A 42662-nucleotide genomic window follows, 5' to 3' on the forward strand; every position below is an offset into this window, starting at 1 on the left:
AGTTCTTCGAGAAATGCCTGCTGCTCATCCTCTTCAAGCTCCACCAGTTCGGCCTCGATAGAGGCGCATACCGGCACGACGACCGCATCCTCGTTTTCCGCCAGCTTGCGCACGGCATCGAGGTAGGGGTTATTCTCAAAACCCTCTTCCGCCACGTTGGCGATATACATGGTGGGTTTGAGTGTCAGCAGGTGCAGGTCGTAGAGGTGTGCGCGCTGGTCATCGTCGAGCTTCATGGAGCGCGCCATATGCCCTTCATCAAGATGCGCTTTCAGGGGTTCCAGGATAGCCAGCTTTGCCTTTGCATCCTTGTCACCGCCCTTCGCCAGTTTGCCGACGCGATGCTGCGCCTTCTCCACCGTGTCGAGATCGGCCAGCGCCAGTTCGGTGTTGATCACCTCAATGTCCGACAGGGGATCAATCCTGCCCTCGACGTGCACGACATTATCATCTTCGAAACAGCGCACCACATGTACGATGGCATCGGTTTCGCGGATATTGGCGAGGAATTTGTTGCCCAGCCCCTCGCCCTTCGACGCCCCGGCCACCAGACCGGCGATGTCGACAAACTCCATGGTGGTCGGCAACACGCGTTCGGGTTTCACGATTGCTGCCAGCGCTTCCAGGCGCGGGTCCGGCACCGGCACCACACCAACATTCGGGTCGATGGTACAGAACGGATAATTCTCCGCCTGGATTTCCGCGCGTGTCAGCGCATTGAACAGCGTCGACTTGCCGACATTGGGCAGTCCGACGATTCCACATTTAAATCCCATAAGGTCTCACTTCAACTGAGTCCTGCATCACTTTTGCGTATGCAGGGTGTGCATGGCCCGCTCGAACTCACCGGCCACCACGCCAGGCATCACGTCCAGCGCGTCGTAGATGGCATCCTCGATCAGGCGCCGGTCATCGCCGGACGGTTTCTTCAATACATAGTCGACCACCTGGTCACGGTGACCCGGGTGACCGATACCAATACGCAGGCGATAGAAATCCCTGCTGCCAAGGTGGCTGACAAGATCACGCAATCCATTATGCCCGCCGTGACCGCCCCCCTTCTTCAGGCGCACCGTACCCGGCGACAGGTCGAGTTCATCGTGTACGACCAGGATCTGCTCAACAGGGATTTTGAAGAACCGCATCAACGCACCAACGGCCTGGCCACTGCGATTCATAAACGTCAACGGTTTTTGCAGGCGGCATGCGTTACCGTCGATCCGGCAACGCGCCACTTCACTGTGGAAGCGTGGTTCGGCGCGAAAGTCCTGCCGGCAACGGCGCGCCAGCTCATCTACAAACCAAAACCCGGCGTTATGCCGGGTTGGTTCGTACTCGGCACCGGGGTTACCCAGTCCCACAATGAGCTGAATCGCCGGCACTGGCCGGATCGATCAGCCTTCGCCTTCGGCGGCTTCTTCACCGCCCTCGGCAGGCGCTTCGCCTTCACCCTCAGCTTCATCGCCACCGCCTTTCGGTGCGTGAATGGAGGCCACCGCGAGATCATGACCTTCACCACGCCCCAGCTCAACCAGGCTGCCGGTTTCCGGCAATTTCAGATCGCTCAGGTGAACCAGGTCGCCAATTTCCAGACCTGACACATCGACTTCGATGTACTCGGGCAGGTGGGTTGGCAACACGTCCAGCGCCACTTCCACCACTTCGTGGGTCAGCAGACCGCCGGCCTTGACGCCTGGTGAGGTATCGGCACCGACAAAGTGCAGCGGCACATTGACGCGGATCGGTTTCTTCTCATCGATGCGCATGAAATCCATGTGCATGATAATGGGCCTGGCCGGGTGGCGTTGCATATCACGCAGTACCGCCTTGCTGGCCTTGCCGTCGATCTTCACGGTAAGAATATGCGAATAGAACGCCTCATGGCTGAGGCGCTTGAGGACTTCACTGTGCTTCAACTTGATCGATTGCGGGTCCTGGCCCGCACCATAGATCACAGCCGGCACCATGCCTTCGCGACGCAGGCGGCGGCTCGCACCTTTCCCCTCGTCTGTACGCGACTCGGCTTCGAGTTCAAAAATAGACATAACACTAACTCCAGATTGAGTAAAAAACTCCCCCGCGACCAGGAGAGACCGTTCGTCAGTCCATAAACATGGTGCTGACAGATTCTTCATTGCTGATGCGGCGAATCGCTTCGGCCAGCATCTCGGCAACACTCAGCTGACGGATACGCGGACAGGCCTGCGCATCCGGACGCAGCGGAATGGTATCCGTTACCACCAGCTCATCGAGATCCGAATTACTGATGTTCTTGATGGCATCGCCCGACAACACCGGGTGCGTACAATAGGCCGCGACACGAACCGCGCCATTGTCCTTTAGTGCCTTGGCCGCCTGACACAGGGTGCCCGCGGTATCCACCAGGTCATCGACCAGCACGCAACTGCGCCCCTCGACTTCACCGATGATGTGCATCACCTTGGCGACATTGGCCTTCGGGCGACGCTTGTCGATAATCGCCAGGTCGGCATCGTCCAGCCGCTTGGCCAGCGCGCGTGCCCTGACCACGCCACCGACGTCGGGTGATACGACCATCAGGTCAGGCGTCTTCTTGCGCCACACGTCGCCAAGCAGTATTGGCGAGGCGTATACATTGTCCACCGGTACGTCAAAAAAGCCCTGGATCTGCTCCGAGTGCAGGTCCACGGTCAGCACCCGGTCAGCGCCGACATTGCCGATCATCTGCGCCACCACACGCGCCGTGATCGGCACCCGCGACGAACGCGGCCGACGATCCTGGCGCGCATAGCCAAAATATGGAATCACCGTGGTAATACGCGCGGCCGACGCGCGGCGCAGCGCATCTACCATAACCAGCAACTCGATCAGGTTGTCGTTGGTCGGCGTACAGGTCGGCTGGATCACGAACACGTCGCGACCGCGCACATTCTCCATGATCTCGACCATGCTCTCGCCGTCGCTGAACCTGCCGACCACGCACTTGCCCAGGTTCAGCCGCAAGTGGTTGGCAATCGCCTGCGCCAGGGGTGGGTTGGCATTACCCGAAAACACCATCAGGCGGTTGTCTGCATCCGTTGAAGGCATGCCTCTCATGCTGTCGCCATCCCGTTATGGTCGAAGTTCAAAATTCATTGGCTGGGGCGGCAGGATTCGAACCTGCGTATGCCGGGATCAAAACCCGGTGCCTGGCCGCTTGGCGACGCCCCAAAATCTTCTAGCCTGCCCGCACCAGCCGTTCCAGCAACGGGGAGCGATTACAACCGCGCGCCACAAATCCCGTCCAGGGCGCCGGCAGTTGTTCCAGCACGGCGCGCGCCGCGGTCTCTTCGAGGAACGCCGCAAACACACAGGCACCGCTGCCTGTCATCCGCGCAGGCCGGTATTTAGACAGCCAATTCAGTGCGTTAGCCACTTCCGGATAATGTCGCACAACCACCGCTTGCAGGTCGTTGGCGCCCGCGCCCGAGAGAAAGGCGGGTATTTTGAGGGGGCGCGTGTTGCGTGTCAATTGCGGGTCGGAAAATATCCCGGCGGTTGATACGCTTACCGCCGGATTCAGCACCAGAAACCAGGGGGTATCGAGCTGCTCGAGTGGTGTCAGGCGTTCACCGATGCCCTCGGCCCAGGCCGCGCGACCGCGCACGAAGACCGGCACATCGGCGCCCAGTTGCAGGCCAAGTTCAGCCAGCTCGTCCTCGTTGAGACCGGTCTGCCACAGCTGGTTAAGGGCTACCAGCGTGGTGGCTGCGTCAGAACTGCCACCGCCCAGACCGCCACCGGCCGGAAGCCGCTTGTCGAGAAACACCCGGATACCGGCCTGGTGAGCCGTTTTATCCTGCAACAATCGAGCGGCACGGACGACCAGGTCGTCCTGTGGCGCAACACCCGGCAGGCCGCCAACCAACTCAATCCCGTTACCTGCTATCGCCTCAAAGCGAAGGCTGTCACCGTAATCCAGGAACTGAAACACCGTCTGCAATTCATGATAACCGTCGGCACGACGCCCGGTGATATGCAGGAAGCGGTTGATCTTGGCCGGCGCCGGCCAGTCGGTTTGTCCAGGCGCGGGGCTCATTGCAGCGCCCAGTTGTCGACGAGCACCTTGACGCGCAGGCCATCGCGCTGCAACTCAAGGCGCGTGGGCAGGGTATAGTCACCAAATGACCGGTAGCGACGGTAGTCGATCTGCCAGCCATGCTGTCGCAGGGAAACCAGGTGACCGCCGGCATCCAGTTGTGGCTGTGCCTCGCCACGCTGATCCGGTAAACCCCGTAACCAGTATTCCAGACCTGCAATGGGCAGGCGCCAGCCACTTTCCTGCTCCAGCAACTGTTCAGGCCGGGAGGAGAACAGCGCCGGCTGGCCGGCCCGTTTCAACCAGACACCACGCTTGCCACCTTCCAGTTCCATCGCTCCCTGACCAAACGGGCCACGCAAACGAATCCGGTACGTGTCGCCTGTCTGTTTCCAGTCAAAGCCGGCACTCCAGCCATCCTCATCGGTACGAACCGCGATACGCCCGCGCAGCTGCCAGTCGCCCAGAGCCAGCAGCGCTGCCTGATGCGCCTTCCATGCGCCGACATCAGGGGGCGCCTGTAACGGTACCCGGGTTGCACAGGCTGACAGCAACAGGGCAAGGCAAACCAGTCTGAACACGTGGAAACTGTTCAGGGGGCAAACCGCCGAACGGTATCTTCAAGGGTGCGGTTACCGGGATTGGCGGCACGCGCCTGCTTCCACAGGGCAAGCGCGGCATCCTTCTCGCCCATCGCCCACAACACCTCTCCGAGGTGTGCGGCAATCTCCGCATCCTGCGTCATTTCATAGGCCCTTTTCAGGTAATCGCGGGCTTCGGTCAGGCGCCCGAGACGGTACATGACCCAACCCATGCTATCGATCACGGCCGGGTCGTCCGGCGTCTGCACATACGCGCGTTCGATCAACTTCAGGGCCTCGTCATAGCGGTTGGTGCGATCCGCCAGCGTGTAGCCAAGCGCATTCAGCGCGCGTGCGTTATCCGGCTCAATCTCCAGTACCCGACGCAAATCCGCCTCGGCCTGATCCAGGCGCCCCAGCTTTTCCGCCACCAGCGCGCGCGCATACAGCACTTCAAGATCGTCCGGCCGTATCTGCAGGTAATCACTGTAGAGCTTGAACGCTTCATCATTCCAGTCAATGCGGGTCAGGATACTGCCCTCGACCAGGTACAGGCGCTGCGATTGTGCCGGCTGGGCAAGACGCAGTTTGCGCAGCCGCTCACGTGCTGCATCAACATCACCTTCCAGCGCTTCCATGTTGGCGATGCGCACCTGGGCCTCAAAGCGGTGATCGCCCTCCTTCACCTTGCCATACCATTTCATGGCCTCCTTGCGTTTGCCCTGGTCTTCAGCGATAGCACCAAGGTAGTAGTAAGCCTGCTGCTCCTGCACGCCCAGCTTGAGCAGTTTTTTAAACATCTTCCCGGCTTCTTCCAGTTGTCCGGCTTCCAGCGACAACAGCGCCAGCGAATAGACGAGCCGGGCATTGTCCGGCTGGCGCTTGAGAAGCCGTTGATACTGTTCGCGCGCGCCATCGAAATCTTCCAGGTCCACCAGCAGGCGTGCATAGGCCTGCCGCAGCTCGACATCGTCGGGTTTATTCTGCAATGCCTCGGCGAACTGCTGACGGGCGAGCGCTTTCTGCCCCTGCTTCAGGGCAATCTGCGCACGCAGTATGAGCGCATCGGTACGTCCCGGCTGCAGTGCCAGCACTCGCTCAACCAGCTGCGTTGCCAGTGGCCAGTCCTCGGCGTGGACGGCAAGACGTGCATAGGCAAGCCGGGCATCAACATCACCAGGCCGCAAACTCGCCAGTTCGGCCATCACAGCCAGTGCGCGCTGCTTGTCCGGCTCACGCGCCAGCATGGTCAGCAACCGCTGGTAGGGGCTGGGGGCGTTGGCCGGCTGGTGCCTGAGCAGATAGTCAAACTGCTCGACAGCTTCCTGCATTTCACCATTGCGTAATGCCAGTGCCGCCAGCGCCTGACGCGCGTCCAGTTTGTCCGGCGCCAGTTCCACCCAGCGTCGCGCGGCCTGCAGCGCAATGTCCTGGCGCTTACCGTACACGGCAATATTCAATGCCCGCTCGGCAATGCGCGGGTCATTGCTGTTGCGAGCCGCCTCCAGGTAACTGGCCCCGGAAATGTCCAGCGCACCGCGCTGACCGGCAATTTCACCCAGTAGCACCTCGTAAAGCAATTCAGGCGTCAGTTTGCCGGGAACGACGCTGGCTTTATCACCCTGCCCGGCCTGCGGGGACGGTTGCGGCGCAGCCTCGGGAGCCTGCACGGCAGGCTTGCCCCCCGTATCAGACGGTTTGGTCAGGGGCAGGCTGCAGGCAGCAAGCAGCAAGCCGGACAGAACTGCTGCGCCAGCCCGGGAAACTGAATTTTTACATGTAAAACCAATCATCTTTTCAGGTTTTCAGCCTTAAATGGGTGGATTCGTGTCACTATACGGCAAAGCCCCGGAAAGCTACAACGAGCAACCCGCAGCAGGCACCACCGACAGCAGCGCTTGTATTCAACCCGTCTATCCCGCACAATTTTTTGTTTCCGTTAATATTTGTTGCACCATGTCCCTGATCGCGCTCGGCATCAATCACCGCACCGCGCCCGTTGAATTGCGGGAGCAGGTCGCCATTACCGGCGAGCGCATCAGTGATGCCCTGCGCGGGCTGACCGCGTTGCCCTCGGTCAACGAAGCCGCCATCCTGTCGACCTGCAACCGTACCGAACTGTACTGCGGCCTGCAGCAACCTGGTCTCGATGACATCACAGACTGGCTGGCCAGCTACCATAAACTCGACCCGGCAACGATTCGCCCCTACCTGTACTCTTTTCCCGATGAAAGCGCCGTGCGCCATCTGCTGCGCGTCGCCGGCGGACTGGACTCCATGGTTATTGGCGAACCGCAGATCCTCGGACAAATGAAAGAGGCTTACCAGGCGGCCACGGATGCAGGTACGCTGGACAGCGCGCTGGGCCGTTTGTTCCAGCACACCTTCTCGGTGGCCAAACAGATTCGTACCGACACGGCCATCGGCGAGAGTCCGGTTTCGGTGGCATTTGCTGCCGTCAGCCTGGCGAAACAGATTTTCGGCGAATTCGCCAACCAGACAGCCCTGTTGATCGGTGCCGGTGAAACCATCGAACTCACCGCGCGCCATCTGCGCGACCAGCAACTCGGCCGGCTGGTGATCGCCAACCGCACCCCCGAAAATGCCCACCGGCTGGCAGCACGCTTTAACGGCTATGGTATCGGACTTGACGAAATTCCCGCACACCTTGCCGAAGCAGACATTGTCATCTCGGCAACCGGCAGCCCACAGGCCATCCTCGACAAGGCGATGGTGAAAAAAGCACTGAAAAGCCGCAAGCACCGGCCGGTATTCATGGTGGATATTGCCGTGCCACGCGACATCGAGGCCAATGTCGCGGAACTGGAAGATATTTACCTGTACACCGTGGACGATCTGCAGGATGTTATCCAGGAGAACCTCAAGTCACGCCAGCAGGCTGCGTTACAGGCTGAAGAAATCATCGACGTGCAGGTCGAGCGCTTCATGAGCTGGTTGCGTGCGCAGGATGCCGTGGCCACCATCCGTAACTACCGCCAGCACGCCGAGCAGCAACGCAATGAAGTCATGCGTAAGGCCCGGCAGATGCTCGCCAGTGGCAAGGACCCGCAACAGGTACTGGAATTTCTTGCCAATACACTGACCAACAAACTCACCCATGTCCCCAGCGTGCGCATTCGCGAGGCCGCCGAAAACAGTGACCGCGAACTGCTCGATGCCGCACGGGTGCTGTTTGACATAGACAAAGACAAACCGTGAATCCTTCGCTGGAAAACAAACTGCAAACCGTCGTCGAGCGCGCCGAGGAAGTCAGCGCCCTGCTCTCGGACCCCGACGTCATATCCGACAATAACCGTTTCCGTGAGCTGTCGCAGGAGTACGCGCAGATCACACCGGTTGTAAACTGTTTTGAGTCCCTGCAACAGGCACGGGACGACGAAGCCGCCGCGCAGGAAATGCTGAAAGACCCGGACCCCGAAGTCAGGGAGATGGCCGGCGAAGAGCTGGAAGACGCCCGCCAGCGCCGCGAAGCGCTGGAAATAGAACTGCAGAAACACCTGCTGCCGAAAGACCCCAACGACAACAAGAACGTCTACCTGGAAATCCGCGCCGGCACCGGCGGTGACGAGGCCGCCATTTTTGCCGGCGACCTGTTCCGTATGTATTCACGCTACGCTGAAATACAGCGCTGGAATATTGAAATTCTCAGCGAAAGCGAAGGCGAGCACGGCGGCTACAAGGAAATCATTGCGCGCATCAGCGGCAATGACGTGTATGCCCGGCTCAAATTTGAATCCGGCGTACACCGTGTGCAGCGGGTACCGGAAACCGAGTCGCAGGGGCGGATACATACCTCGGCCGCCACGGTTGCCGTACTGCCCGAAGCAGAAGAGACCGAAGCCATCAACATCAACCCGGCAGACCTCAAGGTCGACACCTACCGCGCCTCCGGTGCCGGTGGTCAGCACATCAACAAGACCGACTCGGCCGTGCGCATCACTCACCTGCCAACCGGCGTCGTGGTGGAGTGCCAGGACGAACGCTCACAGCACAAGAACCGCGCCCGTGCGTTGTCATTGCTGGCTTCACGCCTGCAGGCCGCAGAAGATGAAAAGCGCCACAGCGAGGAAAGTGAAACACGCCGCAACCTGGTCGGCAGCGGCGACCGCTCGGAGCGCATCCGTACCTATAACTTCCCGCAGGGTCGTATCACCGATCATCGTATCAACCTCACGCTGTACAAGCTGGATGACATTATCCAGGGCGATCTCGACCCGATCATCGAACCCCTGCTGAGCGAAGACCAGGCCGACCGGCTGGCGGAACTCAGCACACAACATCACTGAGACGCCTGTGACCAGCATCGCACAGGCGTTGCAGCAGGCCAGCGCCCAACTGCACAACAGTGACACACCGCAACTGGATGCCGAAGTCCTGTTGATGCACGTGCTCGGCAAACCCCGCAGCTACCTGCATGCCTGGCCCGAGGCGCAACTGCATGCCAGGCAACTGGAACAGTTCGGAACACTGCTTGCGAAGCGTCTTGAGGGGATGCCGGTCGCCCATCTGACCGGCCGCCGTGAGTTCTGGTCGCTGGATCTTGAAGTCAGCGAACACACGCTTATCCCCCGGCCGGACACGGAGCTGCTGGTTGAACAGGCACTGGCACAGCTACCGACCGACCCGCCGTTACGGCTGCTCGACGCTGGCACCGGCAGCGGCGCCATCGCCCTGGCGCTGGCACACGAACGACCGCACTGGCAGATACTCGCCAACGACCGGTCGCTGGACTGCCTGCGTGTGGCGCGTAACAACGCCTCAAGACTCAATCTCGGCAATGTGTGCTTTTTTGCCGGCCACTGGGGCAACGCCATTGCCGACCAGTCACTCGATGCGCTGGTTTCCAACCCCCCCTATATTCCCGAACAGGACCCACATCTCGGCAAGGGCGACGTCCGCTTTGAACCCCGCAGCGCACTGAGCGCCGGAACGGACGGCCTGGACGACCTGAAACAACTGATCGAAGCCGCACCCCGCCTGCTTATACCCGGCGGCCATATTCTGCTGGAACACGGCTACGACCAGGCTGCAAGAATTCGCAGCCTGTTGAAAAAAAAGGGATTAATCAGTATTCACAGCGCCCGCGATCTGGCCGGAAATGAACGCGTCAGTCTCGCCAGAAAGCCCGCCTGACGGCAAACTCGCGACTCCCCTGCTTTTGCTATAGGATTTCCTCATGGAACATCATGACCCGGATACCCTCAAGCACCGGGAAGTCGCGTTCCGCGACCCACTCCCGGGGCAGCAACAGGCACTCGACGCCATACTGGCGTTGACGGACATCGACGGAATACTGGATGTCTCCCTGGCCGGCCCTTCACGCAATGCCATACACGTCAGCTACGACCTGCGCCAGATCGACCTGTCCACTATTGAAGCCCTGCTGTTCGAACTTGGCTTCCACCTCGAAAACAACCTGCTCACCAAAATAAAGCGCGCCCTGTACTACTACACGGAAGGCATCGAACTGGAAAATCTGGCCATCCGCCGCGACCAGGACCACAGTACCCGCGACATCTTCACCCACTGCTACCTCAGCCAGCGCCACGGCTGCCGCGACAGCCGTCCGGAACACTGGCGCCGTTACCTGTAAAATGTCCACCCTGTTTTTTTAGCGGCATGGCCGGTATCGTCACGGCATGGACGATAACCAGTTACTCCGTTACAGCCGACAGATCCTGCTCCCGCAAATTGGCACGGAAGGCCAGCAGACCCTGCTGGGTTCACGCGTGCTCGTGATTGGCGCCGGCGGTCTCGGCTCACCGGCGGCACTGTACCTGGCGGCGGCCGGTATCGGCCAGCTGGTAATTGCCGATGACGACGAAGTTGACCTGTCCAACCTGCAACGGCAGATCCTTCACCGGCATAGCGATATTGGCAAAGCAAAAGTCGACTCGGCAAAGGACACGCTGAAAGCGCTCAACCCGGATGTCGAAATCACCACCCTGCACACCCGCCTGAAAGACCGGGCGTTGAAAGCAGAAGTCGCAAAGGCAGACCTTGTGGTGGACGCCAGCGACAACTTCGACACGCGTTTTGCGGTCAACCGGGCCTGCGTGGAAACCGCCACACCGCTGGTATCCGGCGCGGCGATCCGCATGGAAGGTCAGGTGTCGGTGTTTCTCCCTGGCGACCCGGACAGCCCCTGCTACCGCTGCCTGTACCGCGAAGGCGAAGACCCGGAACAGACCTGCGCCGATAACGGTGTACTGTCGCCGATTGTCGGTATCATCGGCAGCATCCAGGCGCTGGAAGCGATCAAGGTATTACTCAGGCTGGGCGATACGCTGTGCGGCCGTCTGCTGGTGTTTGACGGCCTGTATAATGAATGGCGCAACATGAAACTTCGTCGTGACCCGGCCTGCCCGGTGTGTGGAAACAACACACCATGAAACACGTCACCCTGCCCCGCCCGCTGGTCAACCGGATACTGCACCTGGCGCAACGCGAACCGGACCGTGAAGTCTGCGGGCTTGTCAGCGCACGGGACAACCAGCCTGCACGATGTATTCCTGTTACCAATATCGCCAAAGAACCGAAGCGATTATATGAGATGAACCCCAAACAACAGATCGACGCCATGCGCAAAATGCGCGAACAGGGCGAAACGCTGTTTGCAATTTATCACTCACACCCGACTGGCCCGGCTGAACCTTCTGTTACTGATATCGAACAGGCCGGTTACCCGGATGCATTGCATCTGATCGTATCGTTGAATACGAAGGGCGTGCTGGAGTTGGGGGGATACCGGATTAATGGCGGCAGGGCCGAGGCGGTACATCTGGAAATTCTGGAAGACTGATTGATTCGTCATGCCGGCCTGCGCCGATGACGATTTCGAATTCACCAGGGCTCCCATGAATTATATTCCTTGTAAAATCGGAGAAAGCCCCATATGCTGTGCCCAGCTACAGATTTTGTTATTCGCAGTTTTGGTTGTTACCTACACGTTTCTCCATGTATTTCTCGTTTCATCACCTGTACGCAACTCTCTATTTGTTCAATTTATTAAGGTAAAAAGCGATATGGCTACAGGTACTGTAAAGTGGTTTAACGAATCCAAAGGTTTTGGTTTTATTTCTCAGGACGCGGGCGGCGATGATGTGTTCGTACATTTCAACGCGATCCAGGGCTCGGGTTTCAAAACTCTGGCCGAAGGACAGCCGGTCACCTATGAGGTAGAAAAAGGTCCCAAGGGCCTTCAGGCAGCTAATGTTACTGCTGCCTAGGCAAGACCTCATCGGATAAACCGATACGAAGAACCCCGCTCCTGCGGGGTTTTTTTGCACCGCATGAACCGGAAAAACCCGACGGGCCGGCACAGGCAGTCGCTGTCGAGGTCTGTTGTCATATGCACTGAAGTGATAGAAGCACCTTAAGCTCAATCCCCGGACAACAGCCGTTTAAGGATCTTGTTCACTTCACCGGGATTGGCCTTGCCCTGGGTGGCTTTCATCACCTGGCCGACAAAGAAGCCGAGCAGTTTTTCCTGTCCACCCTTGTATTGCTCGACCTGTTTGGGGTTCTTGTCCAGCACTTCGCGCACCATTTTCTCGATGGCGGCAGTGTCGGTAATCTGTTTGAGGCCTTTCTTTTCTATGACAGTATCGGCATCGCCTTCACCCTGACACATGGCTTCGAACACCTGCTTGGCGATTTTGCCGGAAATGGTATTGTCGCTGATACGTTTCAGCAGGCCACCAAGTCGCTCGGCACTGACCGGCGAGGCATCGATGTCGAGACCTTCACGGTTCAGCAAACCGGACAGTTCACCGGTGACCCAGTTGGCGGCGAGTTTGCCTTCACCACCGGAAGCCTCGACTGTCAGCTCAAAATAACTGGCCATTTCCCGGCTGCCGGTCAGCACCACGGCATCACGGTGCGACAGTTCATACTGTGTGATGAAGCGTTCGCGTTTGGCGTCTGGCAACTCCGGCAGTGTTTTACGCACAGCCTCGATAAAGTCATCGTCGAGGATGACCGGCAACAGGTCCGGGTCGGGGAAATAACGGTAGTCGTTGGCTTCTTCCTTACTGCGCATGGAACGTGTTTCATCGCGATCGGAATCGTACAGTCGGGTCTCCTGCACCACTTTACCACCGCCTTCGATGACATCGATCTGACGCTCGACTTCGAAGTTAATGGCGCGCTCCACGAAGCGGAAGGAGTTGATGTTCTTGATCTCGGCGCGGGTACCGAATGCTTCCTGGCCCTTTGGTCGTATCGACACGTTGGCATCACAACGGAACGAGCCTTCCTGCATGTTGCCGTCGCAGATTTCCAGGTAACGCACCAGCGCGTGTATTTTTTTCATGTAGGCGACGGCTTCCTTCGCCGAGCGCATGTCCGGTTCGGACACAATTTCCAGCAATGGGGTACCGGCACGGTTAAGGTCGATACCGGTCTCGCCGTGAAAATCCTCGTGCAGGGATTTCCCGGCGTCCTCTTCGAGGTGCGCGCGGGTGATGCCAATGCGTCGGGTGGTATCATCTTCCAGGTCGATATCGATGTAGCCATCATGCACGATGGGCAGTTCGAACTGGCTGATCTGGTAGCCTTTCGGCAGGTCGGGGTAAAAGTAGTTCTTGCGCGCAAACACCGAACGCTTCGCCACCGTGGAGTGCGTGGCCAGCCCGAAACGTGCCGCCAGTTCCACGACCTTTTCATTCAGTACCGGCAGCACACCCGGCAGACCAAGGTCCACTGCGCAGGCCTGGGTGTTTGGCTCGGCGCCGTAGGCGGTCGATGCGCCGGAAAAGATTTTACTCGTGGTCGACAGCTGCGCGTGTATCTCCAGCCCGATGACGACTTCCCATTCCATACTCAGGATTCTCTCTTATTCGTAGCCCGCGGGGCGCTGCGTGTGCCAGTCGGTGACCTGCTGGTAGCGGTGCGCCACATTCAGTAACCGGCCTTCGTCAAAATAATTACCAATCAACTGCAGGCCGATCGGCAAGCCATTTACCAGGCCGGCAGGAATGGACATGCCCGGCAAACCGGCCAGGTTCACGGCGATAGTGTAGATGTCCGACAGGTACATGGTGACCGGGTCATCGGATTTCTCGCCAAGCCTGAACGCGGTGGTCGGCGCCGTCGGCCCCATGATGACATCGACCTGTTCAAAAGCCTTGACGAAATCATCACGTATCAGGCGACGGATCTGCTGTGCCTTCAGATAATAGGCATCGTAATAACCGGCCGACAGGGCATAGGTACCAATCATGATGCGGCGCTTCACCTCGGCGCCAAAACCCTCACCGCGCGAACGCGTGTACAGGTCATCGAGGTCTTTCGGGTTTTCACAGCGGTGACCGAAACGCACCCCGTCCATGCGCGACAGGTTGGAGGAACACTCCGCCGGCGCCACCACGTAATAGACCGGGACCGACAGACCACTGTTCGGCAGGCTGATTTCCTTTACGGTAGCGCCCAGCGACTTGTACTGCTCGATGGCCGCTTCCATAGTAGCGCGCACATCGGCATCCAGACCTTCATCGAAAAACTCTTTCGGCAAACCGATGACCAGGCCATCCAGGTCCTGTTCCAGCCCGGCCGTGTAATCGTCCACTGGGCGGTCGATGCTGGTGGAGTCACGCGGATCGAAACCGGACATGGCCTGCAACAGCACCGCTGCATCTGCCGCGGAACCTGCAAACGGCCCACCCTGATCGAGACTGGACGCAAACGCAATCATGCCGTAGCGGGATACCCGTCCATAGGTCGGCTTGAGGCCGGTAATGCCACACAGTGCCGCCGGCTGACGGATAGAACCGCCGGTATCGGTACCGGTTGCGAGGGGCGCCAGGCGCGCCGCCACTGCAGCGGCCGAACCGCCGGACGAGCCGCCCGGCACACGTTCAAGGTCCCAGGGGTTCTTTACCGGGCCGTAGAAACTGGTCTCATTGGAAGACCCCATGGCGAACTCATCCATGTTGGTCTTGCCCAGCATCACCGCGCCGGCCTGTTTCAGTTTTTCGCTGACGGTAGCATCGTAGGGCGCCTCGAAATTGTCCAGCATGCGCGAGCCGCAGCTGGTACGCACGCCGTCAGTGCAGAAGATATCCTTGTGCAGGAACGGGATACCGGTCAGCGGCCCGCCATCACCGGCGGCTATACGCTGATCGGCGTCGCGCGCCGCCTGCAGCGCCTGCTCGGCCGTCAGCGTCAATACACTGTTCAATGCGCCGTCAAAACGCTCAATACGGTCAAGAAAGTGGCGCGTTAGCGCTTCACTGGTAAATTCACCGGCGCGCAACCCCGCGGCCAGCTCGGAAAGACTTTTCTGATGCATAGACAGCCCTGCTACTCGACGACGCGGGGAACCAGGTACAGGCCGGACTCGACACGCGGCGCAACTTTCTGGAACTTGTCTCGCTGGTTTTGCTCGGTAACCACGTCGGGACGCAGGCGCTGGCTGGCGTCCAGTGGATGCGCCATTGGCTCAATACCCGTGGTATCCACGGCATTTAACTGCTCAACAAAGGCAAAAATATCGGACAGGCTGCTTGCATAGGTCGCATTTTCGGCCTCATCCACGCCCAGCCGCGCAAGGCGCGCGATACGGCGTATAGTGTCCTGGTCCAGTGACATGTTTCCGGTCTCGACTGCATTTTCGGGAAGACGCGAAAGGTAGCATATTTGCACATGGTATTGCAGGCGCATGGCGTAGCGACCGGTAGCGGCGCATGCCGCAACCGGGCAAGCCTGTTTCGGGCGCGATAATTGCTTGCCCAATGGTGCATGCGTTGTTAGATTACATTCTTTTATCAAGCTACGGATTCAGCACCTAATGTTCAGAAGTCTGATGGGGATGTTCTCCAACGATCTTTCCATAGATCTGGGGACCGCCAATACCCTGATTTACGTACGCGACCAGGGCGTTGTGCTCGACGAACCTTCGGTGGTCGCGATTCGCCAGGATCGCGGACCGGGCGGCCCCAAAAGTATCGCCGCAGTGGGTGCGGAAGCCAAGGCCATGCTGGGCCGCACACCAGGTAACATCACCGCCATCCGGCCGCTGAAGGAAGGCGTCATCGCCGACTTCACCGTGACCGAGAAAATGCTCCAGCATTTCATCCACAAGGTGCACGAAGCACGTTTTTTCCGCCCTAGTCCACGGGTTCTGATCTGCGTACCCTGCGGCTCCACCCAGGTGGAACGGCGCGCCATCAAGGAATCGGCCGCCGGCGCCGGCGCACGCGAGGTATACCTCATAGAAGAACCCATGGCCGCCGCTATCGGCGCCGGCATGCCGGTGGACGAAGCACGTGGATCCATGGTGCTGGATATCGGCGGTGGCACGTCGGAAGTGGCCGTTATTTCGCTCAATGGCATTGTGTATTCGGCCTCGGTGCGCATCGGCGGCGACCGTTTCGACGAGGCCATTGTGAATTACGTGCGCCGCAACTACGGCACACTGATCGGTGAGGCGACCGCCGAGAAGATCAAAAAAGAAATCGGCTCCGCCTACCCCGGCGCTGAAATGAAAGAGCTGGAAGTAAAAGGTCGCAACCTTGCCCAGGGCGTCCCGCGCAGCTTTACACTCAACAGCAACGAAATCCTGGAAGCCCTGCAGGAGCCGCTGGCCGGTATCGTCGGCGCAGTGAAGACAGCACTGGAACAGACACCGCCGGAACTCGGTGCCGACGTTGCCGAACGTGGCATTGTCATTACCGGTGGTGGCGCATTGTTGCGCGATCTGGATCACCTGCTGATGGAAGAAACCGGCCTGCCGGTGGTTATCGCCGATGACCCGCTGACCTGCGTGGCACGCGGCGGCGGACGTGCACTGGAACTGCTCGACGAACGCGGCGGCGACCTGTTTGCGGTTGAATAATCGCTGAAGCCGGTCGGCAAGACCGGATGGAGTAGTCGCTATCAAGCAAATTTTTACCGCAGGCCCACCGTTACTGGCCCGATTGCTGGGCGTGACTCTGCTTTCCATTGCGCTGATGACCATCGACCATCGCCAGCACCATCTCGACACTGTGCGCAGCGCCTTGTCGGTGGTGGTTTACCCCCTGCAATTGCTGGTTGACCTGCCCGGTAACACCATCGACTGGTTCCGCGAATCGCTGTCCACCCGCCGTCAGTTGCAGGAAGAAAACTTCAGCCTGCGTAACCAGCAACTGATACTGAATACCCAGCTGCAGAAACTGGAATCGCTGGAAGCGGAAAACCGCCACCTGCGCGCCCTGCTCGACTCATCCTTCCAGGTCGGCGAACGACCGATGCTGATTGCCGCACTGTTGTCGGTCGACATGGACCCCTACCGTCACCAGATCGAGATCAACAAGGGCAGCCTGGACAATCTGTTCGAAGGCCAGCCCCTGCTCGACAGCCGGGGCGTCATGGGCCAACTGATTCACGTTGGACCCTTTACCTCGACAGCCATGCTGATTACCGATCCGGCACACGCGATTCCGGTGCAGGTCAATCGTAACGGCCTGCGTACCATTGCGCTGGGAACAGGCAAATTCGATCAGCTGGAACTGCCCAATATACCCAATACTGTCGATATCCAGGTGGGCGACCTGCTGGTGAGTTCCGGGCTTGGCGGCCGCTTCCCGCCCGGATACCCGGTCGCCGAGGTCACCGAGGTCGAACAGGACCCCGGCCGTGCCTTCTCCCGGGTACTGGCACGACCGCGTGCGCAGCTGGATCGCAGCCGTGAAGTTCTGCTGGTGTGGCCGGAGCAGATCGAACACCCGATTGAACCGGATAAACGCGAAGCACGACCCGCCGGGGAAACGCCGTGAACCTGAGCCGCTCAAACGGTGGCATCATCATACTGGCGACGTTTGCGCTGGCAATGATCCTGACCATTATCCCGTTACCCGGCAGCCTGGTTTACCTGCGTCCGGACTGGGTCGGACTCACGCTGATATTCTGGTGCCTGACCCTGCCTTACCGGGTCAGTGTCGGCTCCGGTTTTCTGGTCGGCCTGCTGCTCGATGTGCTGACCGGCACGCTGCTGGGACAGCATGCCCTGGCATTGAGTCTTATCGCCTATGTTTGCGTACGCCTGCACGCACGTATCCGCGCCTACCCGGCCTGGCAACAAACCCTGACCGTACTGGTGCTGCTGGCTCTGCACCAGCTGGTAGTACTGTGGGTAGACCGCACCATCGGCCGGCCCGGACACGGCCTGACTTACTGGCTGCCTTCGCTCATCAGCATGTTTCTCTGGCCACTGGCACAACGCTGGCTCAACTCGGTACGGCTGGCATTCTCGGTGCAATGAGTCATGGTTTACCGCATTACCATCAAGGATTACCTGTTCGAAAGCCGGCTGTTCATGCAGCGTTCGGTACAGGCACTGATGTTTGCAGCCCTGCTGGTGGCAATACTGATCGGCCGCCTGGTCTACCTGCAGATTGTGGCACACGAACACTACATCACGCTGTCTGATGACAACCGCATCAAGATTCTGTCGGAACCCCCCAACCGCGGGCTGATCTTTGACCGCAATGGCGTCATCCTGGCCGATAATCTGCCGTCCTACCGGCTTGAGATAACCCCCGAGCAGATACACGAAGACATGGATGCTGTCGTCGACCGGCTCGCCACACTGGTAACGATCCGCGACATTGACCGCAAACGTTTTGACAAGCTGAGAAAACGTACACCCGTATTCAAACCGGTACCCTTGCGTTTTCACCTCAGCGACGAGGAGGTTGCGCGCTTTGCCATCGACCGACACCGTTTCCCCGGCGTGGAAATTGTCGCCGGCCTGTCGCGGCATTACCCGCACGGGCCGCTGGCGTCACACGCCATAGGCTATGTCGGGCGCATCGATGTACGCGACCTGCAACGCATCGACAATTCCGACTACAGTGGCACCACGCATATTGGCAAGGTCGGCATTGAGCGTACCTATGAAGACAGGCTGCACGGCAGCGTCGGATTTCGTCAGGTGGAAACCAATGCCGAGGGACGTGTACTGCGCACACTGATACGCACACCGCCGATCCCGGGTGAAAATCTCTACCTGACACTCGACCTGGAACTGCAGAACATTGCCGAGCAGGCCTTCGGTGACCGCTCCGGCGCCGCTGTTGCCATCGACCCGGACACCGGCGAAGTGCTTGCGCTGGTCAGCAAACCCACCTACGACCCCAATCTGTTCGTCAACGGTATCGATACGGCAACCTACGCAGCATTGCGTGATGATGAGCTGCAACCCCTGTTTAACCGGGCGCTGCGCGGCCAGTACCCACCCGGCTCCACGATCAAACCCTTTGTGGGGCTGGGCGGGCTGGAGCAGGGTATCACCAGCACCCATGCGCACACCTTCTGCCCGGGCTATTACCAACTGCCCGGCAAAGACCGAAAATACCGGGACTGGAAACGCAGCGGTCACGGCACCGTGGATTTAACCAGCGCTATTGCCCAGTCCTGCGATGTGTATTTCTATGACCTGGCGTTATCCATGGGCATAGACCGCCTGTACAGTTTCCTGTCGCTGTTTGGCTTCGGCAGCAAAACCGGGCTGGATATCAGCGGGGAGTTGCCAGGACTGATGCCGTCACGCGAATGGAAGCGTGCTGCACGCAACCAGCCATGGTTTCCCGGTGAAACGCTGATTACCGGTATCGGCCAGGGCTTTGTACTGACTACACCCGTGCAACTGGCCAGCGCAACTGCAACACTGTCGAAATACGGCCACCGGGTCAGACCCCACATTGTGGTTTCGACCCAGTCATACGATGACCCGGAACTGTCTCCGGTTCCGGTTGAAACAGTTCTCGACATGCCAATTGAGGATCGAAGCAACTGGGACGCTGTCATCAACGCCATGCGCGAAGTGGTGCACGGACGGCGTGGCACAGCACGCAAGATTGGCGTGGGCGCCAAATATGACATCGCCGGTAAAACCGGCACTGCCCAGGTATTCGGCCTGAAAGAAGAAGAAAAATACGATGCCGAGAAGCTCGTCAGAAAGCTGCACGACCACTCCCTGTTCATCGCCTTTGCGCCGGTTAAAAAACCGCGTATTGCCATCGCCGTGATTGTCGAGCACGGCGGCAGCGGCAGCGCGGTCGCTGCACCGATTGCGCGAACCATTCTCGACCAGTACCTGTCAAAGCCTGCATCATGAGTACTCTGCTCGACAGTGCCCGCGAAGATGCCAGTCGCCGTGACTGGCAACACCTGCTGCATATCGACGCGGTACTGTTGTTCGGCCTGCTCGCCACATCACTGTTCGGCCTGTTCGTGCTGTACAGCGCCGGCGGCCAGGATCAGTCTATCCTGACCCGCCAGCTGGTACGCCTCGGTATTGCATTCGGCGCACTGGCCCTTGTTGCCCAGCTGCGGCCACAGTGGCTGCAACGCTGGACGCCCTGGCTTTACAGCCTGGGCATTGTGTTACTGGTCGCGGTACTGGCGATGGGCGACATCGGCAAGGGTGCGCAGCGCTGGCTGGATTTTGGCTTTGTTCGCTTTCAGCCGTCGGAAATGATGAAACTGGCGGTACCTATGATGGTTGCCTGGTACCTGGCCGACAAACGCCTGCCGCCCACCGGCTGGAGGCTGACGATAGCCGGTGCACTGATCGTGGTACCGGTACTGCTGATTGCCCGCCAGCCGGATCTTGGCACCTCACTGTTAATCGGCAGCACCGGTTTCTTCGTCCTGTTCATGGCGGGCCTGTCATGGCGGCTGCTGGGCGGGCTGGCAGTACTGGGCGCCGCCGGTGCGCCGGTGCTGTGGCATTTCATGCACGACTACCAGCGCCAGCGGGTCATTACCTTTCTGAACCCGGAGCAGGACCCGCTGGGCACCGGTTACCATATTATCCAGTCGAAAATTGCCATTGGCTCCGGCGGCGTTTTCGGAAAGGGCTGGCTGAACGGCACCCAGGCGCACCTTGAGTTCCTCCCCGAGCGCACCACGGACTTTATCTTTGCCGTACTGGGCGAGGAGTTTGGCCTGTTCGGCATCCTGATCCTGCTGGCGCTGTACACCTTTATCATTGTGCGCAGCCTGCACATTGCTACCCAGGCACAGGATACCTATGGACGTCTGCTGGCCGGCAGTCTGGCCATGACCTTCTTTATCTATATTATTGTCAATACCGGGATGGTCACCGGGTTACTGCCGGTCGTCGGCCTGCCACTTCCCCTGGTCAGCTATGGAGGAACATCCATGGTGACCCTGATGGCCGGTTTCGGTATCCTGATGTCCATACACACGCACAGAAAACTGCTGCCAACCTAGGGAAAATACTGTGTCATTAAGGAAGCTGTTACAAAATACCCTGATCGTGCTTTTCACCGGCCTTGCACCTGTTATATCAATGGCTGGAGACTTTACGCACAACACACGCACCCGGACATTCATCGATGACATGGTCAGGAAGCACGGCTTTGACCGTGCGGCCCTGGAATCCCTGTTCAACGAAGCCAGAAAACGTGAGGATATCCTTGAAGCCATTGCGCGACCGGCGGAAAAAACCAAACCCTGGCACGAATACCGGCAGATTTTTCTTACCCCCGACCGCATTCGCGGCGGTGCAAAATTCTGGCGCAAGCACGCCGAGGTGCTGAATCGCGCGGCAACAGAATTACAGGTGGATCCCGCTGTTGTCGTTGCGATCATCGGCGTCGAGACCCGCTATGGCAAGCACACGGGGGGGTACCGGGTATTGGATGCCCTGTCGACACTGGCATTCGCCTACCCGCCGCGCAGCAAGTTCTTTCGCTCGGAACTCGAACAGTTCCTGATTCTGGCGCGCGAGGAAAAACTTGATCTGCGTAGCGCAAAAGGTTCTTATGCCGGCGCCATGGGTTATGGCCAGTTCATCCCCTCCAGTTACCGCAATTACGCCATCGACTTTGACCAGGATGGTCAGCGCGACCTGTGGGGCAATATCGATGACATCATCGGCAGCGTGGCCAACTACTTCCATCGCCACGGCTGGCAATCCGGGGAACCGGTCGCCAATCGCATTACCCAGGGGAAAGTACCGGCAGCGCTGGTTTCACAAAACAGTAAACCGGACAAGACAGCCGGCGAGCTCGCGGCACTTGGCATACGCACCACCCCGCCGCTGTCCACACATCAGCCGGTGGCCGTACTTGAACTGCAACAACGCAGCGGCCCGGAATACTGGCTGACCAGCAACAATTTCTATGTCATCACCCGCTACAATCGTAGTCCACTCTACGCCATGTCGGTGTACCTGCTCAGTGAAGCCATCCGGGATGCCTACCAGAAAGACTCATAACAGGATAATAGCTGCCTGTACCGGACTGTCCCTTGCCGGGCTTGCCCTGCTATTGTCATCCTGTTCGACAACGGGTGGAAGCCGCTACAGTCAGCGCCACGACAGTGCGCCGGACCGGCAGGTGGATGTCTCCCATGTTGCCGACGCCATACCGCGAGCGGAACCCAGGAGCCGTTACGGCAACCCGGACACGTATGTCGTGCGTGGCAAACGTTACCACACCCTGCCCAGCAGTAGCGGTTACCGCGAACGCGGCATCGCCTCCTGGTATGGCACAAAATTTCACGGCCACCGCACCTCCAGCGGCGAAAGTTACGACATGTACAAAATGTCTGCCGCACACAAAACCCTGCCACTGCCAACCTATGCACGCGTCACCAACCTGCGAAACGGCAAGTCGGTGATCGTCAAAATCAACGACCGTGGACCGTTTCACGAGAACCGGTTGATTGATCTGTCCTACGCGGCAGCCAGCCGCCTGGGTATCCTGGGTAAAGGCACAGGCCTGGTTGAAGTGGAAGCCATCAACCCCGACCGGCCAGCCCGGCAAACAACCCGGGCAAGCAGCCTTGCCAGCCAGCCCAAACGACAAACACGCGCCATTGCGCCAGCAGCCACACAGGCAAACGAGCCGTCACTGTTCCTGCAGGTCGGCGCCTTCCTGAGCCGTGATAACGCAGAACGGCTCAAACGTCGTCTTGCAGCGACAACACCTTCAGGAAAGCTTCACATCAGTGAAAGCTATACTAACCGGCAACGCGTATACCGGGTGCGCATAGGCCCGCTCGACTCTGTCGAAAGTGCAGACAAGCTCTCGCAAAATCTCCTGCAACACGGCATCGAAGCACCTCGCGTCGTCATCGACTAGGCGTTGAAAATAACCCCTCAAGCGCACACAATGCGGCACTTGATGCGATCACAGGATAATTCATGAAACACAAGCCGCTGTTTTCTTTTTTACTGACCGTGCTGCTGCTGACCAGCAGTCTTCTCCACGCAGCGACTCCCATCCCCAAACCCCCGTCGGTAGGCGCCAGGGGCTACCTGGTGCAGGACTTCCACAGCGGCCAGACAATTGCGGAAAGGAATGCCGATCAGCGCATGGAACCCGCGAGCATCACCAAGCTGATGAGCGCCTATGTTATTTTCAGCGAAGTCCGTAATGGTACGCTGGCACTGGAAGACAAGGTGCGTATCAGCAAGAAGGCCTGGCGCACCGAAGGCTCGCGCATGTTCGTCGAGGTCAACACCCAGGTCAGTGTCGCTGACCTGCTCAAGGGCATGATTATCCAGTCGGGAAATGACGCTACCGTGGCACTGGCTGAACAGGTGGCCGGTACGGAAGAAGGGTTTGCCGCGCTGATGAACCATCATGCGCAGCAACTGGGCCTGCGCGACAGCCATTTCGTCAACAGCACCGGCCTGCCACACAAGGACCACTACACCACGGCACGCGATATCGCCATCATTGCACGGGCACTGATTGCAGAGTTCCCTGAGTACTACCAGTGGTACTCGGAGCGCAGCTTTACCTACAACGGCATCACCCAGTACAACCGCAACAAGCTGTTATGGCGTGACGCATCCGTCGATGGCCTGAAAACCGGTCACACGGACTCAGCCGGCTATTGCCTTGTGACCTCGGCCGAACGCGACGGCATGCGCCTGATCACCGTCGTGCTGGGTACAAAGAGTGAAGAGGCGCGCGCCGATGCCAGCCAGGCACTGCTCAATTACGGTTTCCGTTTTTTCGAGACCCACAAACTTTATGACAGTGGCAGCAAGCTGGCCAACACCCGTGTCTGGAAAGGCGCAGTTGAAAATGTAGACCTGGGACTGGCAGACACCCTGTACGTTACCGTTCCACGCGGCGAGTACAAAAATCTCGATGCCTCGATGCAGTTACAGGAGCAGATTACCGCTCCCGTCTCCAGTGGGCAGGTGCTGGGTCGAGTGGTCATCCGCCTCGGCGACCAGCTGGTTGCAGAAAAAGACCTGGTTGCACTGAGCGCCGTTCCCGAAGGCAGCTTCTGGCAACGTATCGTTGATGAAGCATTGCTGTATTTCGAATAAGCCCTCCCGCCATGAGCATTGTCTACCTGAACGGCGATTTTATGCCGATAGAAGAGGCCTGTGTTTCGGTCACCGACCGCGGCTTCCTGTTTGGCGACGGCGTCTATGAAGTCATCCCCGCCTACGGCGGGCGTCTGTTCCGGCTGCCACACCATTTACAACGTTTGCAGGACAGCCTGGATGGCATTGAACTGTCCAATCCGCTCAGTGAGTCGGAATGGACCCAATTACTGGAGAGCCTGCTGCAGCGGAACCGGCATCGTGCCGGCGCCAACAATGACCAGTCGGTCTACCTGCAGGTTACACGCGGCACAGCGGCAAAACGCGATCACAGCTTTCCGGCCGAGATACACCACACTGTTTACGCCTGCTGTAACCCGATACCTGAACCCGACCCGGCTGTTGACCGCGAGGGCGTAACAGCCATCACCCTCGATGATATTCGCTGGGCCTGGTGCAATATCAAGGCAATAACACTGTTACCCAACGTACTACTCCGCCAGCAGGCGGGTGAGCGCGGCGCGGCCGAAGCTATTCTGATCCGCGATGGCCTGGCCATAGAAGCATCGTCCAGTAATATATTTATCGTTCGGGATGGTGTTGTCATTACGCCACCCAAAAGTCCCTTGATGCTGCCAGGCATTACCCGCGACCTGGTTCTCGAACTGGCACAACAACACGGTATTGCGTTCCGCGAGGATGACATTACTGAAGACATGCTGCACGAAGCGGATGAAGTGTGGATTACCAGTTCCACAAGAGAAATCGTTCCGGTCACCCGGCTCGATGACAGGGCTGTCGGCAACGGCTCACCGGGAACGGCCTGGAGAACCATGTTGGCACACTACCGCCAATACAAGGATGCCGTGCGTCGCGGCGAAGCAGAATAGCCGGCCAGGCTTCAACTACCGGAAAACCGTTACGACCGGAACAGAAAAGAAAGTGTGGGCGTGGTTCATAGCGACTGGTTACGCAGAATACCCACGCCCAGCCCCTCTATTTCCAGGGACTGCTCGCGCAGATCGACGCGGATGGGCTCGAATTCCTCGTTCTCCGGCAACAGGTAGACAATGGAACCGCGTTTGCGGAAACGCTTGACTGTCACCTCGTCGTCCAGGCGCGCCACGACAACCTGGCCGTTTTCTGCCTGGCGGGTTCGGTGCACTGCCAGCAGGTCGCCATCCATAATGCCGATATCGCGCATACTCATTCCCCTGACGCGCAGCAGGTAGTGCGCGCGCGGATGAAACAGCGCGGGATCGACCGGGTAGTAGTCCTCGACATGCTCCTCGGCCAGGATCGGCTCGCCGGCGGCAACACGCCCCACCACCGGGATACCCTCTTCTTCCTCGACATCCTCCAGCAGGCGGATACCGCGCGAAGAACCCGGCAATAATTCGATATACCCCTTGCGCTCCAGTGCCCGCAAGTGCTCTTCCGCTGCATTGGGCGAACGAAAACCGAAGGCCCTGGCAATCTCTGCCCGGGTAGGCGGGTAGCCTTCATCGTAGATACAATCCCGAATCAGCGTCAAAATTTCGGCTTGCCGGGGAGTTAGATCGTCCATCGCATCACCTGCTGTGTTTATATCCAGTATACTGGAAGTATATACAGGTATCTGAACGATGCAAGCCGGACTAAACAGGCAAGATAAAATATCCCGGTAGCGCTAGAATATCCGTGCCCGTCCATTCCATGGAGCCACTCGACCATGAAAAAACTGAAACATGAACCCGAACTGGTCAAGGAAGCCATCCTTGCCGGGGTAAAATATGCTGAAGAGCGCGGTGTCGTTGAATTTGAACCGACTGATTCTGCCCAGGAAAAAATCGAGTATATCTACCGGCTGCTGATACACGACAAGCTGATACAGCCTTTACCCGAAGACCAGGTATCGCAGAAATCCATGCGCCACCGACTGGCAATCTGGGTCTCCAGACAGCTGCCGAAAGACCATCCCCTGTTAAAATAACCCCGTCATATTCTCGAACCGGCACGGCAAGACGGATACCGGAAACAAATAAAGCGCAGTAAATTCATTGTGTTACATATAATCAGCTAGTCAGGACATTAAATATTCCAGCCAGACTGGCGATAACCCGGGTGATAAATCGCCGCACACGAGCCAAGGGAAAAGGCAAAATGCAACAGGGACTTAGCGAAAATTTCACGCACCATAAAGCACCCTTCAGACCATGTCAGCATTCCTGACACTGAAATCACCTGCTTACCGATTACTGGCTGGCACGTTTACCGGCTGGAAAAGCTGGATAGTGCCTGTTCTGCTGGGTACGCTTCTGTTTGCCTCCAGTTTCCATAACACGCTGCTGTTCCATACCTTTGCCGAGTTATTTGCCATTATGGTGGCCATCATAACCTCGGTTGTCGCCTGGCAGACTTACAGCCTGTCCCGCAACAACTTCCTGATGTACCTGGGCACGGGTTACTTCTGGATCGGCATCCTCGACCTGATGCATACCCTGACCTTCAAGGGAATGGGTGTCCTTCCAGATTATGATGCCGGCACGAGCATACAGTTCTGGATTGTAACCCGCTATTTCGAAGCCGCATTGCTGTTGTCTTCGGCCTGGTTCCTGAAACACCACCTGAACCGGGACCTGTTTCTCGGTGTATTTGGACTGGGCTCTGCCATCGCCACAGCATCCATCCTGGCGGGACATTTTCCAGCGACCTATATCGATGGAGAAGGACTGACAAGGTTCAAGATTTACAGTGAATACACCATCATTGGCATACTGTTACTGGCGGCTTATATTCTTTCCCGTAATCGCCAGTTTATTGATCGTTACATCTACCAATTGATGATTGCATCGATTCTTCTTACGGTAACGGCCGAGCTTTGTTTCACCCTTTACGTCAACCTGTACAGCGGCATACTCGTCGCCGGCCATATTTTTAAATTTTTCTCCTACTGGCTGATATTCCTTGCCGTGGTAAGAACAACGCTTACCAGACCCTACAAAGCTATGGCAAGAGTTTCCAGCACCTACGACGCTATCCCCTCTCCGACGATTGTGGTCGATATGGATGGCTTTGTTCGACAGGTCAACCAGGCCGCCTGCCAGCTTGTTGGCCGTGATGCCCGGGATATCCTTGATCGTCACTGCCACGACCTTTTTCACCCGCGCTCCATCGATACAGGTGATTGTATGGTTTGTCATCATATCCGGCTTGGCCAGCCGCTTTCAGGCTATGACATGGAATGCCCCGACGAAGGCATCTGGCGTGAGTATTCACTGGCGCGCCTTGAGATATCCGGTGAAACAACCGGCATGGTACAGGTCTTCCCGGACATCACGGACCGAAAGAAGGCACAGGACGATTTGTTCCGGCAGGCAAATTACGATGCCCTGACCGGCCTCCCCAACCGCGTGCTGGCAACAGATCGTCTTGAACAGTCAATACGTAACGCAGCACGCTCGGGCCGGCATGTAGCCGTTGTCTTTATTGATATCGACAACTTCAAACATATCAATGACACACTCGGCCATGCGTTTGGCGACAGAATACTGATCAGGGTGTCTGAATACCTCGCACACTGCATGCGTGACAGTGATACGGTTGCTCGCTGGGGTGGCGATGAATTCCTGGTCATCACACCGGATCTGCAGTCGCTGGAGCAGGTCGAAGTCGTTGTAGAAAAGATTTTTGAAAAACTCAGCCAGCCGATCGTTATCGACGACAGGAAGTTCACCACCACGGCAAGCCTGGGGATCACCGGCTATCCTGACGATGCAGAGAATGTCGATGAATTACTTAGCCATGCCGATGCAGCCATGTACCAGGCCAAATCAGCAGGCAAAAACACGTATTGTTTCTATACCCCGGACATGAATGCAAAGGTCAGCCGGCGTCTGGAAATTGAAGCAGCACTCCGTTATGCCATCGAACGCAATGAGCTGTCGCTTTATTATCAACCCGTCATCGAAATCGGCAGCGGAAAAGTATTTGGCGCTGAGGCCCTGTTACGCTGGAACAGTTCAACACTGGGTAACATTCCGCCCGATCAGTTCATTCCGCTGGCAGAAGAATCCGGCCTGATCTTCTCGATCGGTAACTGGGTTATCGATACCGCCTGTCGTGACGCGGCACGCTGGTCGGATGAAGGGTTTCCGAACCTCAGGATTGCCATCAACATATCATCCCGGCAGATCAGGCGCGCTGACTTCCTGTCCATCATGCAGGATACACTGCGCAAATACCGGCTCGCCCCCGAAAATATCATGATCGAAATCACCGAAAGCCTGTTACTGGAAGAAAGTGAAGACAATATCCGTATCCTGGAGGAACTGAGCCAGTCGGGACTGAGCCTGTCTCTCGACGACTTCGGCACAGGTTATTCTTCGCTCAGTTACCTGAAGCGTTTCCCCTTCAGTGAGGTCAAGATCGACCGGAGTTTTGTTCGGGACATCACCACGGATGAAAACGATGCGGCCCTGTGCCGGGCCATCATCGCCATGGCCGAGAGCCTGAACCTGATCGTAATTGGCGAGGGCGTGGAAAACAGGGAACAACTCGATTTTCTCGCGAACCATGGCGCACACTATGTGCAGGGCTACTATTTCAGCCCGGCCATCTCGGCTGCAGCCTTCCTCACCTACCTTGACCAGGCAAACGCTCAACAGAGACCCGGCCAGACAACACAGGGATAACTTCCTTCCCGCAGACAGGGCCTTGCCCTGGCAAAACCCGTCTTACCAGAGGGAATATCGCCTTGCCGGCCTTTCCTGTCACTGCCGGGACAGCTATCATTAGCACTTGTTCAATGCGGTTCATCCCATGTCAGTCAGCAGCTCATCCATCACACGCCATATCACCCGCGCCGTAAGCATTGGTAACGTCACCATCGGTGGCAGTGCGCCCGTTGTGGTGCAATCCATGACCAACACCGACACGGCCAATATCGACGACACCGTGCAGCAGGTCGCGCAACTGGCAAATGCCGGTTCCGAACTGGTACGCATCACTGTCAACAGCGAGGAAGCTGCCGCCGCCGTACCCGCGATCCGCGAGCGGCTGGATGCCATGAACATCAGCGTACCGCTGATCGGTGATTTTCACTTCAACGGGCACAAGCTGCTGGACAAGTACCCGGACTGTGCGCAGGCGCTGGGCAAGTACCGCATTAACCCGGGCAATGTAGGTCGCGGCAAAAAGCGTGATGAACAGTACGCCACCATGATCGAAACCGCCTGTCGCTATGACAAGCCGGTACGCATCGGTGTTAACTGGGGCAGCCTCGATCAGGCGCTGGTGGTTCGACTGATGGACGAAAACAGCCGATCGACACAACCGCGCGACACGCAGGATATTATTCACGAAGCCATGGTGACCTCGGCACTGGATAACGCCGCGCGCGCCGAAACACTGGGCCTTGGCCGGGAGCGTATTGTCCTGTCCGTAAAAATGAGTGGCGTGCAGGACTTGATCGCCGTCTACCGCACACTGGCGCGACGCTGTGACTACGCCCTCCATCTCGGCCTGACCGAGGCCGGCATGGGGGCGAAGGGTATTGTGGCTTCCACGGCGGCACTGTCAGTCCTGTTGCAGGAAGGTATTGGCGATACCATCCGTATTTCCCTCACCCCGGAACCCGGCGGCAGCCGGAGCGAGGAAGTACGCGTGGCGCAGGAGATCCTGCAATCCATGGGGTTGCGCGCCTTCACCCCGAGCGTGGTCGCCTGCCCGGGCTGCGGCCGTACCTCCAGTGACTATTTCCAGAAACTGGCGCAGGATATCCAGGGCTATCTGCGCAGGCAGATGCCGGCATGGCGTGAACAGCACCCCGGCGTAGAGGACATGACTGTCGCGGTTATGGGCTGTGTGGTGAACGGCCCGGGTGAAAGCAAACAGGCCAATATCGGTATCAGCCTGCCGGGCACAGGTGAAAGACCGGTTGCGCCAGTCTATGTCGATGGGGAAAAAACCGTGACATTAAAAGGCGAATCCATTGCCGAGGAATTCCAGCAACTGGTCGATCAATATGTGATGGAGCACTATGGCAACACGCCGGGCTAGCACGCAGGTTGTACCTTGAGTGGCGCCAGTATGCGTGGCGGTTTGCCGCACTCAACCTTCAGCGTCGTCCGCAGTGCCACGGGGTATTTGAGGACAAAGTCCCAGGGTTGTTCTCGGTACGTATCCGACATTTCCTGGTGGCCCGCGCTGCCAGTTCGGCGTTGCACGCCTGCACCGCCGGGTCAGGGTGCATCTGGAAGCTGGCGACGGGAACACTTCCATCAGGCTTGTTTTATATCGTATCCGCGCGGCATGGGCTTGTAATTCTTTCCTTCGAATACCGTCGTTTGGGTGCCGGGGCTTTTACTTGAATGATATGAGAGATAAAGTTAAAGTCCAAACCTATGAGGAAGATCCATAACAATTCGATTTTCAACTATTTGCTGGTGTTGTGTCTCAGCATTGCGCTGTTACTGGCACAGACAGGCAAATTGCATATGCATCTTGAGCATGATGATCACTCTGAATCATCAGCACATGTGGTTGGCGTCCACCCGGAATCGACACTTCATGATTTTGACCGGACAAATCACCATGGCGAACATCCTGATGATCATTCCGCTGATGCTGTAGATGTGAGTCCGGGCATAGCGTTGAAGAACGCGAATTCACTGAATCCTCTCGTCGTCATCCTTCTTTTCATGGGCCTCCTTTTGTGTATTCCACGCCGAATGAGTGTGCCCGGACAGCGATTTTATAACATTCTCTTTCCCTCCTGTTATTATTTATTCCAACCACCCCTGCGCGCGCCACCTGCAAAATAAATCTGGACTTCTCACTCCGGATAAATTCCTGCCGTAGTCGATAAGATCGTCTGCCACGAATCCCCAGGGGTTGGTGTGAGCGATGGCTTGTCGGTAACCCACACCTTTAAAAATATTCCAATTAAAACCCAGTCACGCTGTTGCTGTATGCAGGTGATGTTTTAACCCACACAGGAGATAGCATAGATATGTTATCCAAATCGAAGAGCCTGTTCTTCGGCTGTACATTACTGTTGCTCAGCACGTTACTGCATGCCGAAACGAGTACGGGTAAAGACCGGTTGAATACAGGCGCGCATAGTATCAATTTACACGATGCGATTAGCAAAACCTTCGAGCATAACCCGGCATTGAAATCTTTTGGCTATCAACTTAAGGCTCAGCAGGGTTTGGCGTTACAGGCCGGCATGTCTGCCAGTCCTGAGTTTAACTTTATCATCGAGGATGCCCTGGGGACAGGCGGTTTTAAAGGTGCTGACAAGGCGCAGGCCACCTTGAGTATCAGCTGGGTCGTCGAGGGCGAAATTCGCCAGGGCTATATTGATGAGGCACGGGCCGGCACATTGGCGCTTTCCACCGAGGCAAATATCAAACGTCTGGATGCGGCGGCAGAAACGGCGCGCTTGTATCTTGTCTGTCTGGCAAATCAGGCTCGTCTGGAAAATGCAGATAAAAGTCTTGCACTCGCCAATGAAACGGTCATCGCCGTTAATCAACGCGTGGTGGCCGGTAAAACATCAGAGGCTGAACTGGCACGAGCCGAGGCAGATCGGGAAAGAAAGCGCCTTGACCGGGAAGAGCTTGAACATCAACAGGAGACGGCGGTTCGCTTATTGGCCGCGCAATGGGGCGAAACTTACCCTATGTTCACCCGCGTCGAAGGCGATGTCTTTCGTCTGCCGAACCCTCTGTCATTTGAAACCCTCAAAAGCCGCCTTGAACAGAGTCCTGATTTTCTTCGCCTGTTGTCGGATAAACGCCTCAGGCAGGCCCGGTTAAAACTGGCGGAATCCCGAGGCAACCCGGAATGGCGGGTTAATCTTGGCCTGCGCCATTATGAACGCACCAATGATCAGGCGCTGGTCGCGGGCATTAGCATTCCTTTTGGTGAGCGTGTTCGCAATACCGGGCGTATTACCACAGCGCGGGAAATATTGTCACAAACCCAGGCGCTGGAAGATGAACTCAGAGTTCGAATAGAAACCACGCTGTATGTGTTATCTCAGGAATTGCGGCACAGCCTGCACCGGGTTGACGCCTATCGCAGCCGGATTATCCCCCGGCTTGAAGCGGCACTGAAGCAGACCCGCCGGGCGTATGATTTGGGCCGCTACAGTTATCTTGAGTGGCGCAGCGTGCAGGCGGAACTGCTCAAAGCGCGTACATCGTTGATCAAAGACAGTATCGACGCACACCTGAAAGTCATTGAGATTGAACGTTTGACCGGTGTGTCCATGACAAAACCGGCGGATAACAACCGATGAGAGCAACCATGAAACGATTTAACCAAAGATGGACAATAAAAAGTCTGGCGATCATTTTCCTGAGTACGCTGATAAGCGCCTGTGGGAATACAGAATCCGAACAACGTGGCTCAGAAAACAGTACACACGGCGGCACAGAGGAAGTTGAGGTTATCAAAGGCCCCCACGGCGGCCGCCTGCTCAGCAGTGGCGATTTCAACCTTGAATTATCCATTTTTGAAACTGGCGTCCCCCCTGAATTCCGCGCCTGGGCCAGCCTTAAGGGCCAACCGCTAAAGCCCGCTGAAGTTGATCTCAAAATCAGGCTCACCCGCCTGGGCGGCAAGGTTGATGAAATCAAATTTACACCGCACGGCGATGCGATGCGTGGTGACCGCGTTATTTATGAACCGCATTCATTTATTGTCAGTATCGACGCAAGGCACAAGGGCGCCCAATATCACTGGCAATACGATAATTTTGAAGGCCGCACGAAAATTGAAACAGCGGTGGCCAAAGCGCTGGGAATAGGCACTGCCATTGCCGGGCCGGTGGTATTGCAGCAAACCATCAATGTATTTGGAAAAATCACCCCAAACAGCGAGAAGGTCAACCATATTGGTGCACGTTTCCCCGGGGTGATTCAATCTGTTTCGGTCTCTGTCGGTGATGTGGTCAGGAAAGGCCAGGTATTGGCAACGGTGGAAAGTAACGAAAGCCTCAAGCTGTACAGCATCAAGGCATCCATCGATGGCGTGATTACTCAGCGAAATGCCAATGCCGGTGAACAAGCTGCTGAACAAACCCTGTTCAGCATTACGGACACTTCAACCGTTTGGGTGGATCTATCCCTGTTTCCCGCGGTTCAACAGCACGTCAAAGTCGGCGCGCCGGTTCGTTTTACGTTGGCCAATACGAGCCAGACTTTCGAGGGCAAAATAGCCATGATCAATATTCTGGCTGAAGCCAACCAATCGGTCACGGCGCGCATGGTCGTTGAAAACAAGCATGGCCAATTGCTCCCCGGCAGTTTTGTCACGGCAAAAATCAAAGTCGGTGAGATTGCGGTACCCCTGGCGGTTAAACGCTCAGGTCTGCAGGCATTCAGGGATTTCACCGTGGTCTATGCACAAATAGGTGAAGAGTACGAAGTGCGTATGCTGGAACCGGGGCGGCAGGATGATGAGTGGATAGAAGTACTGGGTGGTCTGGAGGCCGGCACGCGCTACGTGACGGAAAACAGCTATGTCATTAAAGCAGATATTGAAAAATCCGGTGCTTCACATGATCACTGATTTGGCAACCACTCATCCAGCTTTGGGAATTCATGATGCTTGAAACAATTATAAAATTATCACTCGCCCGACGTGGTCTGGTGATTGTACTGGTGCTGATGGTCATGGGCCTGGGGGCCTGGAAATTCACCCAGTTGCCGATTGATGCGGTGCCGGATATTACCAATATCCAGGTGGTGATCAACACCGAAGCCCCGGGTTACACACCCCTGGAGGCGGAACAGCGGGTAAGCTTTCCGATAGAAACGGCGATGGCCGGCCTGCCGAGATTATCCTATACCCGTTCCGTATCACGCTATGGCCTGTCCCAGGTCACCATGGTGTTTGAAGAAGGCACGGATATCTATTTCGCACGCCAGCTGGTTAATGAACGGCTGAGTGCGGCCAGGGGGAATATCCCCAAAGGTCTGGAGCCGACGCTTGGCCCCATTGCAACCGGCCTGGGTGAAATTTTCATGTTCACCGTGGATGCGCAGCCGGGGGCAAGAAATGCCGATGGCAGCCTGGTGACGCCCACCGATTTGCGCTCGGTGCATGACTGGATTATACGCCCGCAGCTCATGCGCGTGCCCGGCGTGGTGGAAGTCAATCCCATCGGTGGATACAAAAAACAGATCCTGGTTGCCCCGGATCCTGCCAGACTCCTGGCCCATGGTATTGATTACGCCGATGTGGTCAAGGCCGTCGAGCAAAACAATAGTAATCGCGGTGTCGGTTTTATCGAACACAATGGCGCGCAATGGCTCATGCGCGTGCCCGGTCAGGCCGGTGATTTACAGGATCTGGAAAACATCCTCATTCGCCAGCAGCAGGGGCTTCCCATTCGCATAAAGGATGTTGCCACGGTTTCGCTGGGAAAAGAGCTGCGCTCGGGAGCCGCTACGCAAAATGGCCGTGAAGTAGTGATGAGTACCGTATTCATGCTGATCGGTGAAAACAGCCGCACCGTGGCCAATGATGTCGCCCTGAAACTGGAAGAAATCAAGGCCAGCCTGCCGCAAGGCATTAGTGCAAATGCGGTGTATGACCGCACCAGCCTGGTGGACAAAACCCTGGTCACGGTGCAGAAAAACCTGCTCGAAGGCGCGCTGCTGGTGATTGCCGTGCTGTTTTTGTTGCTGGGCAATATCCGCGCTGCTGTTTTAACCGCTGCCGTCATTCCCATTGCCATGTTGATGACCATTACCGGTATGGTGCAGAGCAAGGTCAGCGCCAATTTAATGAGCCTGGGCGCGCTGGATTTTGGTTTGATTATCGATGGCGCGGTGATTATCGTGGAAAACTGTTTGCGCAGGCTGGGCCATGTCGGCACCAGACCACTGTCGCTCAACGAACGCCTTGAAGTGGTGTTTGATGCCACACGCGAGGTGATTCGCCCGGCCTTGTTCGGCGTATTTATTATTACCGCTGTCTACATTCCGATTTTCGCCCTCGACGGCGTGGAAGGAAAAATGTTTCACCCCATGGCGCTGACCGTGATGATTGCGCTGCTCAGTGCGATGGTGCTTTCCGTGACCTTTGTCCCTGCCGCCGTCGCCATTTTGTTCCGCAAACCCATACAGGAAAAACAAGGCAAAATCGTGCAGGCCGGCCGTTCACTGTATCGTCCCGTTCTGATGCTGTCACTGCAATATCGCTGGCTGGTGGTCTCGCTTGCGGTGGTATTGGTGCTGGCTTCTGCGACATTGGTCCCAAAGCTGGGCTCGGAGTTCATGCCCAACCTGGATGAAGGGGATATCGCCATGCATGCACTGCGCATTCCCGGCACATCCTTGCAACAGGCGATTCAACTGCAGGAGGGGCTGGAAAGGGAAATCAAAAAACTGCCTGAAGTCAAAACCGTATTTGCAAAAATCGGTACCGCGGAAGTGGCCACCGACGCGGTGCCACCCAGTGTTGCGGACAATTTTATTATTCTCAAACCCCGTGATGAATGGCCTGATCCCGACAAACCGAAATTGCAGGTGGTGGCAGAGCTGGAGGCGCTGGTCGCCCCTATCCCCGGAAATCGTTATGAGTTTTTGCAGCCAATTCAGATGCGTTTTAATGAACTCATATCCGGGGTTCGGGCGGAGCTGGCCATCAAGGTGTTTGGCGATGATTTCGATCAGTTGATCCAACTGGGCGATGACATTGAAAAAGCCCTCAAAAAAGTATCGGGTGCTGCGGATGTTGCGGTAGAGCAGGCCACCGGTCTTCCGGTGATGACCATACAGCCGAAGCGCGAGGCCATGTTGCGCTATGGCCTGAGCATCGCCGAATTGCAGGAGATACTGGCAACCGCATTGGGTGGCAGCGTGGCCGGTCAATACTATGAAGGCGACCGACGTTCCGATATCGTCATACGATTGGCGGAACATCAGCGTAGCGACACGGATGCGCTGTCCAGCCTGCCGGTGATGCTGGCCAATGGCGATTATGTGCCGTTGGGCGAAGTGGCGCAGCCTGTCTTGCTGACGGGTTACAACCAGATTTACCGGGAGAATGGCAAGCGGCGTATTGTGGTGGCCGCCAATGTGCGTGGCCGCGATCTTGGGTCTTTCGTGCAGGATGTGCAGCAATCGGTTGCAGAGAATGTGGAGATACCCGCCGGCTACTGGGTTGAGTATGGGGGCACCTATGAAAAACTGCAATCGGCCACGCAACGCCTGTCCATTGTGGTGCCATTAACCCTGGCTTTGGTGATTGGGCTGTTGATTATGGCGCTGGGCTCGGTCAGGGACGCCGCGATCATTTTCTCCGGCGTGCCATTGGCGCTCACCGGTGGCATTATCGCATTACTATTGCGCGATATTCCCTTTTCCATATCCGCCGCGGTGGGTTTTATTGCCCTGTCAGGCATCGCGGTTCTCAATGGCCTGGTCATGGTTGCCTTCATTCGTGATTTGCGCGTGCATGGTCAGCGTTTGAATGACGCCATTGTTGATGGCGCACTCACCCGATTGCGTCCGGTGTTAATGACAGCCCTGGTGGCGGCCCTGGGCTTTATTCCCATGGCGCTGAATACAGGCATCGGCTCCGAAGTTCAACGGCCACTGGCGACCGTTGTTATTGGCGGCATTGTTTCGTCCACCTTGCTGACCCTGGTGGTGTTGCCCGCGTTGTACCGATTGGTGCATGCGCGAGAGGGAACATGTTAGAACACGGCTGTCCCGTTAAGGCATGAATAAAAAGTGAACCGCCTCGGAAATCCCGGAGACCGTTTTGTTTGGGTCAGGCCACCATGGCTGACTTCTCCTGTTGGCGATAATACGTCGCCTCCAACTCCGCCGGTTAACCGTTACCGATGGGTTCCAGCAACGGGTCGATCAATATGTAATGGAGCACTACGGCAACACGCCGGGCTAGTACCTGCACAGCCTCAGCGCACCTCATGTAACAGCGGCACCCGGGCAATCCTGTCCTGGTTATCGAAAATCCGGCACAGGGTCGTCAAGGTATCCCGATCCCGTTTCAGGGTGTGAATCTCGTGTTCGGTAAGCACCAGTTTCCCGTTGGCTTCCAGTGTCCGCAACAAGGCAACTTCCGATTCGAAATAGCGTGAAAACATAATGCCCCAGCCGTTCTCCAGGGCTTCGATATTGAAGTGCTCGTTCACCAGCACACCGGTCATTATCGTACGTCGCAGCGCATCATCCGATTCCAGTTCGATACCACGCTCTGTGGGTATTTCACCCAGCCCTACCATGCGCTGGTAACCCTCAAGCTGAACCGCATTCTGACTGCAGGCATCTTCCAGAACCGACACGGCCGCTGGCCCGACACCGATAATGTCCAGTCCCTTGATATCGGTGTAGCCCAACGGCGACCAATATAATGGCGCATCCTTTGCCAGCGACGGTTCAGCATCTGTAACGTACCAGTCCAGCCCGATGTGCCGGTAACCAGAACCTGACAGGAAGTCTGAAAGCAAGGATGATGGTGAAACATCGTCCGTAACATTATCCTGCCCGGCAGCCGTCATCAGACGGACACATTCCACGCGGGTTTGTGCCAGAAAGCGCTCGACGGCTTTCAACAGGGTATTGCCCGGTTTCGCCGGCAACAGCAGGTCAATGGCCAGTGAACGGTAACCCAGACTCCTGATATCTTCCAGTAGCTGCCCGGTACGCTCGATGCCGGCGAATACATCCCCACCATCAGGATCAGGCGATGACAGGTCCACACACATGCGCGTCTTGCTGAAACCAAGCACACGCAAGAGTTGCAAACGCTCCAGGGGAGGCCGGGACAATCCAAAACAGGCACACCAGCGTGTCAGTGCCGCCGGCGTGACAGAAAAGGCATTCTGAATACTGGTGGAGAGTTCATACAGGGCATCGTTGGTCCAGCTGACTGTTATACCTGGCGCAAGTACAACGCCCTCAAGCGGCCGGTCTGTATCAAACAGTTCTCCCTGGAGTTGTATTTCCCGTGTGATCGCCGAGTGCCACGGCAATAGATGCACCGCACCCTCCTGGCTGTTTTCATGAGTGGTTCGTGCAGCATTCTGCACCACCAGCATCAGCGGCGCCGGTACCGGGTCACCGTTACTGCGTAACACCCACTCGCGATAATCGCTGGCGTCAAATTCGGGGGTAAACGAGGCAATACCGGGATACAGGCCGCAGCACGGCTCGAAAACCTCGGGCATCGGCGCCTCGTTGTTGTCTCGTTCTCCGGGTAACCCCATGCGACATATCCGTCTGGTGACAGGGGTGCATAGTATTACCCGGGCGGCGGCAACACCTTGATGCAGATCAAAGTGAGCCGGAAGGAGGGTGTGTTTTAGATAAATTGGAGCCGGTGAGAGGAGTCGAACCCCCGACAAACTGATTACAAGTCAGTTGCTCTACCAACTGAGCTACACCGGCGTTAGGAAACTGCCCCAGACGGGGCGGCTATTGTATTCGAGCAGCCGATACTGCGCAAACTATTCACAACTGACCTGCTGCACCTTGATATTCGGGTAATCTGACACGAGCTGCTGCCAGTCCGGCGTGGATTCCGGCGGCGGCTGCATGCCTGCCTCGATATCAATCCAGTACACCTTGCTGGTTTTATAACGCGTGTTGAGCATGGCGTCGTAGCCCAGCTTGCGGACGCCCTCGCGGCGAGCCTGTGCTTTACTCTTGCTGGAGAATATGCCGAGTGATATGCGGTTACGCCGACCGACAAAGTAGTCTGTCATACCCGCCGCTTCCAGCGTGCTGACAACCTCACGGGCCTGCCCGGGGGATGTTGCCGGCAGGTACACCTGGTAACTGGACGGAATCTGGATCTCGCCTTCCCTCGATGTGGCCGTATAACCCTGTGCAGACAGCCGGTCTCGCAACCGGGTTGCCTCACCGACCGTAGCCAGTGGTCCGAGGGTACGGCAGACCGGCTTGATCCGCGTGGCCGGCAGCGTTTCCTTATCGACCGATGATGGTACTGATTCAGGGGCCGCCATCTCAACCCCGCTTTCTGCCTCGCCAAGTGCTGTGTCCGGGGTACCGGCAAGCACCCCCGCCCGGTTTCGCTCTGACAATAAAACCAGAGGTTCAACAGCGGGAGGCAGTGGCCTGAGCTGCGGCGCCGGTGGTACGGGGGCCGGCTGCGACTGTATCCAGGCAAAGTACGCCAGGTTCAGGCCGAGCAACAGGTACACCAGATATTTCAAGTGGCTGCCTCATTTGCAACTACCGCCAGCCCCTTCAGAACCAGCTCCGGTTCATGTTTCGGAGTACTTCCAAGTAAGGATATCAAACGTTCGGCGTCTCCACCGGTCAGTAGCAGGGAAACGTTCCTGCCAAGTTCACTTTGTAAATCTGCACTGACCCTGTCCAGCAAGGATACTGCCGTATACAGGCTTCCGCCCAGCACCGCAGACCCGGTACTGCTGGCAAGCAACGAGATTTCTCCCGGATCGCCTTCACCGATGTTGACATCTGCTGTCCTGTCGCACAAAGATGAGATCATAAGTTCGATACCGGGTGCGATCAGCCCCCCCAGGTGGCGCCCGTCAGCAGACAGTGCATCAATCGTAATCGCAGTCCCGCAACCCAGAATAACCGCCGGGCCACGGCACTGTGCATGCGCTGCAATCAACGTAGCCCAGCGGTCGTTACCCAGGCACTCCGGCTTTGCATACGCATTGATCACCCCACACTGTTGCGCCTGGCTGTGCAGAAACTCCGGCAATATCTTCCAGCGCCGTTTTACCCAGGTGCGCACCGATTTCTCAAACTCGACACCGGCAACATTGGATACGATGACCCGTTCCGGTGTCTCGAGCTCTTTCCACGCCGGACGGGCAATGTCCTTGAACGGCTTGGAACCGCGCAGTAGTGGCTTGCCACTGGTCCACTTGTCACCATCCTGCAATGCCCACTTTACGCGGGTATTGCCAATATCAATGAGGAGATTCATACGGCCAGCCGCACACTGACTTCACCGGCATGGAAAGCCCTGACCTTTCCGTCCTGCTCGATGAGTAACGCACCGTGGGCATCGACACCTCTTGCCACACCCCGGATATCCGTTTTCTGACCCGTATGAAGGTCAACCGGGAGGCCGGCTGTTATGTCGTGACGCTGCCATTCTTCAGCGAACGCGGCGAGTCCCTGCCGGGAAAATGTATCTATAACCTGTATAAGACTTTCCAAGAGCTTTCCTGCGAGTTTGTTCCGTTGTTGTTCCAGCTGGTTTGCCCTGAGGTCGGTCCAGGGCTGATCAATCTTTACTGCAGCACTATCCGACATGCGCAAGTTGATGCCGACACCGATGATGACATGATAATCTCCACCACTCTCGCCGCTGAGATCCAGCAGGATACCCGCCAGCTTGCGTCCATTAAAGAAAATATCGTTCGGCCACTTCAGTCCGAGACCGTCTATACCCAGTCTGCACAGGCTCCGGTGCACCGCAATCGCCACAGCAAGACTTAATCCACCGGATTGCAGTATGGTTTCATCCAGCACACAGGCCAATGAGAGGTACAGGTTTGAGCCGTAAGGCGACACCCAGTGACGCCCACGACGCCCGCGCCCGGCACGCTGCCATTCAGTAAGGCAGACGTTAAAACACTGCTGCCTTGCCGGTGGTGACATGCGCTTCAGAAAGTCGTTGCTGGAATCCACCTCCTGCCGCACCTCAAGACATTCAATCCGTTGACGGGTCTCAACCCGCATATGGCCATGAATCGTTTGTGCATCAAGCGGCTCGAAAGGTACCGCCAGCCGGTATCCACGCCCTCGAATGGCATGGATGTCGAGTCCAAGTTCCCCCAGCCCGCGAATCTGTTTCCACACGGCAGCACGGCTGACGCCAAGCTGTTTTGCCAATCCCTCACCAGAGTGGAAGCAGCCATCGGCAAGATGCTCGATCAATCGATAACGCATTGACATTACGTAAGTTTAACATAGCCCCGGCACACAGTCCGGGGAGCGGGAAATAATACCCGGGCCAGTTCGGGAACAGTGACAGATTCCACCAGGCATAAGCGGAAATTTAATATTGGCGCCTCACCGCCGATAGCGGAAGTGGGCACCGGCCCAGGATTTCATACCCTTGCTGACACTACGGAACCGGCCATGACTGCATTGCAAAAAGGAACCCAGGCAAACCTGGCGCGCACTTCGGAGATGATTCCGTCGATCCCCCTGTATAAACGCGCACCGCGCGAAGATGAACATGGCCGGCCACTGTCGGACTTTATGATGATTATTCCGAAGCTGCGTAACCGTCCTGAACACCTGATCGAGGAAACCGTCGTCAAGATAGAACGGGTCCTGAAACGTTATACCCACGCCGTGGTATTTGCCGACCTCAACCTGAAGCTTAATGTGCTCTGGGTGATCGTGCGTCCCGAAGCCAGGGTCGGCTGGAGGCTCCCTGCCGCCATCAACAACGCTGTACCGGAAGCACTGCTGGTCGCGCAGCCGGCGTTCTGATTTCAACTGTTAAGCACAGACTCCACCTCGGCAAACGTACGTGCAACACTGACAATCTCGATAACGCGATCCAGCTGCTTCTCGATCTGTGAAGCTGAAAAGATGCCACGGATGGCCGGCGCATCGGTATGTGGATCACGATCAAGTACCAGGGAATGTCGTCTGCCAGCCTTTTCCAGTAGCGCGACAACATCAGCCACTGTGGCACGCTTTACTTCGCTGATATCTGTCGCTTCAAGGTCGCTGTGTGGTGTCATAATGTCACGCACCATGATTTCTTCGTGTCGTAAATTAAGCTCCTGTCGGAACTGGATCGGTTTTTCACCCTGGATATCCGTCGATGTGATCAAACCAAGTACTTTCTTGTCTGGACTTACCACGAACAACAGCCGTACACCGGCAGTTTTCATGCGTTGCAGCGCCCATTCAATTGACACATCCGGCTCGACCGTGACGGCAATCTGTTGACGTAAATCTGTCATTGCCAGGAGTGCTGGAGATTTCATGCTTAACCGCTCAGTAAGTTCCTGACTTGGCTCAAAATAACCTACCGACGGAGGAAGTGGGTGTAGCGGGAGAGATGTTTGTTTGACCATTGTCTTAACCCCGTCTGAGAATGTATTGTGCCCTGTAAGGTATAGACCAAGCAGACGAAACCTTCAAAATACCGGGTTATTCGTCAATCCCGGGACAAAAAAAATACCCGACCACAGTGTGATCGGGTATTTCGGTATTAAAGCCTGGCAGTGTCCTACTTTCACATGGGAACCCCCACACTATCATCGGCGCTGAGCGGTTTCACTTCCGAGTTCGGGATGGGATCGGGTGGTTCACACTCGCTATGGCCGCCAGGCAAACTGGTTAACTATTTGGGGTCAGAGTAAAAATTCTTCTCATAACTCTGGGATCAATGGGATCAATGGGGTCAGACTCGATTGATCACGGCGGACACGTCAGTCTGTGGCATTGACGAGATCAATCGAGTCTGACCCCATTGATCCTTGATCTTCCATTGATCTTTGATCTGACACCAAATAGTTGAATAAAGAAAGTTGTTAAAGATCGGGTTGTTGCATACTTGAGAATCAACACCCGGATCGTTTGGGTGTTATATGGTCAAGCCTCACGGGCAATTAGTACTGGTTAGCTTCATGCATTACTGCACTTCCACACCCAGCCTATCAACGTCGTAGTCTTCGACGACCCTTCAGGGGAATCAAGTTCCC

The 42662-nt window shown here is 57.0% G+C and carries 39 protein-coding genes, 2 tRNA genes and 2 rRNA genes; 23 read left to right on the plus strand and 20 right to left on the minus strand.

Annotated elements, in window-relative coordinates; all coding sequences use genetic code 11:
- From ychF to ACW81B_RS05935, 8 genes are all read right to left on the minus strand, one after another.
- The coding region (gene ychF, locus ACW81B_RS05900; protein WP_491579293.1) for a redox-regulated ATPase YchF at positions 1–776 on the minus strand (776 nt) is incomplete at its 3' end.
- Positions 777–803: 27 nt separating this feature from the next.
- On the minus strand, positions 804–1382 hold the full coding sequence (pth, locus tag ACW81B_RS05905) for an aminoacyl-tRNA hydrolase (protein ID WP_491579294.1): 579 nt from the start codon (positions 1380–1382) through the stop codon (positions 804–806).
- Between the two features lie 12 nt (positions 1383–1394).
- A complete protein-coding gene (locus ACW81B_RS05910) occupies positions 1395–2045 on the minus strand; it encodes a 50S ribosomal protein L25/general stress protein Ctc (RefSeq protein WP_491579295.1) in 651 nt (216 codons plus the stop codon).
- Positions 2046–2100: 55 nt separating this feature from the next.
- Positions 2101–3075, minus strand: a complete 975-nt coding sequence (locus tag ACW81B_RS05915; protein ID WP_491579296.1) for a ribose-phosphate diphosphokinase — start codon at positions 3073–3075, stop codon at positions 2101–2103.
- Positions 3076–3114: 39 nt separating this feature from the next.
- Positions 3115–3189 (minus strand) — tRNA-Gln (locus ACW81B_RS05920).
- A gap of 7 nt (positions 3190–3196) precedes the next feature.
- Positions 3197–4057: a 4-(cytidine 5'-diphospho)-2-C-methyl-D-erythritol kinase gene (gene ispE, locus ACW81B_RS05925; RefSeq protein WP_491579297.1), complete on the minus strand. Its 861-nt coding sequence runs from the start codon at positions 4055–4057 to the stop codon at positions 3197–3199.
- Complete coding sequence (lolB, locus tag ACW81B_RS05930; protein WP_491579298.1) at positions 4054–4638, minus strand: lipoprotein insertase outer membrane protein LolB; 585 nt, start codon at positions 4636–4638, stop codon at positions 4054–4056. The genes ispE and lolB overlap by 4 nt, the downstream gene beginning before the upstream one ends.
- A gap of 11 nt (positions 4639–4649) precedes the next feature.
- Entirely contained in the window at positions 4650–6371 is a 1722-nt protein-coding gene (locus ACW81B_RS05935) for a tetratricopeptide repeat protein (RefSeq protein ID WP_491579299.1), read from the minus strand.
- Positions 6372–6594: 223 nt separating this feature from the next.
- Between ACW81B_RS05935 and hemA the strand changes: the two genes are divergently transcribed.
- From hemA to ACW81B_RS05970, 7 genes are all read left to right on the plus strand, one after another.
- Positions 6595–7857, plus strand: a complete 1263-nt coding sequence (hemA, locus tag ACW81B_RS05940; protein WP_491579328.1) for a glutamyl-tRNA reductase — start codon at positions 6595–6597, stop codon at positions 7855–7857.
- On the plus strand, positions 7854–8945 hold the full coding sequence (gene prfA, locus ACW81B_RS05945; protein ID WP_491579300.1) for a peptide chain release factor 1: 1092 nt from the start codon (positions 7854–7856) through the stop codon (positions 8943–8945). Before hemA ends, prfA begins: the two co-directional genes overlap by 4 nt.
- Before the next feature lie 7 nt (positions 8946–8952).
- On the plus strand, positions 8953–9792 hold the full coding sequence (prmC, locus tag ACW81B_RS05950) for a peptide chain release factor N(5)-glutamine methyltransferase (protein WP_491579301.1): 840 nt from the start codon (positions 8953–8955) through the stop codon (positions 9790–9792).
- Between the two features lie 43 nt (positions 9793–9835).
- Positions 9836–10252 carry a hypothetical protein gene (locus tag ACW81B_RS05955; RefSeq protein WP_491579302.1) on the plus strand — a complete coding sequence of 139 codons (417 nt, stop codon included), beginning with the start codon at positions 9836–9838 and terminating at the stop codon, positions 10250–10252.
- 46 nt (positions 10253–10298) lie between these two features.
- A complete protein-coding gene (locus tag ACW81B_RS05960) occupies positions 10299–11051 on the plus strand; it encodes a HesA/MoeB/ThiF family protein (RefSeq protein WP_491579303.1) in 753 nt (250 codons plus the stop codon).
- Positions 11048–11461, plus strand: coding sequence for a M67 family metallopeptidase (locus ACW81B_RS05965; RefSeq protein WP_491579304.1), 414 nt, complete (start codon positions 11048–11050; stop codon positions 11459–11461). The genes ACW81B_RS05960 and ACW81B_RS05965 overlap by 4 nt, the downstream gene beginning before the upstream one ends.
- Before the next feature lie 223 nt (positions 11462–11684).
- Positions 11685–11888 carry a cold-shock protein gene (locus ACW81B_RS05970; RefSeq protein ID WP_132973376.1) on the plus strand — a complete coding sequence of 68 codons (204 nt, stop codon included), beginning with the start codon at positions 11685–11687 and terminating at the stop codon, positions 11886–11888.
- A 152-nt stretch (positions 11889–12040) separates the two neighbouring features.
- Here the strand turns inward: ACW81B_RS05970 and gatB are convergent, their stop codons facing one another.
- The 3 genes from gatB to gatC are packed head-to-tail and all read right to left on the minus strand — an operon-like array spanning position 12041 to position 15249.
- A complete protein-coding gene (gene gatB, locus ACW81B_RS05975) occupies positions 12041–13480 on the minus strand; it encodes an Asp-tRNA(Asn)/Glu-tRNA(Gln) amidotransferase subunit GatB (protein ID WP_491579305.1) in 1440 nt (479 codons plus the stop codon).
- Positions 13481–13495: 15 nt separating this feature from the next.
- Entirely contained in the window at positions 13496–14950 is a 1455-nt protein-coding gene (gene gatA, locus ACW81B_RS05980) for an Asp-tRNA(Asn)/Glu-tRNA(Gln) amidotransferase subunit GatA (protein WP_491579306.1), read from the minus strand.
- A gap of 11 nt (positions 14951–14961) precedes the next feature.
- Positions 14962–15249, minus strand: coding sequence for an Asp-tRNA(Asn)/Glu-tRNA(Gln) amidotransferase subunit GatC (gene gatC / locus ACW81B_RS05985; protein WP_491579329.1), 288 nt, complete (start codon positions 15247–15249; stop codon positions 14962–14964).
- A 199-nt stretch (positions 15250–15448) separates the two neighbouring features.
- Between gatC and ACW81B_RS05990 the strand changes: the two genes are divergently transcribed.
- The 9 genes from ACW81B_RS05990 (at position 15449) to ACW81B_RS06030 (ending at position 24852) form a co-directional block, all read left to right on the plus strand.
- On the plus strand, positions 15449–16495 hold the full coding sequence (locus ACW81B_RS05990) for a rod shape-determining protein (protein WP_491579307.1): 1047 nt from the start codon (positions 15449–15451) through the stop codon (positions 16493–16495).
- 49 nt (positions 16496–16544) lie between these two features.
- A complete protein-coding gene (mreC, locus tag ACW81B_RS05995; protein ID WP_491579330.1) occupies positions 16545–17417 on the plus strand; it encodes a rod shape-determining protein MreC in 873 nt (290 codons plus the stop codon).
- Entirely contained in the window at positions 17414–17902 is a 489-nt protein-coding gene (gene mreD, locus ACW81B_RS06000) for a rod shape-determining protein MreD (RefSeq protein WP_491579308.1), read from the plus strand. The genes mreC and mreD overlap by 4 nt, the downstream gene beginning before the upstream one ends.
- 3 nt (positions 17903–17905) lie before the next feature.
- Positions 17906–19759, plus strand: coding sequence for a penicillin-binding protein 2 (gene mrdA / locus ACW81B_RS06005; RefSeq protein WP_491579309.1), 1854 nt, complete (start codon positions 17906–17908; stop codon positions 19757–19759).
- Positions 19756–20880, plus strand: coding sequence for a rod shape-determining protein RodA (gene rodA, locus ACW81B_RS06010; RefSeq protein WP_491579310.1), 1125 nt, complete (start codon positions 19756–19758; stop codon positions 20878–20880). The genes mrdA and rodA overlap by 4 nt, the downstream gene beginning before the upstream one ends.
- Positions 20881–20959: 79 nt before the next feature.
- Positions 20960–21889 (plus strand): lytic murein transglycosylase B, encoded by a 930-nt coding sequence (mltB, locus tag ACW81B_RS06015; protein ID WP_491579311.1) that lies wholly within the window; start codon positions 20960–20962, stop codon positions 21887–21889.
- Positions 21867–22757: a septal ring lytic transglycosylase RlpA family protein gene (locus ACW81B_RS06020; RefSeq protein ID WP_491579312.1), complete on the plus strand. Its 891-nt coding sequence runs from the start codon at positions 21867–21869 to the stop codon at positions 22755–22757. The genes mltB and ACW81B_RS06020 overlap by 23 nt, the downstream gene beginning before the upstream one ends.
- Positions 22758–22819: 62 nt before the next feature.
- Positions 22820–23962 carry a D-alanyl-D-alanine carboxypeptidase family protein gene (locus ACW81B_RS06025; RefSeq protein ID WP_491579313.1) on the plus strand — a complete coding sequence of 381 codons (1143 nt, stop codon included), beginning with the start codon at positions 22820–22822 and terminating at the stop codon, positions 23960–23962.
- Between the two features lie 11 nt (positions 23963–23973).
- Entirely contained in the window at positions 23974–24852 is an 879-nt protein-coding gene (locus ACW81B_RS06030) for a D-amino acid aminotransferase (RefSeq protein ID WP_491579314.1), read from the plus strand.
- Positions 24853–24917: 65 nt separating this feature from the next.
- On the opposite strand, the gene lexA is transcribed toward ACW81B_RS06030, so the two are convergent.
- Positions 24918–25529, minus strand: a complete 612-nt coding sequence (gene lexA, locus ACW81B_RS06035; RefSeq protein WP_491579315.1) for a transcriptional repressor LexA — start codon at positions 25527–25529, stop codon at positions 24918–24920.
- 144 nt (positions 25530–25673) lie between these two features.
- Between lexA and ACW81B_RS06040 the strand changes: the two genes are divergently transcribed.
- The 6 genes from ACW81B_RS06040 (at position 25674) to ACW81B_RS06065 (ending at position 36663) form a co-directional block, all read left to right on the plus strand.
- Positions 25674–25934: a DUF5062 family protein gene (locus ACW81B_RS06040; protein ID WP_491579316.1), complete on the plus strand. Its 261-nt coding sequence runs from the start codon at positions 25674–25676 to the stop codon at positions 25932–25934.
- Positions 25935–26157: 223 nt separating this feature from the next.
- Positions 26158–28635 (plus strand): putative bifunctional diguanylate cyclase/phosphodiesterase, encoded by a 2478-nt coding sequence (locus ACW81B_RS06045; protein ID WP_491579317.1) that lies wholly within the window; start codon positions 26158–26160, stop codon positions 28633–28635.
- A gap of 127 nt (positions 28636–28762) precedes the next feature.
- Positions 28763–30001, plus strand: a complete 1239-nt coding sequence (ispG, locus tag ACW81B_RS06050; RefSeq protein WP_491579318.1) for a flavodoxin-dependent (E)-4-hydroxy-3-methylbut-2-enyl-diphosphate synthase — start codon at positions 28763–28765, stop codon at positions 29999–30001.
- A gap of 904 nt (positions 30002–30905) precedes the next feature.
- A complete protein-coding gene (locus ACW81B_RS06055; protein ID WP_491579319.1) occupies positions 30906–32249 on the plus strand; it encodes a TolC family protein in 1344 nt (447 codons plus the stop codon).
- An 8-nt stretch (positions 32250–32257) separates the two neighbouring features.
- Positions 32258–33523: an efflux RND transporter periplasmic adaptor subunit gene (locus tag ACW81B_RS06060; protein WP_491579320.1), complete on the plus strand. Its 1266-nt coding sequence runs from the start codon at positions 32258–32260 to the stop codon at positions 33521–33523.
- Positions 33524–33555: 32 nt separating this feature from the next.
- Positions 33556–36663 carry an efflux RND transporter permease subunit gene (locus ACW81B_RS06065; RefSeq protein WP_491579321.1) on the plus strand — a complete coding sequence of 1036 codons (3108 nt, stop codon included), beginning with the start codon at positions 33556–33558 and terminating at the stop codon, positions 36661–36663.
- A gap of 221 nt (positions 36664–36884) precedes the next feature.
- On the opposite strand, the gene ACW81B_RS06070 is transcribed toward ACW81B_RS06065, so the two are convergent.
- The 5 genes from ACW81B_RS06070 to birA form a co-directional block, all read right to left on the minus strand.
- A complete protein-coding gene (locus ACW81B_RS06070) occupies positions 36885–38195 on the minus strand; it encodes an oxygen-independent coproporphyrinogen III oxidase (protein ID WP_491579322.1) in 1311 nt (436 codons plus the stop codon).
- Between the two features lie 105 nt (positions 38196–38300).
- Positions 38301–38376: transfer RNA gene (locus ACW81B_RS06075), tRNA-Thr, on the minus strand.
- A 59-nt stretch (positions 38377–38435) separates the two neighbouring features.
- Positions 38436–39164 (minus strand): hypothetical protein, encoded by a 729-nt coding sequence (locus ACW81B_RS06080; RefSeq protein ID WP_491579323.1) that lies wholly within the window; start codon positions 39162–39164, stop codon positions 38436–38438.
- Positions 39161–39913: a type III pantothenate kinase gene (locus ACW81B_RS06085; protein ID WP_491579324.1), complete on the minus strand. Its 753-nt coding sequence runs from the start codon at positions 39911–39913 to the stop codon at positions 39161–39163. Before ACW81B_RS06085 ends, ACW81B_RS06080 begins: the two co-directional genes overlap by 4 nt.
- Entirely contained in the window at positions 39910–40884 is a 975-nt protein-coding gene (gene birA / locus ACW81B_RS06090) for a bifunctional biotin--[acetyl-CoA-carboxylase] ligase/biotin operon repressor BirA (protein WP_491579325.1), read from the minus strand. Before birA ends, ACW81B_RS06085 begins: the two co-directional genes overlap by 4 nt.
- Before the next feature lie 192 nt (positions 40885–41076).
- On the opposite strand from birA, the gene ACW81B_RS06095 reads away from it, so the two are divergent.
- Complete coding sequence (locus tag ACW81B_RS06095) at positions 41077–41436, plus strand: hypothetical protein (protein ID WP_491579326.1); 360 nt, start codon at positions 41077–41079, stop codon at positions 41434–41436.
- A gap of 2 nt (positions 41437–41438) precedes the next feature.
- Here ACW81B_RS06095 and ACW81B_RS06100 read toward each other — a convergent pair whose 3' ends face one another.
- From ACW81B_RS06100 to ACW81B_RS06110, 3 genes are all read right to left on the minus strand, one after another.
- Positions 41439–41918: a CBS domain-containing protein gene (locus ACW81B_RS06100; protein ID WP_491579327.1), complete on the minus strand. Its 480-nt coding sequence runs from the start codon at positions 41916–41918 to the stop codon at positions 41439–41441.
- 256 nt (positions 41919–42174) lie between these two features.
- A 5S ribosomal RNA gene (rrf, locus tag ACW81B_RS06105) occupies positions 42175–42289 on the minus strand.
- 259 nt (positions 42290–42548) lie between these two features.
- A 23S ribosomal RNA gene (locus ACW81B_RS06110) occupies positions 42549–42662 on the minus strand; the annotation flags it as partial.

The sequence above is a fragment of the Thiogranum sp. genome, from assembly GCF_058323355.1.

Bases quoted from the DNA above. Each gene is read 5' to 3' on its own strand.
- lexA (WP_491579315.1), bottom strand. From the start codon at position 25,529: ATGGACGATCTAACTCCCCGGCAAGCCGAAATTTTGACGCTGATTCGG.
- ACW81B_RS06025 (WP_491579313.1), top strand. From the start codon at position 22,820: ATGAAACACAAGCCGCTGTTTTCTTTTTTACTGACCGTGCTGCTGCTG.
- ACW81B_RS06045 (WP_491579317.1), top strand. From the start codon at position 26,158: ATGTCAGCATTCCTGACACTGAAATCACCTGCTTACCGATTACTGGCT.
- ACW81B_RS06070 (WP_491579322.1), bottom strand. From the start codon at position 38,195: ATGGGGTTACCCGGAGAACGAGACAACAACGAGGCGCCGATGCCCGAG.
- ACW81B_RS06030 (WP_491579314.1), top strand. From the start codon at position 23,974: ATGAGCATTGTCTACCTGAACGGCGATTTTATGCCGATAGAAGAGGCC.
- ACW81B_RS05915 (WP_491579296.1), bottom strand. From the start codon at position 3,075: ATGAGAGGCATGCCTTCAACGGATGCAGACAACCGCCTGATGGTGTTT.
- ACW81B_RS05960 (WP_491579303.1), top strand. From the start codon at position 10,299: ATGGACGATAACCAGTTACTCCGTTACAGCCGACAGATCCTGCTCCCG.
- ACW81B_RS06020 (WP_491579312.1), top strand. From the start codon at position 21,867: ATGCCTACCAGAAAGACTCATAACAGGATAATAGCTGCCTGTACCGGA.
- gatC (WP_491579329.1), bottom strand. From the start codon at position 15,249: ATGTCACTGGACCAGGACACTATACGCCGTATCGCGCGCCTTGCGCGG.
- ACW81B_RS05965 (WP_491579304.1), top strand. From the start codon at position 11,048: ATGAAACACGTCACCCTGCCCCGCCCGCTGGTCAACCGGATACTGCAC.
- mltB (WP_491579311.1), top strand. From the start codon at position 20,960: ATGGCTGGAGACTTTACGCACAACACACGCACCCGGACATTCATCGAT.
- ACW81B_RS06085 (WP_491579324.1), bottom strand. From the start codon at position 39,913: ATGAATCTCCTCATTGATATTGGCAATACCCGCGTAAAGTGGGCATTG.
- ACW81B_RS05990 (WP_491579307.1), top strand. From the start codon at position 15,449: ATGTTCAGAAGTCTGATGGGGATGTTCTCCAACGATCTTTCCATAGAT.
- gatB (WP_491579305.1), bottom strand. From the start codon at position 13,480: ATGGAATGGGAAGTCGTCATCGGGCTGGAGATACACGCGCAGCTGTCG.
- rodA (WP_491579310.1), top strand. From the start codon at position 19,756: ATGAGTACTCTGCTCGACAGTGCCCGCGAAGATGCCAGTCGCCGTGAC.
- ispG (WP_491579318.1), top strand. From the start codon at position 28,763: ATGTCAGTCAGCAGCTCATCCATCACACGCCATATCACCCGCGCCGTA.
- gatA (WP_491579306.1), bottom strand. From the start codon at position 14,950: ATGCATCAGAAAAGTCTTTCCGAGCTGGCCGCGGGGTTGCGCGCCGGT.
- hemA (WP_491579328.1), top strand. From the start codon at position 6,595: ATGTCCCTGATCGCGCTCGGCATCAATCACCGCACCGCGCCCGTTGAA.
- birA (WP_491579325.1), bottom strand. From the start codon at position 40,884: ATGCGTTATCGATTGATCGAGCATCTTGCCGATGGCTGCTTCCACTCT.
- ACW81B_RS06100 (WP_491579327.1), bottom strand. From the start codon at position 41,918: ATGACAGATTTACGTCAACAGATTGCCGTCACGGTCGAGCCGGATGTG.
- ACW81B_RS05910 (WP_491579295.1), bottom strand. From the start codon at position 2,045: ATGTCTATTTTTGAACTCGAAGCCGAGTCGCGTACAGACGAGGGGAAA.
- ACW81B_RS06040 (WP_491579316.1), top strand. From the start codon at position 25,674: ATGAAAAAACTGAAACATGAACCCGAACTGGTCAAGGAAGCCATCCTT.
- ACW81B_RS05955 (WP_491579302.1), top strand. From the start codon at position 9,836: ATGGAACATCATGACCCGGATACCCTCAAGCACCGGGAAGTCGCGTTC.
- mrdA (WP_491579309.1), top strand. From the start codon at position 17,906: ATGGTTTACCGCATTACCATCAAGGATTACCTGTTCGAAAGCCGGCTG.
- ACW81B_RS06095 (WP_491579326.1), top strand. From the start codon at position 41,077: ATGACTGCATTGCAAAAAGGAACCCAGGCAAACCTGGCGCGCACTTCG.
- ispE (WP_491579297.1), bottom strand. From the start codon at position 4,057: ATGAGCCCCGCGCCTGGACAAACCGACTGGCCGGCGCCGGCCAAGATC.
- ACW81B_RS05970 (WP_132973376.1), top strand. From the start codon at position 11,685: ATGGCTACAGGTACTGTAAAGTGGTTTAACGAATCCAAAGGTTTTGGT.
- ACW81B_RS06060 (WP_491579320.1), top strand. From the start codon at position 32,258: ATGAAACGATTTAACCAAAGATGGACAATAAAAAGTCTGGCGATCATT.
- ACW81B_RS06065 (WP_491579321.1), top strand. From the start codon at position 33,556: ATGATGCTTGAAACAATTATAAAATTATCACTCGCCCGACGTGGTCTG.